The 57,422-nt window shown below is 59.4% G+C and carries 52 protein-coding genes, 1 other RNA gene and 2 pseudogenes (1 of these 55 running past the window's edge); 29 read left to right on the top strand and 26 right to left on the bottom strand.

The window, feature by feature from the left end; all coding sequences use genetic code 11:
- Positions 1 to 199: 199 nt before the first annotated feature.
- Positions 200 to 558, bottom strand: a transfer-messenger RNA (tmRNA) gene (gene ssrA, locus P8K07_11515).
- Between the two features lie 152 nt (positions 559 to 710).
- Between ssrA and P8K07_11520 the strand changes: the two genes are divergently transcribed.
- Positions 711 to 2,726: a sulfatase gene (locus tag P8K07_11520; protein MDG1959144.1), complete on the top strand. Its 2,016-nt coding sequence runs from the start codon at positions 711 to 713 to the stop codon at positions 2,724 to 2,726.
- 87 nt (positions 2,727 to 2,813) lie between these two features.
- Positions 2,814 to 3,983: a sulfotransferase gene (locus tag P8K07_11525; protein MDG1959145.1), complete on the top strand. Its 1,170-nt coding sequence runs from the start codon at positions 2,814 to 2,816 to the stop codon at positions 3,981 to 3,983.
- A 66-nt stretch (positions 3,984 to 4,049) separates the two neighbouring features.
- Here the strand turns inward: P8K07_11525 and P8K07_11530 are convergent, their stop codons facing one another.
- The 7 genes from P8K07_11530 to P8K07_11560 form a co-directional block, all read right to left on the bottom strand.
- On the bottom strand, positions 4,050 to 4,481 hold the full coding sequence (locus P8K07_11530) for a DUF1330 domain-containing protein (protein ID MDG1959146.1): 432 nt from the start codon (positions 4,479 to 4,481) through the stop codon (positions 4,050 to 4,052).
- Between the two features lie 47 nt (positions 4,482 to 4,528).
- On the bottom strand, positions 4,529 to 5,062 hold the full coding sequence (locus P8K07_11535) for a hypothetical protein (GenBank protein ID MDG1959147.1): 534 nt from the start codon (positions 5,060 to 5,062) through the stop codon (positions 4,529 to 4,531).
- 45 nt (positions 5,063 to 5,107) lie between these two features.
- Complete coding sequence (locus P8K07_11540) at positions 5,108 to 6,046, bottom strand: hypothetical protein (GenBank protein MDG1959148.1); 939 nt, start codon at positions 6,044 to 6,046, stop codon at positions 5,108 to 5,110.
- A 70-nt stretch (positions 6,047 to 6,116) separates the two neighbouring features.
- The gene (locus tag P8K07_11545) at positions 6,117 to 7,094 is read right to left on the bottom strand and encodes a nitronate monooxygenase family protein (GenBank protein MDG1959149.1); all 978 of its coding nucleotides are present in this window, start codon (positions 7,092 to 7,094) and stop codon (positions 6,117 to 6,119) included.
- Between the two features lie 52 nt (positions 7,095 to 7,146).
- Positions 7,147 to 7,812 carry an enoyl-CoA hydratase/isomerase family protein gene (locus P8K07_11550; protein MDG1959150.1) on the bottom strand — a complete coding sequence of 222 codons (666 nt, stop codon included), beginning with the start codon at positions 7,810 to 7,812 and terminating at the stop codon, positions 7,147 to 7,149.
- Between the two features lie 54 nt (positions 7,813 to 7,866).
- Complete coding sequence (locus P8K07_11555) at positions 7,867 to 9,033, bottom strand: acyl-CoA dehydrogenase family protein (protein ID MDG1959151.1); 1,167 nt, start codon at positions 9,031 to 9,033, stop codon at positions 7,867 to 7,869.
- A gap of 24 nt (positions 9,034 to 9,057) precedes the next feature.
- The gene (locus tag P8K07_11560; protein MDG1959152.1) at positions 9,058 to 10,197 is read right to left on the bottom strand and encodes an acyl-CoA/acyl-ACP dehydrogenase; all 1,140 of its coding nucleotides are present in this window, start codon (positions 10,195 to 10,197) and stop codon (positions 9,058 to 9,060) included.
- Positions 10,198 to 10,364: 167 nt separating this feature from the next.
- Here P8K07_11560 and P8K07_11565 point away from each other — a divergent pair, with 167 nt between their 5' ends.
- The 4 genes from P8K07_11565 (at position 10,365) to P8K07_11580 (ending at position 15,148) form a co-directional block, all read left to right on the top strand.
- Entirely contained in the window at positions 10,365 to 11,075 is a 711-nt protein-coding gene (locus P8K07_11565; protein ID MDG1959153.1) for a TetR/AcrR family transcriptional regulator, read from the top strand.
- An 88-nt stretch (positions 11,076 to 11,163) separates the two neighbouring features.
- Entirely contained in the window at positions 11,164 to 12,180 is a 1,017-nt protein-coding gene (locus tag P8K07_11570) for a haloalkane dehalogenase (GenBank protein ID MDG1959154.1), read from the top strand.
- Positions 12,177 to 14,222: a DUF3604 domain-containing protein gene (locus P8K07_11575; GenBank protein ID MDG1959155.1), complete on the top strand. Its 2,046-nt coding sequence runs from the start codon at positions 12,177 to 12,179 to the stop codon at positions 14,220 to 14,222. Before P8K07_11570 ends, P8K07_11575 begins: the two co-directional genes overlap by 4 nt.
- A gap of 110 nt (positions 14,223 to 14,332) precedes the next feature.
- The gene (locus P8K07_11580; GenBank protein ID MDG1959156.1) at positions 14,333 to 15,148 is read left to right on the top strand and encodes a phytanoyl-CoA dioxygenase family protein; all 816 of its coding nucleotides are present in this window, start codon (positions 14,333 to 14,335) and stop codon (positions 15,146 to 15,148) included.
- An 18-nt stretch (positions 15,149 to 15,166) separates the two neighbouring features.
- Here the strand turns inward: P8K07_11580 and P8K07_11585 are convergent, their stop codons facing one another.
- Entirely contained in the window at positions 15,167 to 16,150 is a 984-nt protein-coding gene (locus P8K07_11585; protein ID MDG1959157.1) for a TIGR03617 family F420-dependent LLM class oxidoreductase, read from the bottom strand.
- A gap of 58 nt (positions 16,151 to 16,208) precedes the next feature.
- Positions 16,209 to 16,679, bottom strand: a complete 471-nt coding sequence (smpB, locus tag P8K07_11590) for an SsrA-binding protein SmpB (GenBank protein ID MDG1959158.1) — start codon at positions 16,677 to 16,679, stop codon at positions 16,209 to 16,211.
- A gap of 91 nt (positions 16,680 to 16,770) precedes the next feature.
- On the opposite strand from smpB, the gene P8K07_11595 reads away from it, so the two are divergent.
- Positions 16,771 to 17,112: a hypothetical protein gene (locus P8K07_11595; GenBank protein MDG1959159.1), complete on the top strand. Its 342-nt coding sequence runs from the start codon at positions 16,771 to 16,773 to the stop codon at positions 17,110 to 17,112.
- 22 nt (positions 17,113 to 17,134) lie between these two features.
- On the opposite strand, the gene P8K07_11600 is transcribed toward P8K07_11595, so the two are convergent.
- The 3 genes and pseudogenes from P8K07_11600 to panB all read right to left on the bottom strand — a co-directional run bounded on the left by P8K07_11600 (position 17,135) and on the right by panB (position 19,329).
- Positions 17,135 to 17,494, bottom strand: a complete 360-nt coding sequence (locus P8K07_11600) for an aspartate 1-decarboxylase (protein ID MDG1959160.1) — start codon at positions 17,492 to 17,494, stop codon at positions 17,135 to 17,137.
- Between the two features lie 47 nt (positions 17,495 to 17,541).
- Complete coding sequence (gene panC / locus P8K07_11605) at positions 17,542 to 18,495, bottom strand: pantoate--beta-alanine ligase (protein ID MDG1959161.1); 954 nt, start codon at positions 18,493 to 18,495, stop codon at positions 17,542 to 17,544.
- A gap of 36 nt (positions 18,496 to 18,531) precedes the next feature.
- Positions 18,532 to 19,329, bottom strand: a pseudogene (gene panB, locus P8K07_11610) (3-methyl-2-oxobutanoate hydroxymethyltransferase).
- A gap of 789 nt (positions 19,330 to 20,118) precedes the next feature.
- On the opposite strand from panB, the gene P8K07_11615 reads away from it, so the two are divergent.
- Positions 20,119 to 20,550 carry a PKD domain-containing protein gene (locus P8K07_11615; protein MDG1959162.1) on the top strand — a complete coding sequence of 144 codons (432 nt, stop codon included), beginning with the start codon at positions 20,119 to 20,121 and terminating at the stop codon, positions 20,548 to 20,550.
- A 72-nt stretch (positions 20,551 to 20,622) separates the two neighbouring features.
- Here the strand turns inward: P8K07_11615 and P8K07_11620 are convergent, their stop codons facing one another.
- Positions 20,623 to 21,333 carry an N-formylglutamate amidohydrolase gene (locus tag P8K07_11620; GenBank protein ID MDG1959163.1) on the bottom strand — a complete coding sequence of 237 codons (711 nt, stop codon included), beginning with the start codon at positions 21,331 to 21,333 and terminating at the stop codon, positions 20,623 to 20,625.
- A gap of 147 nt (positions 21,334 to 21,480) precedes the next feature.
- Here P8K07_11620 and P8K07_11625 point away from each other — a divergent pair, with 147 nt between their 5' ends.
- The 4 genes from P8K07_11625 (at position 21,481) to P8K07_11640 (ending at position 24,950) form a co-directional block, all read left to right on the top strand.
- Complete coding sequence (locus P8K07_11625) at positions 21,481 to 22,260, top strand: IclR family transcriptional regulator (protein MDG1959164.1); 780 nt, start codon at positions 21,481 to 21,483, stop codon at positions 22,258 to 22,260.
- A gap of 164 nt (positions 22,261 to 22,424) precedes the next feature.
- Positions 22,425 to 23,180, top strand: a complete 756-nt coding sequence (locus P8K07_11630) for an electron transfer flavoprotein subunit beta/FixA family protein (GenBank protein ID MDG1959165.1) — start codon at positions 22,425 to 22,427, stop codon at positions 23,178 to 23,180.
- A gap of 11 nt (positions 23,181 to 23,191) precedes the next feature.
- Positions 23,192 to 24,151: an electron transfer flavoprotein subunit alpha/FixB family protein gene (locus P8K07_11635; protein MDG1959166.1), complete on the top strand. Its 960-nt coding sequence runs from the start codon at positions 23,192 to 23,194 to the stop codon at positions 24,149 to 24,151.
- Positions 24,152 to 24,170: 19 nt separating this feature from the next.
- A complete protein-coding gene (locus P8K07_11640) occupies positions 24,171 to 24,950 on the top strand; it encodes a crotonase/enoyl-CoA hydratase family protein (GenBank protein ID MDG1959167.1) in 780 nt (259 codons plus the stop codon).
- 46 nt (positions 24,951 to 24,996) lie between these two features.
- On the opposite strand, the gene P8K07_11645 is transcribed toward P8K07_11640, so the two are convergent.
- Positions 24,997 to 25,446, bottom strand: coding sequence for a nuclear transport factor 2 family protein (locus tag P8K07_11645; GenBank protein MDG1959168.1), 450 nt, complete (start codon positions 25,444 to 25,446; stop codon positions 24,997 to 24,999).
- Positions 25,447 to 25,584: 138 nt separating this feature from the next.
- On the opposite strand from P8K07_11645, the gene P8K07_11650 reads away from it, so the two are divergent.
- Positions 25,585 to 25,809 carry a hypothetical protein gene (locus tag P8K07_11650; protein ID MDG1959169.1) on the top strand — a complete coding sequence of 75 codons (225 nt, stop codon included), beginning with the start codon at positions 25,585 to 25,587 and terminating at the stop codon, positions 25,807 to 25,809.
- 50 nt (positions 25,810 to 25,859) lie between these two features.
- Here the strand turns inward: P8K07_11650 and P8K07_11655 are convergent, their stop codons facing one another.
- Positions 25,860 to 28,115, bottom strand: a complete 2,256-nt coding sequence (locus tag P8K07_11655) for a DUF3604 domain-containing protein (GenBank protein ID MDG1959170.1) — start codon at positions 28,113 to 28,115, stop codon at positions 25,860 to 25,862.
- Positions 28,116 to 28,278: 163 nt separating this feature from the next.
- Here P8K07_11655 and P8K07_11660 point away from each other — a divergent pair, with 163 nt between their 5' ends.
- The 6 genes from P8K07_11660 (at position 28,279) to P8K07_11685 (ending at position 35,085) form a co-directional block, all read left to right on the top strand.
- Positions 28,279 to 29,256, top strand: coding sequence for an SDR family NAD(P)-dependent oxidoreductase (locus P8K07_11660; protein ID MDG1959171.1), 978 nt, complete (start codon positions 28,279 to 28,281; stop codon positions 29,254 to 29,256).
- A gap of 94 nt (positions 29,257 to 29,350) precedes the next feature.
- Entirely contained in the window at positions 29,351 to 31,627 is a 2,277-nt protein-coding gene (locus P8K07_11665; GenBank protein ID MDG1959172.1) for a (Fe-S)-binding protein, read from the top strand.
- Positions 31,614 to 32,174: a DUF192 domain-containing protein gene (locus P8K07_11670; GenBank protein ID MDG1959173.1), complete on the top strand. Its 561-nt coding sequence runs from the start codon at positions 31,614 to 31,616 to the stop codon at positions 32,172 to 32,174. The genes P8K07_11665 and P8K07_11670 overlap by 14 nt, the downstream gene beginning before the upstream one ends.
- Before the next feature lie 109 nt (positions 32,175 to 32,283).
- A complete protein-coding gene (locus P8K07_11675) occupies positions 32,284 to 33,402 on the top strand; it encodes a 3-deoxy-7-phosphoheptulonate synthase (protein MDG1959174.1) in 1,119 nt (372 codons plus the stop codon).
- 7 nt (positions 33,403 to 33,409) lie between these two features.
- Positions 33,410 to 33,793, top strand: coding sequence for a Co2+/Mg2+ efflux protein ApaG (apaG, locus tag P8K07_11680; protein ID MDG1959175.1), 384 nt, complete (start codon positions 33,410 to 33,412; stop codon positions 33,791 to 33,793).
- 80 nt (positions 33,794 to 33,873) lie between these two features.
- A complete protein-coding gene (locus P8K07_11685; GenBank protein MDG1959176.1) occupies positions 33,874 to 35,085 on the top strand; it encodes an iron-containing alcohol dehydrogenase in 1,212 nt (403 codons plus the stop codon).
- A gap of 42 nt (positions 35,086 to 35,127) precedes the next feature.
- On the opposite strand, the gene P8K07_11690 is transcribed toward P8K07_11685, so the two are convergent.
- The gene (locus P8K07_11690; protein ID MDG1959177.1) at positions 35,128 to 36,174 is read right to left on the bottom strand and encodes a phosphotransferase family protein; all 1,047 of its coding nucleotides are present in this window, start codon (positions 36,172 to 36,174) and stop codon (positions 35,128 to 35,130) included.
- 133 nt (positions 36,175 to 36,307) lie between these two features.
- Here P8K07_11690 and P8K07_11695 point away from each other — a divergent pair, with 133 nt between their 5' ends.
- The 8 genes and pseudogenes from P8K07_11695 (at position 36,308) to ahcY (ending at position 45,913) form a co-directional block, all read left to right on the top strand.
- On the top strand, positions 36,308 to 38,140 hold the full coding sequence (locus P8K07_11695) for an extracellular solute-binding protein (GenBank protein MDG1959178.1): 1,833 nt from the start codon (positions 36,308 to 36,310) through the stop codon (positions 38,138 to 38,140).
- Positions 38,141 to 38,152: 12 nt separating this feature from the next.
- The gene (locus tag P8K07_11700) at positions 38,153 to 39,259 is read left to right on the top strand and encodes a microcin C ABC transporter permease YejB (GenBank protein MDG1959179.1); all 1,107 of its coding nucleotides are present in this window, start codon (positions 38,153 to 38,155) and stop codon (positions 39,257 to 39,259) included.
- Positions 39,256 to 40,248: pseudogene (locus P8K07_11705) on the top strand (ABC transporter permease). The gene P8K07_11700 and the pseudogene P8K07_11705 overlap by 4 nt, the downstream one beginning before the upstream one ends.
- A 48-nt stretch (positions 40,249 to 40,296) precedes the next feature.
- Positions 40,297 to 41,919: an ABC transporter ATP-binding protein gene (locus P8K07_11710; protein MDG1959180.1), complete on the top strand. Its 1,623-nt coding sequence runs from the start codon at positions 40,297 to 40,299 to the stop codon at positions 41,917 to 41,919.
- A 66-nt stretch (positions 41,920 to 41,985) separates the two neighbouring features.
- Complete coding sequence (locus P8K07_11715; GenBank protein MDG1959181.1) at positions 41,986 to 42,690, top strand: NUDIX hydrolase; 705 nt, start codon at positions 41,986 to 41,988, stop codon at positions 42,688 to 42,690.
- A gap of 2 nt (positions 42,691 to 42,692) precedes the next feature.
- Positions 42,693 to 43,322: an HAD family phosphatase gene (locus tag P8K07_11720; protein MDG1959182.1), complete on the top strand. Its 630-nt coding sequence runs from the start codon at positions 42,693 to 42,695 to the stop codon at positions 43,320 to 43,322.
- Between the two features lie 128 nt (positions 43,323 to 43,450).
- Entirely contained in the window at positions 43,451 to 44,413 is a 963-nt protein-coding gene (locus P8K07_11725) for a metalloregulator ArsR/SmtB family transcription factor (protein ID MDG1959183.1), read from the top strand.
- 30 nt (positions 44,414 to 44,443) lie between these two features.
- Positions 44,444 to 45,913 (top strand): adenosylhomocysteinase, encoded by a 1,470-nt coding sequence (ahcY, locus tag P8K07_11730; protein MDG1959184.1) that lies wholly within the window; start codon positions 44,444 to 44,446, stop codon positions 45,911 to 45,913.
- 79 nt (positions 45,914 to 45,992) lie between these two features.
- On the opposite strand, the gene P8K07_11735 is transcribed toward ahcY, so the two are convergent.
- Complete coding sequence (locus P8K07_11735) at positions 45,993 to 47,897, bottom strand: transketolase C-terminal domain-containing protein (GenBank protein ID MDG1959185.1); 1,905 nt, start codon at positions 47,895 to 47,897, stop codon at positions 45,993 to 45,995.
- Positions 47,898 to 48,123: 226 nt separating this feature from the next.
- Here P8K07_11735 and P8K07_11740 point away from each other — a divergent pair, with 226 nt between their 5' ends.
- Positions 48,124 to 48,678, top strand: coding sequence for a carboxypeptidase-like regulatory domain-containing protein (locus tag P8K07_11740; protein MDG1959186.1), 555 nt, complete (start codon positions 48,124 to 48,126; stop codon positions 48,676 to 48,678).
- Between the two features lie 71 nt (positions 48,679 to 48,749).
- Here the strand turns inward: P8K07_11740 and P8K07_11745 are convergent, their stop codons facing one another.
- From P8K07_11745 to P8K07_11760, 4 genes are all read right to left on the bottom strand, one after another.
- Positions 48,750 to 49,055, bottom strand: a complete 306-nt coding sequence (locus P8K07_11745; GenBank protein MDG1959187.1) for a hypothetical protein — start codon at positions 49,053 to 49,055, stop codon at positions 48,750 to 48,752.
- Between the two features lie 113 nt (positions 49,056 to 49,168).
- Positions 49,169 to 50,602 (bottom strand): cysteine--tRNA ligase, encoded by a 1,434-nt coding sequence (gene cysS, locus P8K07_11750; protein MDG1959188.1) that lies wholly within the window; start codon positions 50,600 to 50,602, stop codon positions 49,169 to 49,171.
- Positions 50,603 to 52,561, bottom strand: a complete 1,959-nt coding sequence (gene acs, locus P8K07_11755) for an acetate--CoA ligase (protein MDG1959189.1) — start codon at positions 52,559 to 52,561, stop codon at positions 50,603 to 50,605.
- Positions 52,554 to 53,717: an acyl-CoA/acyl-ACP dehydrogenase gene (locus P8K07_11760; protein MDG1959190.1), complete on the bottom strand. Its 1,164-nt coding sequence runs from the start codon at positions 53,715 to 53,717 to the stop codon at positions 52,554 to 52,556. Before P8K07_11760 ends, acs begins: the two co-directional genes overlap by 8 nt.
- Before the next feature lie 236 nt (positions 53,718 to 53,953).
- Between P8K07_11760 and P8K07_11765 the strand changes: the two genes are divergently transcribed.
- Complete coding sequence (locus tag P8K07_11765; protein MDG1959191.1) at positions 53,954 to 54,913, top strand: sigma 54-interacting transcriptional regulator; 960 nt, start codon at positions 53,954 to 53,956, stop codon at positions 54,911 to 54,913.
- A gap of 12 nt (positions 54,914 to 54,925) precedes the next feature.
- Here the strand turns inward: P8K07_11765 and P8K07_11770 are convergent, their stop codons facing one another.
- From P8K07_11770 to P8K07_11785, 4 genes are all read right to left on the bottom strand, one after another.
- The gene (locus P8K07_11770) at positions 54,926 to 55,207 is read right to left on the bottom strand and encodes a hypothetical protein (protein ID MDG1959192.1); all 282 of its coding nucleotides are present in this window, start codon (positions 55,205 to 55,207) and stop codon (positions 54,926 to 54,928) included.
- A 187-nt stretch (positions 55,208 to 55,394) separates the two neighbouring features.
- Positions 55,395 to 56,843 (bottom strand): FAD-dependent oxidoreductase, encoded by a 1,449-nt coding sequence (locus P8K07_11775; protein MDG1959193.1) that lies wholly within the window; start codon positions 56,841 to 56,843, stop codon positions 55,395 to 55,397.
- Positions 56,840 to 57,256, bottom strand: a complete 417-nt coding sequence (locus P8K07_11780; protein ID MDG1959194.1) for a hypothetical protein — start codon at positions 57,254 to 57,256, stop codon at positions 56,840 to 56,842. Before P8K07_11780 ends, P8K07_11775 begins: the two co-directional genes overlap by 4 nt.
- A gap of 55 nt (positions 57,257 to 57,311) precedes the next feature.
- On the bottom strand, positions 57,312 to 57,422 hold the 3' portion of the coding sequence (locus P8K07_11785; GenBank protein ID MDG1959195.1) for a sugar transferase. 1,347 nt of this gene lie beyond the right edge of the window; only the last 111 of its 1,458 coding nucleotides appear in the window; the start codon falls outside the window, past its right edge; its stop codon occupies positions 57,312 to 57,314.

Genomic DNA, 57,422 nt, shown 5'->3' on the forward strand with positions numbered 1-57,422 from the left:
CTCAACCAACTGATTGGCGCAGGACCGGGCTGAGGCACCCTGCACCTCATCTCCTGCTCAGCGGACCAAAAGCAAGAAGAAACGTGTGATCGACAACCGTCCCCGATCGGAATGTTTCACCCTGATTCGGCAGAATCACCCGACATCACGCTGGGTATTTCCCCCTGGCACCTGGTGGCAGGTGCCGAGGGGAAATAGGTAGTGGAGGCGGGGGGAATCGAACCCCCGTCCGAGAGCGGTCCACCAAAGGTCTCTACACGCTTAGCTCACGAATTAATCTCGTCCCGACGGCGCCCGTGAGCAGGCTCCTGCCAAGACCAGTCGGATTAAGTTAAGCGGCGAGTCTACCGACGGAAGACCCGTCGCCGATCCCGAAAATTTGCGCCCATCCGAATCCCTCGGGAAAGGACCCAGCGGACGTCTCACGAACTAAGCCGCGAGAGGTTGTGGAAAATTATCCGCAATTAAATGCGTGCCGGACTGATTAACGAGGCCAACCGACATCCTCGGCGTGCAACCAATAGTTTCTTCAACCCCCGTCGAATCCAGGTCGCCCCCATGACGACATTATTTCATTATACGGTCTGCAGCCTCGGAAAGGAAGACTTCTTCGCCCGAATCCATGGGCGTGGAAAGCCGGGCTGTGTGGGTGCGATTTGTTCGCGGTTGTCCCGTCCAGCAGCTTTTCCTATGCTCGCGATGTGCATTTCTTGTCCGCCGTATCCTTTTTTTTGATCGTTTTGATGCTGGTCGGTTGCCCTCAGGGTACAGCAACGGAGATCACGGAAACGCCGAAAAACCGGGCGCGAAACGTCTCCCTGCGTATCTGGGAGAAGCTCGACAAGGATATCAGTTGGACACCCCGCTGCGAGGTCGATGATGTGTTGCGCCCGGCTCTAGGCTGCAATCTCGGCAAGGAGATCTTCCGCGGGCGCCTGACAATCGATGATCAGCGAAAAGCCTACCTCGACATCGAGCGCCCCATCTGGCTGGAAGACCAGGCCGCCCTGATTAAATCGGTGCGAAACCCGCGAAACATCCTCGATGACGGCGGACTGGCCCCCCTGCTCCTGCCTGCCGGTCGCGGCCGCCTTCAGGGGGAGCTCGAAAACGCCGGGCAGCCCGACGAGGAAATCAGGATCAAGGTGATCGCTCTAGAGCTCGCCAGCATTCGGCGAAGCTGGCGCTCCCGGACGCAAGCCATCGCCAAAGAAAACGAACTTGTTGTCCATCTGGCGGTTGATCCGCGCGCCGTCGCCATCGGGGCCGGATCGACTCGATTCAAGATCACTATCGACATCGGTGGCGAAGAGCACCTTCTGCTCGAAGAGATTCTGCAACCAGAATCCAGAGGGTGGCAGGAGCGAACAATTTCGCTCAATCGTTTCGCCGGACAGCAGGGTGTCTTCCAGTTCGCCGCGGAACCCGCAGCAGGAGTTGGTGCCACCCTGATCGCGCCGCTCTTCGGCTCACCGGTGCTAACCGCTCCTGTGGCAGACAGGAAGCCTCCGAGCGTAATCCTGATTTCGATCGATACGCTGCGTGGAGATTTTGTCGGACAGATTCGCGATGGTCGCAGCCTGACGGAAAGCATCGACGAGTTCGGACGACAAGGCGTCGTCTTCTCGCAAGCGATGACCACCTACCCCTCGACCACGGCCTCTCATATGAGCATCCTGACCGGCCTCTATCCGTCGATTCACAACGTCATCATCCCCGGAACTCGAGTGTCTCGCAAAACCCCGATTGCCGCAGAAATCTTTTCTCAGGCCGGTTATTTCACGGGAGCGGTTACCGAAAATGCCATGATTGCCCGAAGCAGCGGATTCGCCCGAGGTTTTGATTTTTATCGAGAGGAACACGGCACCAGCCATCAACATCGCCTGGGCTTTATCGAGGACACTTTAGCTACCGCGACCGAGTGGATTCGGGCGCACCATGCGGACCCGTATTTCTTTTTCATTCATTCCTATCAGGTACATTCGCCTTATTTCCCTCCTCCCGAATACGATGTTTTCACGGGGGCACCCGATTGGCTGCCCGAGCCTCTGCCGGCACCGAAACTGCGGATGCTGAACGCCTATTCGGGCGAAGTTCTCTATACCGATGCCATGGTCGGGCGGTTCCTGGCCGAATTGGAGGAGATCGGGATCGGTGACGATACCGTCGTGATCATCACATCGGATCACGGCGAAGAATTTGGGGTCCATCGCACCGTAGGCCATTCGGGCCTCCTCCCAGAATCCGTCATGCATGTCCCATTGATCATCCGAGCGCCCAATCAAATCCCGCCGAACCGTCGCGTGGACTCGGTCGTTTCCCTTGTCGATATCTTGCCGACAATTCTGGAACTCACGGGGCAGCCGCCACTGGCGCAGAGTAGCGGAACCTCACTTATGGCCCGATTGAACGATCCTGCCCTCGCGAGCCCTCGCGCCGTCTACGGTGAGAATCGGCGGAAAACCGCCGACCATATCTCCGCTCGGACCGATACGCATCGCTTCATTCGCTATCGCCGTGGGTCACGCCCCACAGCCGTCTTCGCGACGAAAGAAGATCCGCTTGAAATGCAGGAGCTTGAAGACCCTGCTCTTCGGAGCGAAGGCGAAGCATGGATTGCGCTCTACGAATCGGGCGCCAAGCCCCCGCCCTCCGGCGATGCGAGCAAGACCTCCGTGCCCGCCGACACCGCGGCCAAACTCCGGGCTCTGGGCTACACCGACTGAACCAGCTCGCCAACCGCGCGAGATCGGCTGCTATTCACTCGAAGTGGCCGTTTGGGAACGGCCCGCGGCCGGTGATAGGGCAGGAGGATGTCGGACGATATCCTCTCCACCCAGGCCTTGCTTACCGAAGCCATGAGTCGCGCCGATGGTCTCTCCGATCTTGGCGAAGGCCCCTTTACCGAACCCCTGGAGAGATTCCTCGACTCTCTCCGCGAGGAAGCCGGACTCAATGACATCGGGCTTCTGATCGCACAGGAACGGATCCTCGGCCATACCGTCAACCGCTTGAACTACGTCGAAGACCGGAAACGATATCCCCAGATCGCCAATCAGAAGATCGTTCGACCGGTTTTCATCATCGGCATGCCCCGGACGGGCACCACGGTTCTGCATGATATTCTGGCGCAGGATACTTCCAATCGGGCGCCGATGACCTGGGAAGTCATGTTCCCCTCTCCTCCGCCCGAAACAGCCCTCTTCCACACCGACCCCCGCATCGAAGCGTGCGCCGCGACCTTCCCCGATATCGACGCCATGATTCCCGGATTCAAGGCGATGCATCCCATGGGGGCCTTGTTGACCCAGGAGTGCGTCACCTTGATGGGTGAGACGATGTGTACGCCCCTGTTCCATTGCCAGTTTCGCGTACCGACATATCAGGACTGGGTCGACAGGGAGGCTGATTGGAGCCACGTCTACCACTTTCACAAACAACAGCTCCAACATCTCCAATCACACCACGGTGCGGAGCGCTGGGTGTTGAAGACCGGCGCACACCTCTGGGGCCTTGAGCACCTTCTGCAAACCTATCCTGATGCACGGATCGTCTTCACACACCGCGACCCCGTCGACTCGATGACATCCTACGCCAGTCTGACCTCTCTGGTGCGCAGCATGGGCAGCGACAAGGTGGACCGGATGGAAGTGGCCGAAGATTGGACCCGCAGGTTATGCAGGGCCGTCGAACACGGACTGCAAGTGCGCGAGGCTGGCGAGCACCCCGACGCCCTCTTCTACGACGTGCAGTTCGGAGATTTCGTGAAAGATCAGTTTGCGGTCGTGGAAAAGATCTATGCCGCGTTCGATCTGCCACTGCCCGACGATGCCGCCACGCGCATGCGGAGCTTCATCGCTGATAACCCGAAGGGCAAACACGGCGAGCACCAATACCAGCCCGAAGACTTCGGCGTGAACCCCACGAGCGTCCGTGACGAATTCGGAGCCTATATCAAACGTTTCGGCCTGCGCCCCTCCTGAGATCGGCGATCACAACAGCCTGCCAAGGCAAGCGCTGTCTCGAAAGCACCCGGGGCAGCGACGGCGTCAGCTTAAACTCGCAGCAAAATCATCCGCGGACTTGGTTTCGATATTCAGCTGACCGGCCAATCCGGCGCTTCGGTGCTGCTCGCTCGCCTGATAATCAGGGTCCTGGATCATGCTGAGCATTGCCTTGCGGCTCGGATACATCGCGATCGCCACGGCGTCCCAGAGCTCATCCACTTCGCCGAGCATCAAGCGAGACACCTGACCACCAAAAATAGCTCGCCCGCCGACCTTCTCCAGGTGCCCCTGGACTTCTTCGGCGTAGATTGCGTATGCGGCCGGCCCGGTCAAATCCGTATCGCGGCCATCGGCATACTCTGCTTTCTCCCGGAACTTCAGGAGATTCACCATAAAGATCGGCGTATCGGTATCGCCTTCCAGAAATCCCTTGACCTGCTCTTCCGAAGGGGCCAGTCGATTCTCAACGTTCATTTTTGTTTCCTGTTGCTGATTCTATCCGAGGTTGGACAAGATGACGGTCATCGCTCGCCGCGAGCGCGCCAACGATGGTGACAACTCTTGCATTCAATCGTAGGTCCGACAAACACATTGATCGCGTATAGAACGGCAGCGGCACCGGCCAGACCGGGGATCCCGAAGCCCAGAACACGGATCAGCAGGACAATGCCGGCAACCGTCAGAGCGAAAGCCCACAGACTATCCGGCATCAGAAAGCGACGCAGCATCAGATCCTCACTGCCACAGAGTGGACAACGCTCATCAGGCCCCGGCGCCAGCGAAGACTCGGCAATGTCCTGCAGATCGGAGCCGTGATCGGCGGCCAGAGATCGCCAACTTCGCTCGAGATCACCTTGGGCCACAAGCACACGCACCTGAGGCCGCCCGCTGGACAAGACCGGCAACACGGAAAAAGAGCGATCATCGACAACGGCCTCGATGCCATCGGCCTGCAAACGCCCTTGCGCCAGGAGTCCGTCGTCGAGGGTGGAGAACCGAGCCAACTCGACCATCGGCCCCTCCCCTTGGGGGGTTTCTGTTTCGCTATCCGACATCACCATCACGATCCCGCTCCAGCCTTCGTTCGATCCACAAAAGCGTCACCGGGAGTATTGATAAATGGGCTGATCAAGGCCCTCGCTCAGCGTGAGGTAGCTTGTACCGTCGGGCGAGAATCCAATCGCTTCGCCCTGCGGTTCCTCCGGCACGCCCACGACCGGGACCTCACACGGTTCTCCCGCCAGCGCCTCGGCAACGGATTGTCGTCGCGTGCGCCGCCAGAGACGTGCCCCGACATAGCCCCGCACGAGGATTTCTCGACCGTCGGGGGAAATATCCCCTCCGGTGGTAAAGTCGCCTCCTTCGAGATTTGCCTCGCCGACCAACTCCAGCACGGTATCGCCACGCGCCTGGGCTTCCGCGGAGAGGCGATAGACCAAAGATGGACCGGGCGCATAGAGAGTCTTGATCACAATCAGCAGATCCCCGGTTTCCGGGTCGACCAGGAGAGTTTCGGCATCGTGAGCTCCATCGGGATAGGTAAGATCCATCGTGACGATCTCGCTTGCCGCAATCTGATGATTCGCGCCATCCACCACAGGTTCTGCAAAACGGTGGATCTGGATGGAATCCCTCTGGCTGAAATTGTCGCCGATGTCCGCGAGGTAAAGATACTGCTGGCCTCGCCTCGGCCCCGGCCCGATCGCCATATCCTCCCAATCACGAGCCGTCGCTTCGAGCAAAAACGTACCCCGCAGAGATCCGTCCGTGTGGATCGCAAACAAACGGGGAAGATCTCCCGAATCATTATGCACCCACAGAACGTCGGGCTGTGCGCGACTTGCCACCAATCCCGAAACCTCGCGAATTTCCGGCGACACAACGCGCCCGACAACCTCCACTCGGTCGATGACCGGGCATGGAGGTGGCCCCGGGTCGGGTCTCGTGGAAGCGCCACATCCCGCGACCAGAACGACCCCAAAGCCGGCGAGAAGAATCGACCGATATATCCGAAACGACCCGTGCATGCATGACTTCATGACGCGATGCTACCCTCCCTTGCCGAAGATGACGAACCCCCCGGCAAGAGGACTTCAGAGGCCATCCGACTCAAGCGCTCTGCAGGCCCACCAGACGCTGGCGAATGAGGTCATCCGCCTCGCTCATGATGCGATCGACCAGCTCAGCCACTGTCGGTACGTCATGGATCAGCCCGGCCACCATTCCGCAGGACCAGGCGCCCGAATCGACATCGCCCTCCTGCATCACCTTGGGGTAAATGCCCGCAACCTCGGGAAGAATATCTTCAAATTTCAGATCGGCGCCGAGTTCCTTTTCCTTGGCGATCAATCTCTCGACACCGGCGTTGGTAAGCACACGTTCGGTGTTGCGCAGGCCCCGCATAATCAGTCGCGTATCCAGCTCACTGGCCTCCACCAGCGCCTGCTTGACGTTGGGATGCACGGGCGCCTCTTTTGTCGCGATGAACCGAGTCCCCATATTCATGCCGTCGGCACCCATCGCCAGAGAAGCGACGAGACTCCGCGCGTCGGCCATTCCACCGGAAGCGACAAACGGGATTTCCAATTCTTCTGCCGCACGCGGCAGAAGGATGAAATTCGGAACATCATCCTCTCCCGGATGACCACCGCACTCGAAACCATCGACCGACACCGCATCACAACCGATTTTCTCGGCTTTCAAGGCATGCCTGACCGAGGTGCATTTATGGATGACCTTGATATCGGCCTCCTTGAGCATTGGCAGCCATTGGGCCGGATTGTTCCCGGCCGTCTCGACAACCTTGATGCCGCTTTCGATGATCACCTCGAAGAGCCCCGGATAGTCGGGCGGCTGCAAGGCGGGCAAAAAAGTCATGTTCACGCCAAAGGGCTTGTCGGTCATCTCCCGACAACGGCTGATCTCGGCGGCCAGTTTCTCGGGAGTGCCTTGCGTCAAGCCCGTCAGGATCCCCAGGCCACCCGCGTTGGAAACGGCAGCAGCCATCTCGGCCAGACCCACAAAGTGCATGCCGCCCTGGATAATGGGATGTTCGATGCCAAAAAGTTCCGTGATGCGTGTCTTCATGATGGGTCAGGCCTCTCTTGAGTTTTTCGGGACTTCCGCAAAGCGACAGAAGTCAGGCTTCGACTGTGAAGCCTTTGATCAAATCTGCATTCAGTTGACGTTTGATCGTGGAGAAAATGCCACGCTCCTTGCTCGCCATACTGGCCGCCAGGGCCGTCGCCTCGGCCAGCAAGGCCTCTTCGGTCGAGATCCTGTCGACCATCCCGGCATCGAGAGCTTCCTCGGCCGTATAACGCTTGCCGGTCAAGGCAGCGTTTCGTGCGATTTGCGGAGTCAGCTTGGCCTTGAGCAAACGCATCATGGGGTCTCCGATCGCAACGCCCACATCCACTTCCGAAATACAGACCCATCCCTTGTCAGCCCGCATGACCCGATAGTCACAACCGAGCGTCACAAAAGCCCCGCCGGCAAAAGCGTGTCCATTGATTGCCGCGACTGTCGGCACGGGCAAGGAGACCAACCGGCGCATGAAGCCCAACATGCCCGAGCTGAATCGAGGGATCTCCTCTTCGGTCAAGGCCATCAGCTTCTCGACATTCAGCCCACTGCAGAAGAACTTCCCGGTCCCGGTCAGCACCAGGCCCGCCTCCCCCTCGCAATCGGCCTCCACCGTATCGAGAACCGCGTGCATGCGATCGAGCCAATCGAGGTCGATCATATTGGGACCATTGTTCAGCGTGATCCGGTGAATGGCGCCTTCTCGGCTAAGTTCAATCACTTCGATTTCTCCTGGTTGGCGTGATTCCTGGGGGAGCCCCGCCGTCGGCCCCCCCTACTCCGGAATCTGCAGGACGCGCTTGGCAATGACGTTGAGCTGCACCTCGTTGGTACCGCCCCAAATCGAATCCGAACGCGTGGTCAGCAGCGCGCGGGTGCGCTCCAGCTGGGTGTCCTCGAAACCAGGACCCGACCATCCCAACCCTTGAGTTCCCATGGCCTGAACCACCAGATCCTGCTCGTTCTTGACCATATTTGCCCAACGGTATTTGCCCAGAGAACTGATATCTCGACCCGTCTGCTTGGCCCGGGCCTCGGCCATTGCCCGCTTCATGGTGAGCGAGAGCGCCTTGGCTTCCATCTCCTGGCTTGCCATCTTCTGTCGCATGGAGGGATCGGCCAACTTGCTGTCTTCCAAGCCGACTTCCCGCTTTACGATGTCCACAAACGTCTCTTTCATCGCGCCCAGAATGCCGCCTTCGCTGCCGCCATCCGAAGAGCGCTCATGCTGCAAAAGCCGCTTGGCGACCGTCCAACCCTTGTTGACTTCGCCGACAACATGCTTGGCCTGCGCCCGAGCGCCCTCGAAGAACACCTGCGAGAAATCCGCGCTGCCGTCGATCAGAGTCAGGCGAGAAACCTCGACGCCTTCCTGCTTCATCGGGAAGAGGATGAAGGTAATGCCTTCATGCTTGGGCGCGTCCGGATCCGTGCGGACCAGACAGAAAATCCAATCGGCGGCATGCGCGTACGACGTCCAGATCTTCTGGCCTGTCACGACGTACTCATCCCCATCGCGAACCGCGCGGGTTTGCAGGCTGGCGAGATCCGAACCCGCGCCCGGCTCGCTGTAGCCCTGACACCAATTCATCTCATTGCGGGCGATTTTCGGCAGGAATTCAAGCTTCTGTTCTTCGGTCCCGAATTCGAGAAGAGTCGGGCCGATCATCTGCGTTCCGAAGCCCTTGACCATAGGTGCGCGGCGCGATGCCAGCTCCGCCTTGACCACCGCAGCCTGTTTGCGATCCAGACCCGCACCGCCGTATTCGACTGGCCATTCCGGACAGACCCAACCTCGATCCGTGAGCTTTTTGATCCACTCCCGGGTAACCGGGAGGCCCATCATCGATTGGCGATTGCCGACACGGATTTCTTGCGGGAGATTTTCTTCAACCCAATTTACGACTTCCTGGCGAAATTCTTCGATGGATTCAGATGACATGCGTTATCTCCTTGTGTTCTCGGATCAGTAGCCGCGCAGACCGGCAAAGCGGTCGCGGTGGTAAATGCTGTCGCCCAGGGTCAGTTCCAAAGCCTTGAGCCGTTTGAAGAAAAGGCCGATTTCCTCGTCGTCCGTCATGCCGATCCCGCCGTACATCTGGATCGCTTCGCCGCCGATCAACTTGGCAACATCCGAGCAACGAGACTTTGCTGCGCTGGCGCATTCGGCGATGTCGTCGCGGTTATCATCAATCGCACTCTGCGCATCCCGGACCACCGACCTTGCAAATTCGAGTTCGCCGAACATATGGGCAGCGCGGTGTCGCAGTGCCTGAAAGCTGCCGATCTTCACCCCGAACTGTTCTCGAATTTTCAGGTACTCCAGGGTCCGCTCGAAAGCTTCCTCGAAGCAGCCCACCATTTCCGCGCACAACCCGATCGTGGCGCGGTCCAAAACCGCATCGAGGATTTCAGCACCACGATCGACCTCTCCGAGAAGCCGATCCGCATCGACCGAAACATTCGAGAAGGTGATTGTCGTCGCAGAGCGGCCGTCGACCAACTGACTGCGCTCGACAACGACGCCTTCTGCGCCGGCATCGACGACCAACAGGGCCAATCCGTCACGGTCGCCGCGCGAACCCGAGGTGCGGGCCACAAGGATGATTTGTTCGGCGGCATGGCCGTCGAGAACAAATTGCTTGGTGCCGTTCACGACAAACCGATCCCCTTCGGCCTTGGCGCTCGTTTCGACAGCGTACGGAGAAAATCGACCCTGTTCCTGCAGCGCCAGACAAAGAATCCTCTGTCCCTGACAAACACCCGGCAGAAGCTGCTTCTGCAGAGCTTCCTGACCACCCAGAGCGACCGCGTTGCCGCCGAGGAGAACTGTCGAAACAAAGGGCTCCGGCGCCAGGACGCGGCCGGCTTCGGCGAGCACGGCGCCGAGTTCCCCGTAACCCATACCCGAGCCCCCGACTTCCTCGGGAAAAGGAATCCCGATCCAGCCGAGCTCGCCCATTTCGCGCCAAAGGTCCTGGCCAAAACCAGTTGCATCTTCCGTGTCGCGGAGCGCACGCATGCGACTGACCGGAGACTTCTCGTCGAAGAAGTTCCGCGCCATATCGCGCAACATGAGTTGATTCTCGGTGAGTATAAGTCCCATGAAATCTAGCCCTTTCGTGCCGCTTGTCGTTTGGAGACCCCCGTTAGGGTTGACAGCCTAATCTTAGGCTCGATACCCTAAAACTGCAAGTTGGGCCGCGGAGCAGAAACTCTCGGGGATTTCTCTCGCGAGAGCCACGGGCCGCCTCGAACTGGTCGATCGCCGCCATGAGCACCACCAAAAACACACGCCAACGGATTCTCGACGAGAGCCTGCAGCGCTTCAATCGCAATGGGTACAGCACGACCACGCTGGCCGAGATCGCCGACGCGGTCGGGATCGCCGAGGGCAATCTCTGGTACCATTTTCGCACCAAAATCGACCTGGTCAAAGTTCTGGTGCAGCAATGTCGCGATGATATGAAAGCCAATCGATCGCGATCGGCTACCAGTTCCACAGCGGACGATTATGTCGTCGGGATCCTCTCCGCCGTGCGGATTCAGCTACGGTACCGCTTTCTCTTGAGGGATTATCTGCAATTCTCCGACTCGATCCAAGCCATAGCCGTGGACCCCGATGCGATCGCGGTCCGGAAGATGCTGCGCAAGCTCCTCGGGCGCCTCGAGCGTGAAGGTATGTTCCGCCGCGATATTCCGATCGATCTCGAAATTCTCGCACGATCCTTGTGGATCATCAGCCGGTATTGGCCCGACTATCTCCGCGAGCAGGACGGGTGCACCGATGTGACGTGGGCGGATCAACACCGCGGTTTCCAGCACCATTTCGCCGTCCTGCTCCCCTACCTGACAGCATCGGCCCGCCAGCGCCTGACCGAAGCCTTGGAGCGAGCAACGGATAGTCCGTCAGAAGATACCCCGGTGCCAACCGATAGAACCGATACACCGCAACCATCCGGCCAGCGAAGCACCTCAGCCTGAGGACCCCGCTCCCTCGGGCTGCGGCCGGCAAGACAGCCAGCATCAGGGATTCACGAGAACAACTACCCGAGACGAAGGAAAAAGAATCATGAAAATTTTGCGCACACCGGACGAACGTTTCGAGGGCCTTCCGGGCTATCCATTCGAAGCGCACTACGTGCAAATCCCCGCAGGCGATGGCGACGAGCTGCGCATGCATTATCTGGATGAAGGACCTCGAGACGGCGAGGTAATCCTCTGCCTGCACGGACAACCCGTCTGGTCGTATCTCTATCGGAAGATGATTCCGGTGCTGGTCAAAGGTGGCTACCGGGTCATCGCTCCCGACCTGATCGGCTTTGGCAAATCCGACAAGCCGGCCCAACGCAGCGACTATACCTACGCCAACCACGTGGCCTGGCTGACCAGCCTTCTTTCGAGCCTCGAGCTCACCGACCTCACGATGGTCTGTCAGGATTGGGGCGGTTTGCTGGGATTGCGCGCACTGACCGAGCACCCGGATTGGTTTGCCCGCGCCGTGGTGGCCAATACCGGATTGCCCGACGCCAAGGGCATTCCCGACGAGATGGCCGGCCCGATGCGCACGATGCTGGAGAACACCCCGGCACTCCCGATTCCCGAGATGTTTGCCAAACTCAGCGCGAACGAAAACGGTGTCGGCTTCATGTACTGGGTCAAATATTGCGCCGAATTTCCGGATCTCGATATCGGAGCCGTGGTGAACCTTTCTTCGGGCGACAAAATGAATGCCGATGAAATCCGCGCCTACGAGGCGCCCTTCCCGGATGAGACCTACAAACAGGGCGCCCGTCAGTTCCCGTCGCTCGTCCCGATCATTCCCGACGACCCGGCGATTCCGGCCAATCGGGAAGGCTGGAAAGTTCTGGAGGCGTTCGAGAAACCCCTGATCACGATCTTTGGCGAGAGCGATCCGGTCAGCCAGGGCGGGGAAAAACGGTTCCGGAAATCGGTTCCCGGGGCGCAGGGGCAAAAGCATCAGATCCTGAAAGGCGTCGGACACTTTCTTCAGGAAGAAGTCGGTGAGGAATTCGCCGCCTTGATCCTCGATTTCTGTAAAGCCAACCCTATCCGGTCGGGCAGATGAGCATATTGAAGAAAATCTTTGGGGTCCTGTCCTGCCTTTTGGTGCTCGGAATTATTCTTGCCTGGTTCAATGGAGGCTCTGGTCTCTACCGGATGTATCAAGCGACATCGCCGACCACCGCGCCCGCAGACTATACGCTTCAAGACGACACTCTGGTGGACATCCCTCCGTTCGAGCCAAAGAAATCGACCTCTTACAACCCCGAGAAGAATTTATATTGGGGCGATCTGCATGTGCACACGGAAGCGAGCTTTGATGCCAAGCTCTTCGGCACGAACCTGACGATCGAAGACGCCTATCGCTTTGCCCGCGGGGAGTCGCTGCGCAGTCCCGGCGGGGAAAGCATGCAATTATCGCGACCTCTCGACTTTGTGGCCATCACCGACCATGCCGAGGGTTTCGGGATGCGCACCCGTTGCGGCGACGAGGGCCTCACGGTTGTCGAGAAAGTGAATTGCTGGTTTCTCGAAAAGCCCAACGTGATCACCTTCCAACTCCTCCGCGGGATTGCGGTGCAACCTGGGGATTCCTCGAACACCGAACCTGACGGAAGTCCCAGCCCCGCTGGCATCTACCAGCCCGAAGCTCGTCGACCTTCCGACATCTCCCTCCTGCCGCTCTGTAAGTTCGGTGAAGGTGGTGTGGAACGCTGCTTCCGCGACAGCAACGCCGACTGGGCGGAATATATCGAATTGGCCGATCTCTATTACGACCCCGGTACGCTGACCACATTTGCCGCCTATGAATTCTCACCCAGCCTGCCCGACTCCGGCAAGCACCATCGCAATGTCATCTTCAACGACACTCGTCAGTTACCCGAACACGCGATCTCGTCGCTCGACGTCAATAATGCTCTCGAGCTCTGGCGTGGGCTGGAGGAAACCTGCACCGAGCCCTGCGACTTCCTGACGATTCCGCATAATATGAACAAGGGATGGGGGTTGTTCTACAGCCGCTATACCTGGGATGGAAAGCCCTACGACATCGAAGACTGGCGGCTGCGCAAACGACGCGAGCCTCTGGCCGAAATGTATCAGGTGAAGGGCGCCTCGGAATGTGCGCTGGGCGTGGGAGCCACCGACGAAGAATGTGCCTTCAGTCAAATTCTGGCCCCATGCGAGCCCGGACAAAAAACCGGATGCGCGTTTCAGACAGGCTTCGCCCGCCAAGGACTGAAGGTCGGTATGGAACTCGATCAGGAACTCGGATTCAACCCGCTGGCGTTCGGGATGATCGCCGCCACCGACACTCATAATGCCTCCCCGGGAGACGTCGAAGAATGGGATTTCGTGGGCAAGACGGGTGCGATCAGCTCCCCGGCGATTCGCCGCTTCCGGCAACTCAGCGACGACACTCCGCCTTATAATGGCATCCTGCAATTCTACACCTCGGGCGGCATTGCCGGGGTCTGGGCCGAGGAAAATACTCGCGAAGCTATTTTCGCCGCGATGCAACGACGCGAAGCCTATGCGACATCCGGCCCACGTATGATGCTGCGATTTTTTGCCGGTTGGGGCTTTGCGCCTTCGATCATCAACGACGCTGCCCCCATCTCGACCGCTTCCTCCGGCGGCGTCCCGATGGGTGGCGTGCTCCAACCCGAAGCGGACCAGATCGAGAGCCCGACCTTTTTTGTATGGGCAGCTGCCGACACGCAGAGTGCACTCTTGCAGCGGGTCCAGATGGTCAAGGGCTGGATTGACGCGAACGGTAAAACACACGAAAAGGTCTGGGACGTGGCCTGTGCCGACGGGAAGAAGGTCGACCCGGCAACGCAGCGATGCCCGGACTATGAGGCTTCCGTCAACCTGCAGGATTGCAGTCTCGAGGGCGACGGGGGTGCCACCGAGTTGATGGCGGCTTTTCGCGACCCCGACTTTGAGACCGACCAGGCCGCCTTCTACTACGTGCGTGCCCTGCAGAACCCGACCTGTCGATGGTCGACCTATGATGCCATCCGGCTGGGCAACGATCCCGACCCGCGCGTGCCTGCCACCATCCGCGAACGGGTCTGGTCCTCGCCGATCTGGATTGACCCATGACCTATGCCCCCTGAACCTTACCCCTGAACCCATGGCACCCTGCCCCGACCACGATGCGAAACCGGCCCCGCAGGAGCGGGCAACCCATTTGGCGCAACAGGAGAGAGACGATGGCAAGCAACATCATCCCGGAGTGTTCGGCGAATACGAGTCCCGATTCGATGTACAAGATGCTGGCCGAGTCAGGCTGCCTGGTGATTCATGATATCGCCACGCCCGATGCGATCGCGAAAGTCCGGGACGAGCTTGCAGAAACAATGGCTTCGGCACCCGTGGAAGAGAACGATCCGGCATCTTTCTACGCGGGCAAAACGCGCCGGGCGGTGGCCCTGATCCACCGCAGCCCGACAGCACTTGAGCTGATGATGGACGCACGGATCGAGAAACTCTGCGACCAGCACCTGCTGGAGAACTGCGATCGATACCACCTGAATGTGACCGCGGCCGTCGAAGTCGGGCCTGGCGCGCGAGATCAGATTCTTCACCGGGAGGAGGATCTCTTTCCTTACTTTACCTTACCGCGCCCCAACCTGATTCTCGCAACCATGTGGGCCCTCTCGGACTTCACCGTCGAAAATGGCGGAACCCAGCTGGTCCCGGGAAGTCATCGCTGGGAGGAAGGTCGAGTCGCGGAGCCCTCTGAGGTTGCGCGCGCGGCCATGCCGGCCGGATCCGTTCTGGTCTGGCTGGGCGGCACCCTTCATGGCGCCGGTGCCAACATCACAATCGACAACTGGCGCTATGGGATGATCCTGACATATGCGCTCAGCTGGCTGAGGCAGGAAGAAAACCAGAACCTCTCGATGACACTCGAAGAGGCCTTCTCGCTGCCCGAAGCCGTCCAGAGCCGGATGGGCTTCTCGATGGACTATGAAGGCGGTCTGGGATTCTACGATCCGTCCGTCATCCTGAAGGCCGGGAAATGAGCCGGGTTCCCGCAGAAGTCATTCGCGAAAGCTGGCCACCAATGACTTCCAGCGATCGGTGTCGCGCCCCGGGTTGAACGGCACGTAGAAACCGATCCGGTCCAGCACGCCCTCATAGCGCGCCTTCATCTTGCCGGCGATATCCGACCATGTGCCGGTCACCGTGAACACGTCCAGCATTTCATCGGTAATCAAATCCGCCATGCCCGCCCAATCACCGGCCCGACTCTTGGTGGTCAGGTGCGGCGCGACATCTTCCCAGCCGTGGGCTGCCAGAACAGGCTTGTAGGCTGGAGTGGATGCGTAAAAGGAAATCTGACTGCGCACCATCTGGCGCATCGCTTCCCTTTCCTTGTCGCTGTCACCGACAATCGTGAAGCAAGTGGACGCGAGCTGAATGCTGGACGGGTCTCGGCCCGCTTTCGCCGCCCCTTCCGCGATCCATGGCCGGACATAGTTCTCGACATACTCCACCGAATGCAACGGGTGAACGTGAAATCCATCGCACATTTCGCCGGCCAGGCGGCAGATATAGGGATTCACGCCGGCGATATAGATGGGAATTTGCGGATAATCGATCGGCCCCGGATTAAAGAAAGGGCTCATCAGGGTGAATTCGTAATACTCGCCCTTGAACGCAGGGGTGGTCCCGTTCTGAAAACAATCCCAGGCGGCGCGAATCATCTGGATCATCTCCCGCAACTGCGGACCGGGCTTTTGCCAATTAACGCCGAAGCGACGCTTGTTATGGCCACGCACCTGCGTGCCCAGGCCGAGAATGAATCGTCCTCCCGATTGCTGCGCGAGATCCCACGCCGTCATCGCATGCACCATCGGACTGCGCGGGAAGGCAACCGCGATCGAGGTGCCCAAATCGATGCGCGAGGTATGCTCGGCGGCCAGTGCGACCGGGAGATAAGGGTCGTGGGACGTCTCGGCGGTCCACAACCCGCTGAACCCCAGCTCCTCCACCTCCCGCGCGGCGGCGGGAACGTCGGCCAATCTCGCTACAGCAAGCCCCGTATCCAATTGCACCATCAGCGACCTCCGATTTTCTCGATCAACGATTCCGAACTTTCAGGGCCCGTTGGATCTCGCGCTTGGCTTCGCTCTCCTTCAGGTCCTGGCGTTTGTCCTGTCTCTCCTTGCCGCGGGCGAGAGCGATTTCGACCTTCGCCTTTCCATCCTTGAAATACACCCGGGTGGGGACCAAGGTAAAACCCCGTTCTCGGGTTTTACCACCGATTCGATCAATCTCTTGTCGGTGCAAGAGTAATCGACGGACCCGCTCCGGGTCAGGAGCGTCCTGATTCGCATGGGTCCAGGGCGAAATATGAACACCAACCAATTCGATCTGGCCTTGCCGCGTGACCCGCGCATAGCCGTCCTTCAGATTGATCCGCCCCTCACGAAGGGACTTCACCTCGGGCCCCAGCAACACGATTCCCGCCTCGAACTTTTCGTCGAGGGAGTAGTCGTGGCGCGCCTTGCGGTTGTCCGCCACCTGCTTCACTCCGGACTCACGAGCCATGGTCGGAAGATAGCAGGCCGGAAGCGGTGCGCGAAGCATGCCACTTTCCACACTTGCAAAATCGTCTCAACAAGCGTTTCACAGAGAAAGAATGACTTTCCCAAATTGGATTCTCATCGGATTGACCCTCGCGGGTGCGATTATCGCCACTTTCGGAGTTGCCCTGATGTCACGACGTGAACCGGAGATTGTGAGACCCGAGGATGGGCTCGCCACCACACCGATCGGCCGGCTCAAAGCAGTGATTCAATCGGGCGACTGGAACAAGGCCCTGCCACCCGTTCTGGTGATGAGCGGGCTGATCGTTCTGATGGTCTTCGGCTCCCTTTGCCTCGTGATCATCCGAGGGCAGCTCTACGGGGGTGGAATCATGTTGGTTGTCGCCGTGGCGGCGATCGTGAAACTTGTGCGGGATTGGCAACGCGGGGCTTGATCAGCCCCTTGGCGAAGCGATCTCAGGCCGCTGCCAGATTCTTGATGCGGTTCTGGCCGTCCACCATAACCACTTTGGGCTTGTAGGCCCGGGCAGCCTCTTCTTGCATCCAGGTGAAAGCGCCGATGATTACGAGGTCCCCGACAGCTACCTTGCGCGCGGCGGCACCATTGACGCAGATGACACCGGAGTCGGCCTCGCCTTCCAGAACGTAGGTCTCAAAACGTTCGCCGTTATCGACGTCCCAGATCTGGACTGCCTCGAACTCGACCAGGTCCATTCCTGCCATCAGCGTGCGATCAATCGTAACGGAGCCCTCATAATGCAGATCAGCCTGCGTCACGGTCGCTCGGTGAATCTTTCCACGGAGCATCTTTCGCATGCCCTGCCCCGGTTGCTCTCGACTCGTGTCCATCATTTTCTCCACTCTCATCGCCGCCCGCGCTCGGCCAACCAGGGCGCAGCGCCATCCCCGGGATAACTCGTTCCCGGCGCGGGGGTAGGCTTTGCTACCGCCAACAACTCCGGAGAGGTTTCCCGTGGATCCATGCGCACATTATCGATCAACCTGACGCCATCAAGCCACACGGCCACCGCCAACTGCACCGGGCCTGTAATGGTCTGAACTGGTTCGAGGGAGTCCGGGCAGACCACTTCGCCGTATTCCAGACGCGCATCCCCCGCTTGCGCCAATCCGGTCTGCAGAAGCTGGCGTACACGAGCGGAGTCTCGCAATCCGTCCGCGACGGCCAACCGCGCGACATCGAGAGCGCGGGGCACGCAGACGGCCGCCGCGCGACCGGCCGGAGAAAGCCGCGAATTCCGGCTCGACATCGCCAGACCGTCCGCTTCGCGGGCAACCGCGCCGCCGATGATCTCGACACCGAAGTCCAGATCGCGCGCCATCCGGCGCACCACAGCCAACTGCTGATAATCCTTCTCGCCAAAAACAGCGAAATGTGGCTGCACGGCGTGAAACAACTTGGTCACCACCGTCGCAACACCACGAAAGTGGCCCGGCCGCTTTGAGCCGCAAAGCCCCTCGGTCAACTTCTCGACATCCACCAGACTGGAAAAATCGTCGGCGTACATCGACTGGGCCGCAGGCGAAAAGACGATATCGACGCCCTCGCGAGCCAATAATGCGCAATCTCGCTCCATCTCTCGAGGATAGGAGGTGAGATCTTCCTCACGATCGAATTGAATTGGATTGACAAAGATCGAGACGACAACCCGATCCCCTCGCCGTTTGGCTTCTCGCACCAGGGAAAGATGGCCTTCGTGCAAAAAGCCCATCGTCGGCACCAGCGCGATCCGCAACCCGGCAGCTCGGGTGCGCTCGGCCCAGACCCGCATATCGGCGACTGCATCAATCTGTCGCAGGCCATAGCCGACGCGTTCGGTATTACCCGAGGCGTGATAGGACTCCGCGTCGCTCGGAAATGTTCCCGCGGCGACTTCCGATCGGTAGGCCCGAACCGCATCGGTGACCTGATCTCCCAAATTAGCAAATTTGCGAACGAAACGCGGCCGTTTTTCACCCGAATCCAGTCCCAGCAAATCATGCATCACGAGAACCTGACCGTCGCAATATGGGCCGGCACCGATACCGATGGTCGGGATTTTCAGCGTTTCGGTGATCTCACGCGCCAGATCCAGAGGGACGCCCTCGAGCACAATGGCAAAAGCGCCCGCTTCCTCGACGGCACGCGCATCCTTGAGCACCTGTGCCCGGCCGGCAGCATCGCGCCCCTGAACTTTATGACCACCCATTCGATTTACGGCCTGGGGCGTCAGCCCAACGTGACCCACAACCGGAATCTCGGCACGGACCAGAGCGGCGATCGTGCGCGCCACTTTTTCTCCGCCCTCCAACTTCACCGCCTCGGCACCCGCTTGAATCAGACGACCCGCGTTACGCACAGCCTCCTTTTTCGAGACGTGGTATGACAGGTACGGCATATCGCCGAGGACCAGCGCGCGTGGCTTGGCGCGAGCGACCATCTTCGTGTGGTAGGCCATCTCGTCCATCGTGACCGCGACTGTCGAATCAGCCCCCTGCACAACCATGCCGAGGCTGTCCCCGACAAGAAGAATGTCGACACCCGATCGGTCAATCAGCCGAGCGAACGTGCAATCATAAGCGGTCACCATGGTCAGGTGAGCGGAGAGGCCCTTGGAGCCCTGAATTCCCGGAACGGTAATTTTCTCATTCATCGAATCTGATCTCCCGGCCGGTCGGAAAGATCGGATATCGACAAATATGTCGGGCCCCGTCCCGAAACAAAGACGGCAAAAAATCCGCTTTGTTTCTTTTCCGTCCCGGTCCAGCTTGGCCGCGGTCTGAAAACCGTCAGCTGCTATCTGGATCCCAGCGGTATATTTTCCTGCCCTCCAACTCATGAGTTCCGGGAAGGGTTCGGAGCGGTTGCATCGAGTTGATGTCCGCCCGGAATTGGCAATCCCGGTGGTGCCCTCACGAGAAGGCTTGCAGACCTTCACGATTTGAAATTTATACGTTCTGCTCTTCGCGACGCGTCCTCGGGTACTCCGGCCCCTGGAGGGCTCCCAGTCCCGACTTCACGCTTGAAGTTTCTTTCTTTTGCTCCTCGTAACGAGCCCTGCGGACGACAACAAGACCCCGGCAAAATGGTTTATTTACTGATGAATCGTCAGTTTCAGGCCTGCGGCGGATCGCTGATCTCCGCCCGGATCGCTCCCCGAAAAGATACTCACGATCGTGTATTTGTGAGCATCAGCCTACTCGATATTGCGTTTCCGGAGAAGCCGTAAATAGGGATGGCTGGCCGGCCGCAATCCAGAAGCCCCGAAAGAAGAAGCCAGAGGCCGCTTCCGACCGAAGGCGGCCCCGAAAACCGCAGGAACTTTGGCTTTTTTCGCAACTGCGTCGTGCGATTCGAGCACTTTTCAAAGCTATGCCCGAAGTGATAGAGAAAGTCAGGCCCGCGAATTGCGGAATTTTCCAAAATAGAGGATCGATCCGAAATGCTGAACAATATGAATTTCAAGGGGATGGCGACATGCCTGGCTGCTATCGTCCTCCTTCTCGGCGGATGCACACAGAATGAGGCGCCCAAAACCGCGGCGCCGGCAGACCAGAACTCGGCAGGACTCCCACCGGCGCAACCCGCGAAACCAGCAGTTGTCTACTACGACGAACTTTACGTCGATGCCGAGGCGGAACCCGATGAGGGCGAACCGCCTCTCGAAGTGCAATTTACATCCATTGTCGAAGACAACACTGGCGCCGTCGAATGCGAGTGGGATTTCGGCGACGGCTCTCCCAAGGTGAAGGCGTTGAACCCGAAGCATACCTACACCATCGAAGATGACTTCATTGTCGTCATCGAGTGCACCGACGCCAAAGGGGTAAGCGGAGAAACCGAGATCGACGTCAGCGCATACACCTACGATTGATCGTCAGGCGCGCGGAAGCGCCGGCAGATGCAGAAAGGCCCGTCACGCCATCCGTGTCGGGCCTTTTATGCTTCAGATCTCGAGCAACGCCTTGCGAAGCAACGCGGCGATACGACGCACACCCCGATCCTCGCGAATCAACGCGTTGTTGATTTCCAACTCGACATAGGGAACCTGATGCGCTTCCCCGTGTCGCTTGGCCGCGTAAATCAAACCGTCATAGCCCGAGTACGGTTCGTTATACCGCACCCGCAGACCAAGCCGCTTCAAGGCCCGACCGAAGGCCCTTGCGAGCGGCACGTGAGCGTCGAATAGAACACCGATATCAAAGTTGCGCGCATGACCATCCATTACCGGGGTAAAACTGTGGATCGAAAGCAACCGAACGCCACCCGGAAATTTTCGACACGCTTGCCCCAACGAGGCATCGATACGCGCATGATAGGGAGCGTGCCAACGTGACAATCGCAATCGTCTCTCCACAGGAGTCAATCGTTGATTTCCTGGAATCAGAACCTGATCACTCTCGGCCGGGATCAGGGATGACTCACCCGGATGCCGATTGGGGTCGACTAGAAGCCTTGAAACAGATGAATAAATCGCTGATGCGGGCAAATCCCGAGCGAGAACTTTCTGGACTTCCCGCGCACCGATATCCCAGCCGATATGATCCGCGATTTGCTCACGAGCCAGCCCCAGGGAGCGATAGCCCCGCGGAATTCGCTTCGACGCGTGCTCGCATGTGAGCACCCAATGCCGGATTTTTGTTGTATCCTGCTTCATAAATCGCCTCCCAGAGGTACAGTTTTAAAACAGCTTCGGAAAGCGATCCACAAATGAAGTTGACGGCAAGACCGAATCTACCTAGGATAAAACAGTATTTGGGTATGCTGCCCGCTCTCAATCGCCAGGAAGGTCAATAGCGGCTCCATGGTCCGACGCGAAAAAACAAACTACGTCATTCAATCCGTTTCGCACGCCTTCGATGTGCTCGAGCAGTTTAGCGATGAGACCGACGAACTCGGGGTCACCGAACTTTCCAAGCGCCTGAAGCTGCACAAGAACAACGTCTTCCGACTGCTCGCCACCCTCGAGTCACGCGGCTATATCGAGCAGAACAAGGCGACCGAGAACTACCGTCTCGGCCTGGGATGTCTGAAACTGGGACAGACTTTTGTCTCGCAGATGGGCCTGTTGCGGCAAGCTCTTCCGATCATGCAGGAAGTCGTCGAAAAAACCGGCGAAACCACCTATGTCGGCCTGCTTCGCCGAGGGGAAGTCGTCCCCCTGCAATCGATCGACTCCGATCAGGCCGTGCGCGCGATTTCGCTGATCGGTCGCGCCCTGCCCCTGCATTGCACGGCTGCAGGCAAGGTCCATCTGGCTTTCGAGTCGCAGGAGGGCCTCCGCAATGGACTGCCGGAATCCCTCACTCGGCACACCGAAAATACCCTCACGAAAAGATCCGACCTGATTGCCGATCTCAAGGCCGCCGCCGATTGCGGTTATACCTGCGAATCGGGCGAATACCTGCCCGACCTCGCGGCCATTGCCGTTCCTATCCGAGATTATACGCGAGCGGTGGTTGGTAGTCTGGCCATTTCGGCGCCCGAATATCGACTGACCCGGGAGCGTATCGAATCTGAAATTGCTCCCGAAGCTCTTCGCGCTGGCCGCGACCTCTCGGCGCGGCTCGGGTTCAACGGTTAATCCCGGCAAAACTTCCCGCTCCGTCTTGAAATGGCTTCAAGGCTCTTTTGGGGAGAGGCATATTGCGCCCCCGCTCAGACTTGTTAGCTAATAACTAGACCCGCGGCAGTTCAGAAGAACTGATACGCAACCCCAAAAACCCATAGGTAGGAGGATACACCGGCGTGAAGATTCTGGTGCCCATCAAACGTGTCCCCGATCCCCAGACCAACATCGTGGTAAAACCCGATGGGTCCGGAATCGCGGAAGATAACGTCAAATTCGTCATCAACCCCTTTTGTGAGATCGCAATCGAGGAAGCTCTCCGAATCAAGGAAAACCAAGGCGAAGCCGAAGTTATCTTGATTTCGATCGGTGATGCAGTCTGCCAGGAGCAGCTGCGAACCGGTCTCGCCATGGGAGCCGATCGAGCCATTCTTGTGGTGGCCGACAAGCCACTCGACCCGGCGACAACCACGGAAGTTCTGGCCAAGATCGTGGCCGACGAGCAGCCTGAGCTGGTCATGCTCGGCAAGCAGTCGATCGATGATGACGCTAACCAAACAGGACAATTACTCGCATCGACTCTGGACTGGCCGCAGGCCACGTTCGCGTCGAAAGTCGAATTTAGCGACGACAAAGCCGATGTCACGGTGACCCGAGAAGTGGACGGCGGGCTGGAAGCAATTGCCTTCTCGCTCCCCGGAATCATCACCACCGACCTTCGGTTGAACGAACCGCGATATGCTTCCCTGCCCGGCATCATGAAGGCAAGGAAAAAAGAGCTGAAGGAAATCCCTCTCGCCGAAGCAGGCGCCTCGGATTCTCTTCAGGTCGAAACGCTGACTCTGGTTCCGCCATCCGTCCGTGAAGCAGGCAAGACCGTGGAAACGGTCGATGAATTGGTCGAGCTGTTGCACAGCGAAGCCAAGCTGATCTGAGGAGCATCATCATGAGCAAAGTTCTGGTTTATATCGAGCATGCCCACGGCAAGGTCCCCAAAGCATCCGCGGTTGCGGTCGCTGCTGCCGCAAAGATGGGTGGCGATGTTGTCGCCCTCGTCCTCGGCAAGGGGATCGATGAAGTTGCCGCGCAGGCGGGCGCCCTTTCCGGCGTAAGCAAGGTGGTTGCGATCGACGACGACCGCCTCGAGCACTACCTCGCGGACATCTACGCCGCAGCGACCACTCAGGTGGCCGATGCTGAAGGAGCCGATGCGGTGGTCGCCGCCGCGACAGCCATCGGTAAGGATTTCGCACCCCGGGTGGCGCAGAAACGCGCCTCCGGGATGGCTTCCGAAATTACGGCCGTGAATGACGATGGGACATTTGTTCGCCCCATCTATGCGGGTAACGTGCTCGCGACCACCAAAATCAACACCGAGAAAAAGGTCGTGACTGTCCGCGGAACCGCCTTCGAACCAGCGGCTGCCGATGGCAGTGCCAGCGTCGAAAAAGTCGAATTGGCAGCAGATGCCGCTTCGAAGACGCGTTTTGTTTCCTTCGAGGAGACAAAAAGCGATCGACCGCAGTTGGCAGACGCCGATATCGTGGTGTCGGGAGGCCGTGGCCTGAAGTCTGGCGAGAACTTCGTTGAAGTCCTCGAACCCTTGGTCGACGCCATGGGCGCGGCGATGGGCGCTTCCCGGGCAGCCGTGGACGCCGGGTTTGTGCCCAACGACCTCCAGGTGGGTCAGACCGGCAAAGTCGTGGCGCCGCAGCTCTACGTCGCTGTCGGCATCTCGGGCGCGATCCAGCATCTGGCCGGCATGAAGGACTCCAAAGTAATCGTGGCGATCAACAAGGATCCGGATGCCCCGATCTTCAGCGTCTCGGACTACGGTCTGGTCGCGGATCTTTTCACGGCTGTTCCCGAAATGGTCACAGCTGTCGACAAGGTGAAATCGGCCTGATCCGTCAGAAAATACAAGCGTGTCCAGAGAGGGGGATGTCCGGTTCGGGCATCCCCCTCTTTGCGTTTCGCGTATGGCGATCTATGATCCCGCCATGTCCGAGAATACCTTGATCCAATACGAACTTCGCGATGGCGTTGCCATCATTTCGCTCGACGATGGCAAGGCGAATGTTTTTTCGCCCGCCATGAGCGCCGCCATCGACGGCGCTTTGGACCGCGCGGAGCAGGAAGCCAAGGCCGTTGTCTTCGCCGGGCGTCCGGGGCGCTTCTCCGGCGGCTTTGATTTGGGAATCATGAAAGAAGGGGGACCGGCAGCCGCCGAGGCGATGGTCAAGGCAGGCGCCGAGCTTGTTTTGCGCATCTACGGCTTCCCTCGTCCGACGCTGGTCGCTGTCACGGGCCATGCTCTGGCCATGGGGGCCATGTTCATCCTCGGCTGTGATCGAAGGGTCGGAGCGGCAGGAAACTTCAAAATCGGCCTGAACGAATCCAAAATCGGAATGTCCCTGCCGGTATTCGCCACGGAGCTCTGTCGCGAGCGGCTCGACCCGCGCCATCTGACCGATGCCGCCATCCTCGCGGAGATTTACGACCCCGAAAAGGCCTGCGCCGTCGGCTACCTCGATCGCACGGTTCCCGCAGAAGAAGTCGTTGATGCGACGATTGCCGAGGCCGCGAGGCTGGCCGCAGAGATCACACTGCGGGGCATGAACGGGACCAAGCAGCGCATTCGCGCCGCCGCCATGGCCCGCATTCGTGAAACCCTCGATCAGGACGTCAAAAACCTGATGTCCTGATCGACGGCAGCCAGCAAAGGCTGGCCCCCGAGCCGTCGCACCCGGCTTAGATATTCATGAAGTCGGGGGTATTATGCACCCAACTCTTCTCTTCCTCGCGTCGGGAGATCCGCCAACCCGCCGAGGTTCGGCGATACTCGTCGATATACCAGAGGCCACAAAAGAAGACTCTGGTGTCTTCCTTGATGAGCATTTCCTGTGGGTTGAGACACATAATCCTTCCGGTCGCCTGATCGCCCGCGATCCGAAGCTGCATATTCGCAACAAGGTGTTGGGTATTCGGAAACATCGACGGCGTCATCACCTTGTTCAGAAACGCCAGGGTGCTTTCGAGGTCGCCCTTGCTGCCGCCCAGAGCGCTGTAATCGATAAAGGCATCTTCGGTGAAGACATCTTCTCGCAGAGTGTCGATCTTCTTGCCGTCGATCAACTCGGAGTAACGATAGAGAAGGTCCTGAATTTCCAAACGGTCGGAGATTTCCTGATGGCTAAGCATCGCTGTTCATACGACTTCATTTCCCTCAAGAGCAAACCCTCGCAGATGGCGGCACACCGAGACCCTGCATTGAAGAAATTGTTCTGCGTGCAATGACAGCGCTTGGCGATTCGACAAAAGTGACACCTGGCAGACCCGATGCGGCGCACTCTTCATATCTCGCTCCCCCAGACTCTCAAGAATTGGCTGGATCTGGAGGTGCAGCGAAGAGGGTATGCCTCCCCGAACGCCTTTCTTCGGCATCTGATTATGCGGGAGCAGGAGCGCGTCCTGCAGCGCCGCCAGAACGGCGATCCCCCGGATCAGGATGACCTGCTTCTTCCCCCGCGCGGCCTCCATCCAAGTCGTCGGCCGGCACCTTGAGTTCTGTAGCGGTCCTGTCGCGGTCCTGCCGCGGGCTTACCTGAGACGTTTCACAGTCCTGCCTCCTGCGCTCCATCCGAACCAGCGAGAGCGACCGGCGCCCCTGCTGCGTAGTCGACAAAGATCGGCGACGACCAGGCGCGCTCGGCGGCTTCCGCCATGCAATCATCGCCCGGAGCAGAGACCGCACCGACCCCGCAGGGCTGTACCGCAACGGGTTTTCCCGCGGCATCAAATTGAGTGCGGAGGTTATCGGCATTGATCGCTTCCGTCGGTTCCTGAAGCACCCGCACATAGTAGACGGCATCTCGCTTCCCCTTCGTGAAATCCTCATCCGTAAACTCCACCACACAGGTATCGCCAGCCTCCGGACAAGGGATCGTCTGCCATGGATCCTCGATCAACCCGCCAATATCCTCCCCGGGAGAGGTCTGCGGGCGAACACGAACCACCTCAACTCCCGTTATCGAATGCCTCTCGTCGGTGGGGTAGTAACACTCGCCCATACAGAGTTTGGCGATTCGTTCGGGTGCGAGCGCCGTGATCGTCTCCTCCGGACAACCTGGCGCCTGACGCGGCGCCCCCATCGCACGAACCCGGAACCGTGGCGCGACATTCGTTTTCACAATCGAACCCATGGGCAACTCGGGACCGTTGGCCATGAGTAAATCAAACCACAGGAGGATCCTCGGGCCGCTGGTCGCATAGGTTTCGCGGCGCTCGAGGGCGTCCCATATGCCCTGACGGGAGTGCTCATTTGCGTGAACCGCAACAACACCCCCGGGATAGAGAAAGCTCCCGGTTCGCTCGACTGCCAGGGCACCGGCGAACCCCGAGGTTGACTCCACGGGCATCCGCGGATCTTCCATCTCGCTCCGAGGGCGGAGCAAGGCCGCGTAAAAATCATTGCGCGGACCGACCATATCGGTGCGCCCCCGTTTTGGACCATCCTGCTTGAAGCCCGTGCTGGCGCGACCACTATGACTGTCGCTGGAGCCAATAAAACCCCAGCGAAAACGATCCCTGCGATCGGTCCCACCTGGCGAAAGAGCTAGACCGTATTGCGCTGTCCCGAGGGGCCGGAGACTATAATCCGGCTTGAAACCCGAACGCGCCTGGCCACAATCGAGCCATTCCTCGGCTCCGGTATCCGGGAAGATCCCGTCAAAGGCAATCCCCGCAGCCAGAGCATATTCGACTGCCAGATCGACTCGACGCTCGCATTCGGCCGCGGGCAGATCGCCACAGCGGCTTCGCATGATCTGGCCGGCACGACGGCAGCACGGCAAATAAGCGTCTGTTTCTTCCGGACAGATCCGCTCTCCGTCCTCGCCCAGCGTGAATTCTCGCCAGTCCTTGTATTGCTCGGAATTGCCGTGGCCGGAATAGATTTCGATCAATTTCTGCCGGTCGGGATCATGCATGCCGCCGCTCAATTGCTTGGCAAGATTCGTCCCCGGGGGGCTATAGCTCCCCCAGGCAGTTCCGTGCGGGATGACCATGGCATCATAGTCCCACTCATCGAGCTTCTCGAAGAGGATATCCGGCGTTGGCGCATGCTCCCGGCAATCCAGCGGTAGTTCGCGGCTGGGCTTTCCCGAATCACAATCCGGGACTTGCTGCAGCTGATCGAACATCCACTTGAACTGGCTATAGGTCTCCCGATTCAGGGGATCGATCAGGCCTGCGCCCGACATGACGGGCGCGATCGTCAGCCATGGATTGACCACCTCGGGGCCGCCGAGCGCCGTAATGGGCCGAGGCGTCACCTCGTCCTCACCGAGACCGCGAAAAATGACATTCTTGTGACCATAATGCTGATCCGGGGTCCGACCGATCTGCGTCCATTCAAACCCGTGAAAGACGACGAGATCCTGTCCACCATCCGCGGTCTGGCCCACCGCATTGCATTGCCGATTGGCCTCCTTCTCGAGGGCCCAATGCTCGGGAGTCAATTCCTGTGCATGATCCGTGATCGCGTAGAAATCCAAGGCCGCGCAATGTCGGGCGTAATCGCAGGCATCCGCCGGGGGATGCGCTCCTTCGCCGCTCAGCAGGGGCATCGAAGTGAAAAATGCGTCCAGCGAATAGGTCGTGTGCACGTGCAGGTCGCCAAACAGAATCTGCTTGCTGTCCGAAACCGCGTTCGCATCCCCGCGCGCTGTCGTTCGCGGCTGCAGAGAGATCGAGCCCACAGGCTGGTCTTCTCCCGGCGGAAGCAAGATGAAGGCAGCAGCTCCGACCAACAACAAAAGTACTCCCCCAACGACACGGAGAATACGACCAGCAATCGAAGATCTACTCATGGTTCGTTTTTCTTAACACCTTGGTCGATGGCTCCAAACATCGCGGATCGCTGTCATAAAGGATAAGACTCGAGAGTCGGCAGCCGTCAGGTTCGACCGGCAATTCGTTGAAAATCGGCCGGCCCGATCACTCGGTTTCGTCTGCCCCAAAAAGGAGTCTTCGATGAAAAATTTCCAGAACAAAATTGCGGTGATTACAGGTGCCGGAACCGGAATGGGCCGAGAACTCGCGGTGCAGCTGGCGGCCGAGGGTTGCCACCTCGCGCTCTGCGATATCCATCCGGAGAATATCGAAGAAACCGCTGAACTCTGCCGCGGCGGTGGCGCGGACGGCCTTCGGGTCACCACACACCGGGCGGATGTATCCAGCGAGGACGATCTGGTTGCCTTTCGCAACGCTGCGCTGGCCGAGCATCAGACAGATCACGTCAATCTCGTCTTCAATAATGCCGGGATCGGAGGCGTCGCCAGTCTGGTCGACGGCGATCGCGACGAATGGGAACGCGTCTTCAACGTCAATTGGTTGGGGGTATATTACGGCACCCGCACTTTCCTCCCGGCCTTGGTCGCGAGCGAGGACGGCTACCTGGTCAACACCAGCAGCATTAACGGTTTCTGGGCGGCTCTCGGCCCCAACGTCCCCCACTCAGCCTACGCGACCGCCAAATTTGCAGTGAAAGGCTTCACCGAGGCTCTGGTCACCGATCTCCGCATGAATGCACCACACGTCAAATGTGCCGTGGTCATGCCGGGCCATATCGGAACCGCCATCATGATGAACTCACGGCGAATTCTCGGCCACGGGACGCCTGAGCAAATGACGGCCGACGAACTCACCGACATGCGCGCGATGATTCATCAGCGGGGTATTGATGCCTCGGCCATCTCGGATTCGGACCTCAAGGCATTTGTCCATCAACGGATGCTCGATTTCCAGGAAAAGGCGCCCACCACCGCGGCCAGCGCGGCGAATATCATCCTCGACGGGATTCGGGCCGAAAAATGGCGCATTCTGGTCGGCAAGGACGCCGAGGTTCTCGATGGTCTGGTTCGAGCCACACCCGAGGAGGCCTACGAATCGGATTTTCTGGAGAAACTTCTGGCCGAAGGCCACCTCAACGACCTCGTACCCCAAGAATAAGCTCGATTCCGTCCACTGGCGTGCGCTCACGGCAGGAACACGGTAGACTTATGCCAAATTCGGACGACAGCCGAACACGGGGGATATTGACAGCATGAATGATGAATTGAGTCTGACCGGGACGCGCCAGATCGGCGAAGGTGCACCGCAAGCTTTCACCGACCACTTCATCCATATCCTTGGATTCCTGAACCTTGGATTGCCTTTTCTCCTGTTCCTCCTCTGGGGGATCACCATCATCTATCCTCTGGTGCGCTGGGGCTACATTGTGTCCCGCGGACAACCGGAGAATCGCCTGGACCGGATTCCGGAGCGAATTCAGAGAGCTCTATTTGAGGGTATCGGGCAGGGACGCGTGGTGCGCGAACCCCTCGGCATCAACCACCAAGTCCTTTTTGTCTCCTTCGTGATTCTTTTCCTCGGAACATCGCTCGTCACCGTTCAGTTCGACACGCCTCTGGATTTCTATAACGGCGCCTTTTACGGCGTATACAAGCTGATGATGGACACCGCCGGCGTTGGACTCTGTGTCAGTTCGGGCATCTTCATGTACCGCCGCTACGTGGCACCGCCGCGAGCCCTCGAACAGCCCGAAAAAATGGTCGGAACCTTCGAGAACGAAGGAGGCTACGGCTTCCCGCTGATCATGCTTTTCCTGATCGGCTTTACGGGCTTCATGCTCGAAGGCGCCCGCATGGTCGCCCAGCCCGAGAGCTCTGCCGGGCTGGCCTATGTCGGCATCATGTTCTCGAAGGGCTTTCGTGCCATGGGAACGGGAACAGCGTTCCACTACTCGATCTGGTGGATCCATCTCGCGATTGTTTTCGCCTTCCTCTATTCGATGGTGTCGACCAAGTTGCGCCATATGTTCCTTGGGCCGATCAACCTCTTTTTCAAGAAACTCGATCCCGGCCTGCGTCTGACCCCGGTTGATGACTTCGAAACCGCCGAAAGCTTTGGCGCGGAAAAACCGGAAGACTACAGCTGGAAACAGATCCTGGACATGGCGGCCTGCCTCGAATGCGGTCGCTGCACCCTCAACTGCCCGACGGTGAACACTCAAAAATCGCTCAATCCCAAGCATCTGGTGATCGAGCAGCGTGAGCAGGTCACCGCACGACACGGCCTCTCCTTCCTGCAATCCCAATTCTCGCGCTGGGCCCAGAAAGATACCTCCGGAGATGCCGATGCCAATACAGGTGGCGAAGGTGGCGATATTGCACTGAACGAACTCGGCGAGCGCTCCACCCCCCTGATGGACGGCGAGCACGACGCCGCGTGGCTCCAGAACGCCGACATGATCAACGATGTCGCTACTCAGGAAGTCGTCTGGGGATGCACGACCTGCGGCTGGTGCGAAGAAGGCTGCCCCGTGGGCATCGAACATATCCAGCGTATCGTCGATATGCGACGCAACGGCGTGCTGATGCGGGCGGAATTCCCCGGAGACCTCCAGTCGTCCTTCCAGGGAACGGAGCGACAAGCCAACCCTTGGGGGATCGCCGCTGATCAACGCGCGAAATGGGCTGACGACCTCGGTGTCCAGCAAATGGCCGAAATCGGCGAGGACGAAGAAGTCGAGATTCTCTACTGGGTTGGTTGTGCCGGCTCCTTCGATGATCGCAACCAGAAAACTTCGACCTCGCTGGTCAAAATCATGCAGGAAGCCGATGTGAAATTCGGCATTCTGGGCATGGAAGAGCAGTGCACAGGCGAACCTGCTCGCCGTCTCGGCAACGAATATCTCTACTTCTCGTTGGCGTCCATGAACGTCGAGACGCTGAACCGTTACAAATTCAAACGGATCGTCACGCAATGCCCTCATTGCTTCAACACGATCAAGAACGAGTATCCGGATTTGGGCGGCCACTTCGAGGTGGTCCATACGACCCAATATATTGACGAGTTGCTCGAAGCCGGCCGTATCCACCTCGACAAGGACTTCCTTGGCAAGAAACTGACGATGCACGACCCGTGCTACCTGGCGCGTCACAATGACGTCCATCAGGCTCCGCGAAAAATTCTCGACAAGATCCCGGGCATGAAGCGCGAAGATGTCGAACAGTCCGAGCGCAAAACCTTTTGCTGCGGAGCCGGCGGTGGTCAGTTCTGGAAAGAGGAAGAACACGACACGGCTCGCATCAATGTGACCCGTCTTGATCAATTGATGGAAACCGAGCCCGATACCATCGCCGTCGGTTGTCCCTTCTGCACGACCATGATGAGCGATGCCACCAAGACCAAGGGGATTGAGGAACAGGTTCAGGTCAAGGACGTCGTAGAACTGGTCGCTGACTCCCTCAAGCGCTCGGAGCCTCGAGAAGAAGGTGCCGCTCCGGAAGCCAGTGAGACGACGATTGAGGAGAGCTGAGGCGCGCCCGGCGGGACTCGATCGTGGGACGAATACGCGATCGGGCTTGCCGGCATGCCTCATTGCGAGCGTCGCGTTTATCCTGCTCCTGCTGGCGGGATGCGGTGAAGGCAATGCGCAAACCGACCCCGTAGCTGAACCGAGCCCGCGGCCCGACTATCCGACCGTCCAACTGGAACCTCTCGGGGGAGCCCCCGTAGAGGTTCGGGTCGAGATCGTGGCAACCCCGGAAAGCCGTGCGCGCGGTTTGATGTTCCGGGAGTCTCTGACACCGGGCACCGGAATGTTGTTTATCTTTCCCGAAACCAGACCCTTGTCGTTCTGGATGCGCAACACTCCGATTTCGCTTGATATCCTCTATCTCGACCCCTCCGGGACGATCATCAATATTCATCGGAACACGACCCCCTACTCCGAGAAATCGCTGCCCAGTGAACGCCCGGCGCGATTCGTACTCGAAGTCCCTGGCGGTTATTGCGCCCAAGTCGGCGTGCGGGCCGGCGACCGTGTCGAGTTAGGCGCGCTCGCCAGGACGCCGGCCACCTGAAAAGACGGCCGGGCCGCTCGATAGCCGACATGGACCCTCGAACCGCCGAGGCAACCGGTGACTCGGTCTCCCGTGGCAGTGACGGGCTTGCCTTGCTACTTTTTTGCTCGTGATTATCATCCTCAAGCCAGAAACCCCGCCGGACTCCCCCGACGTTCAGAAAGTCCTTGATGTAGCCGCGGAATTCGAGGGAGTTCAGGCACGCAAGCACGTCGTCGAAGGTGCCAGCCGATCCTTGATCGAAGTCTACCTGATCGGAGCGACAGGTCCGGTGCCCACCGAGGCGTTCGAGAAACTCGATTGTGTCGAAAGCGTCGTTCGTGTCTCGGAAAAATATCGGATCCTGGGCCGCCATAAGGGACAGGTGGAAGCTGTCGGGTTTACCTATCAGGGTCTGACCTTCGATCAGGACTCACTGCATGTGCTGCCCGGGCTCTGCGCGGTCGACTCTCGCCAGAGCGTCGAGGAAATGTTTGCCGCGCTCAAGGACGCCGGCATCCAGACTTCTCGTATGGGTGCCTACAAGCCCCGCACCAGCCCCTACGACTTCCAGGGACTAGGCAAGGACTGCCTGCCCTATGTCTTCGAGTTGGCCGGGAAATACGACGTCAAAGTCATCGCCATGGAGATTGTCCACGAATCCCAGATCGACGAGATCAACGAAGCACTCGATGCCGCCGGCTCACCCACCGGTGTCCTGCTGCAGGTCGGCACACGCAACGCGCAGAACTTCGAGATGCTGAAGGTGATCGGCCAGCAGCAACGCTTCCCCGTTCTTTTCAAACGAGGCATGGGGATCACACTCGAAGAATCTCTGAATGCCTGCGAATATGTGGCGAGCGAGGGCAACCGCAACATCATTCTCTGCCTGCGCGGCATGAAGACAAATCTCGGAGATCCGCATCGCAACTTCGTCGATTTCGGTCACGTTCCCGTTGTCAAAAGGCTGACGAGGATGCCGGTTTGTGTTGACCCCTCGCACTCGGTCGGCCGCAAGGAACCGGCCCCCGACGGCATCACCGACATCCAGCATTGCACAGCACAGGGAGTCATCGCGGGCGCCAATATGGTACTGGTCGACTTCCATCCGGATCCATCGAAGGCTCTCTGCGATGCCCCGCAGGCTCTCACTATTCCCGAACTCGCACCTTATCTGGAAGACATCCAGATTGTCCGGGAGGCCTATGAGAAGCGTCGTGCGCTGGCCGCGCGCGCCGCAACCGCCTGAACCAGTCATGGCGACCGCAACAACAGAGAACATTCGGGTGAGTGTCCGAGCACTGTATCTCGAAGATCGCTCGGATCCAGCCGAAGAGCGGTTCGCCTTCGCCTACCAGATCCAGATTGCGAACGAAGGCACCGAAACCGTGCAGTTGCGCCGTCGCCATTGGATCATCACCGACGGAAACGGGGACGTCGAAGAAGTCGAAGGCGAAGGTGTTGTCGGCGAACAACCCGTTCTGCAACCCGGTGCGGTCCACGAGTATACCAGTGGTGCGATTATCGAGACGCCTTTTGGAACGATGGAAGGCACCTACGAAATGCACGCGGGCGAGGGGCATGTCTTCCGAGCCGAAATCCCCAGATTTTCCCTCGAAAGGCCCGGCACGCTTCAGTAATCACGGGGCACCCGCAAGCCCTTCACCGAGGTCTCCCCACCCCGCTTGGACCTGACGCGGCCAGAAGCTAGACAGACTGCATGCAGGCTATTCAACGCGCGATTCATCATGTGGCGATTGCTCTCTTTCGAATCTTCTCCCAGTTGTTGCCGATTTCGATCCCGGTCACGTTCGCCGGAGAAGACGCCACTCAGGAACTGAGTCGCGCGATCGGCCGACTGGGTATCCAGAAGGTCCTGATCGTGACCGACAAGATCCTGGTCGAACTGGGGATTGTCGGACAGGTCGCAGCGAAACTGGAAGCCGCGGGCGTCGCCAGCGTGGTTTACGATGGCGTCGAACCCAACCCGACTTTCGACCAGATCGATGCCGGACGTGCACTCCTGCGGTCCGACACTTGCGGCGCAGTAGTCGCGATCGGCGGAGGCTCCCCGATGGATGCCGCCAAGGTCATTGCGGCCTGCGGCACCAATTCGAAAGATCCACGCAAGCTTGCCGGGATGATGAAGATTCGAAAGCGCCCGCTTCCCATATTCGCCCTCCCCACCACGGCCGGCACTGGCTCCGAAGTCACGATCGTGGCCGTTGTCTCGGACACCGAAACGCATGAAAAAAAGCAGTTCATCGACCCCAAACTGGTACCTCTGATGACCGCTCTGGATCCTGCCTTGATGGCGGGCATGCCACCTCATGTCACCGCGGCCACGGGCGTCGATGCTCTGACCCATGCCGTCGAATCCTTCCTGTCGAAAACCTCGAATGACCAAACGGAAACCTATATCCGAATGGCGATTCCGCTCATTTTCGAGAACCTGCCGCGAGCATTCTCCAACGGAGATGATCTTGAAGCGAGAGGTGCTATGGCGATGGCCTCGTATTATGCAGGCATCGCCTTCACGCGCACCAGTGTAGGCTATGTGCATGCGATCGCCCACACTTTCGGGGCCCGCTACAATACGCCGCACGGCCTCGCGAATGCCATCACGCTGCCCCACATCCTGAAGTTCTCGGCACCCGCCGCCAACGAGCGTCTCGCAGCGCTGGCCGCCATGATCGGCATCGAGCAGGGAAGCGCCGAGCAAAGAGCCGATGCTTTTCGCGCTGCGGTCGATGAACTGCTTCGCCAGCTGCAGATCCCGACACACCTCGAAGACCTGCAATTGAAGGACATTCCCTCGATCGCCCAACAAGCCCTTGCGGAGGGCTGGGCCAATTACCCCGTACCTCGCTACATGGAGCAGGCCGAATGCGAGGATATTCTGCGGGCCATCGCACCCGCGTCGGTTCGCTAACCAACTCTGGCAGAACTCTCGAGCCTCACCTCGACAAGGCGGTCAAACGCAGCCTCGAACAGCTCCCGCCGCCAACTGCGGAACGATCGAACCCAGCCCTTCGAAACGCGCATCCTTGGTTTGGCCGCGCACCCAGCGAACATAAATCTGCTCGAGCACCACGGCGGTCTTGAAGAGGGCAAAGGTTTCGTAGAAGCCGATCTCGCTCAGATCGAGCCCGGTTCTGGCCGCGTAGCGCTCGGCGAGCTCGTCGCGTTTGAGAAATCCGTCGAGTGTCGAGACGCCACCAACGGTCCCGCGGCCCATATCGTCCGTCGCCTCGGACCAGTAGCCGAGCAGCGTACCGAGATCGACCAGAGGGTCTCCCAGGGAAGCCATATCCCAATCGAAGATTGCGACCAGACGCCCGGGATCGTCGGCGCCATACATGCAGTTATCCAGCTTGTAGTCATTATGCAGCACGCTCACCGACTGGGGGACCGGAATATGCTCCAGACACCAGGCCGCGGCTCGATCCATATCGGGAATCTCGCGGGTCTTGGCGGCTTCCCAACGCCCCAACCAGCCCCGCACCTGTCGCTCCACAAAGCCGTCGGGGCGCCCGAGCGTCGAGAGTTCCGGGGTCGAGGTATCGACCAGATGCAGGTCGGCGAGAGCATCGACGAGATCCTCGGAGATACGCCGGCGCAACGCCGGATCCTCGGGCAGGAAAGCGGGCCATTCCGAACGGATCACGTACCCTTGTCGCCGTTCCATCACGAGAAAAGGCGCCCCGAGCACACTCTCGTCCTCACAAAAGCCCAGCGGGCGTGGCGAATGAGGGAATTGCGGGGCCAGACCTGCGAGCGCTCGAAATTCGCGCCCCATATCATGCGATTTGGGGGCCACCGGACCGAGCGGCGGACGTCGCACAACCAATTCCTGATCTCCGAAGGAAACCATATAGGTCAGATTCGCATGTCCCCCGTGGAACTGGGTGACGGACATCGGGCCGGTGAGCCCGGGGACCGTCGCCTGCAACCACGCAGCCAAAGCTGCTTCATCCAATTGTTCGTCTGCGCGAACCTCGCCGGGATTATCCATCTTCATCGAAACGCTCCTTGTCCTGCCAAAGACAATGGCGAATTCGCCCCCCCGATGTCCAGTACCAGAAGAAACTATCCTTTGGATCCGTGGCCTTTCGCTTGCTGCATCGATCCGGGACCGTCACTATTTGCGAAGCATGCGAACCCTTTCTAAATTCCTCCAAGCAACCCTCGCCGGCCTCGTCCTATGCGCGGGCGTCTCGCTATCCCACGCCAGCCCACAGCATGGCCTGGCAATGCATGGCGACCTGAAATACCCGCCGGCCTTCACCCATTTCGGGTACGCCAACCCGGACGCGCCCAAAGGGGGACGTTTCCGAACCTCGACGCTGGGCACGTTTGACAGCTTCAATCCATTTCTGGTGCGCGGGAACCCCGCCGCCGGACTCGGCAACATCTGGGATACCCTGATGACGCCGTCGGCCGACGAACCATTCAGTCAATATGGCCTGCTGGCGGAATCGGTCGAGGTCGCGCCCGACCAGTCCGAAGCCACCTTTACCTTGCGGGAGAACGCACGATGGCACGACGGCAAGCCGGTCACGCCCGAGGACGTGATCTGGTCTTTCGAGACCCTGCGCGACAAGGGCCAACCCTTCTACCGGGCCTACTATGCTGGCGTTACCGCCGTCGAGAAAACCGGCCCGCGACAGGTCCGCTTTCAATTCGCCCACGGCGGCAATCCGGAATTACCCCTGATCATCGGCCAGCTTGTCGTGCTGCCCCGGCATTGGTGGAGCGAGCGCGACTTCAGCAAAACCACTCTCGAGCCACCACTCGGCAGCGGCCCCTATCGCATAGCGTCGTTCGAGCCCGGCCGGAGCATCACCTACGAGCGAGCAGACAACTACTGGGGGGCCGACCTTCCGGTCAATCGCGGTCGGCATAATGCCGACACTCTGAAGATCGACTATTACCGCGACGGGACCGTCGCGCTGGAAGCTTTCAAGGCTGGCGAATACGACTTTCGCCCCGAAAATATGTCGAAGGCATGGGCGACAAGCTACGATATCCCGGCTGTCGACGAAGGGCGTCTGATCCGACGAGAAGTCCCCAACGGTCGACCCAGCGGCATGCAGGCCTTTGTGATGAATACCCGCCGTCCGATCTTCAAGGATGCGCGTGTCCGCCAGGCACTCGGGGAAGTCTTTGACTTCCCGTGGTCCAATCAGGCCCTGTTCTACGGCCAATACACCCGCACCCGCAGTTTCTTCGACAACTCGGATCTGGCCGCAACCGGCCTCCCCGAGGGAGCAGAACTCCGCGCGCTCGACGCCGTGCGGGACCAGATCCCGCCCGAGGTTTTCACCGACGTCTATGATCCGCCGACCACGGACGGCTCGGGGAATATTCGCGCCAATCTCAAAACGGCGCATACGCTTCTCGGCGAGGCCGGTTGGAAGATCAACTCCGACACACGCCGTCTCACCAATACCGCGAGCGGCGAAACCCTGGACTTTGAAATCCTTCTCGTGGCACCGGAATTTGAACGCGTGGTGCTCCCCTTCAAGAAAAATCTCGAGCGCCTCGGAATCAACGTCACCGTCCGCACGGTGGATGCAGCGCAGTACCGCCGGCGCATGGACTCATTTGACTTCGACGTGATCGTCGGAACGTTTGGTCAGTCCCTGTCGCCCGGAAATGAGCAGCGGGACTATTGGGGGTCTGCCTACGCGCAACAAAATGGCAGTCGAAATCTGATCGGCATCGAAGACCCGGCCGTCGACACCTTGATCGAAGGAATCGTCCGAGCACCAACCCGCGCAGATCTCGTCGCACAAGTCCGCGCTCTGGACCGGGTCCTCCAATGGAATCATTGGGTCATTCCCCAATGGCATATCGCAAATGATCGCATCGCTTACTGGAATAAATTCGGCATGCCGCAAACAGTGCCTCTGATGGGTGTGCAGACCGACACCTGGTGGATTGATCCGCAACGGGAAAAGGCACTCGGCACCTCGAAGGAATAGCCGGCCGGCTCGATGGTTGCATATATCTTCAGACGTCTGATTTTGGTCCTGCCCACGTTGGCAGGCATCATGGCGCTCAACTTTTTCGTGATTTCACTCGCACCCGGCGGGCCGGTCGAGCAGGTGCTGGCCCGCGTACAGGGCACCGACGTCAGCGCCACCGAAAGATTCTCGGGCGGCGAAGGTCGCGAGGTCGCAAACAACCAGAAACCCATGCCGGGGGCAGGCACTACCGGTAAATACCATGGTGCGCGTGGCATCGACCCGGAATTCATTCGCGAACTCGAAGTCCGTTTCGGTTTCGACAAACCGGCTCACGAACGCTTCTTCCACATGATCGGGAATTTCCTGCGTTTCGATTTCGGAGAGAGCTTCTTCCGCGACGTTTCGGTCGTCTCTCTGGTGGTCGAGAAGATGCCGGTGTCGATCTCGCTCGGCGTCTGGACAACCTTGCTGGTCTATCTGGTCTCGATCCCGCTGGGCGTGGCCAAAGCCGTGCGCAACGGCAGCCGCTTCGATCTCTGGTCGTCGACAGCAGTCATCATCGGCAATGCCGTGCCGGGATTCCTCTTTGCGATTCTCTTGATCGTCGTCTTTGCCGGAGGTCGCTACCTGGACTGGTTCCCGCTGCGCGGACTTGTATCCGACGACTTCGATCAGCTCTCCTGGCCCGGGAAAATTCTCGACTACCTCTGGCATATCACCCTGCCGGTGCTTTCCATGGTGATCGGCGGCTTTGCCAGCCTCACCATGCTGACCAAGAATTCCTTTCTCGATCAGATCCACCAACAATACGTCACCACCGCCCGCGCCAAGGGGCTCGCCGAACGACAGGTTCTCTATGGCCATGTCTTTCGCAACGCGATGCTGATTGTCATTGCCGGATTCCCCGGAGCTTTCGTCGGCATGCTTTTCACCGGCGCCTTGCTGACCGAGGTGATCTTTTCGCTCGACGGTGTCGGCTTGCTTGGTTTTGAAGCCGCCATCAACCGCGACTATCCCGTGATGTTCGGCACCCTCTACTTTTTCACACTACTCGGCTTGGTCATGAAGCTTGTAGAAGATCTGACCTACGTCTTTGTCGATCCCCGGATTGATTTTGAAAGCCGGGATTCATGAAACCGATCACCCGGCGGAAAATCGCAGCCTTTCGGGCAAACAGACGAGGCTGGGTATCTCTCTGGCTGACGGTGGCTCTCCTCGGTATGAGTCTTTTTGCCGAAGTGATTGCCAATGACCGTCCCCTGCTCGTTTCCTATCAGGACGAGTTGTACGTACCGCTGATCGAAACCTATCCGGAAACTACTTTTGGCGGTTTCCTCGAAACTGCGACCGACTATCGGGACCCGTTCATTCGCGAGACCATCGAAGCCTCCGGATGGATCCTGTGGCCGCCGATTCCCTATAGCTACGACACCGTTATTCATGACCTGCCCGTACCGGCCCCGTCCCCGCCGAGTTGGCAAAATTGGCTGGGCACCGATGACCAGGCCCGGGATGTAGCGGCAAGACTGCTCTACGGACTCCGCATCTCGCTGCTCTTCGGCCTGACTCTCACATTGCTGAGTTCGATCATCGGCATTCTCGCGGGCGCGGTGCAGGGGTATTTCGGGGGTTGGGTCGATCTTGTCTTTCAGCGCCTCATCGAGATCTGGGCCGGCATGCCCACGCTTTATCTATTGATCATCCTCGCCAGTGTGGTCACGCCCACATTCAGCTGGCTGCTGGGCCTGATGTTGCTTTTTTCCTGGATGACGCTGGTCGGCGTGGTGCGTGCCGAGGTGCTGCGCACGCGCCAATTCGACTACGTCCGGGCCGCACGCTCCCTCGGCATGGGACATGCGCGGATCCTCCAACGCCATGTCCTGCCCAACGCCATGGTGGCCACTCTGGCCTTTCTGCCCTTCGTCACCAGTGGCGCGGTCGTGACCCTGACCGCCCTGGACTTCCTCGGCTTCGGACTTCCACCGGGTTCGGCATCGCTCGGCGAACTCCTGCGGCAGGGAAAGGACAACCTGCAGGCGCCGTGGCTCGGGTTCGCCGGATTCTTCTCGATCGCGACCATCCTCACCCTTTTGGTCTTTGTCGGCGAAGCCGTGCGGGATGCTTTCGATCCGCGCAACGGCATCAATGGGGCAAACGACGAAGTACCGGCCATGGGTGACGCGCAAAGCGTACCCGCCACCGCACCCGATGCGCTTGTCTCGATCCAGAATCTGGAGATCGGATTCCCCACACCCACCGGATTTACCGAGGCCGTCCGCCGCATCTCTGTCGATGTAGGGCCAGGCGAAGTCGTTGCCCTGGTCGGAGAAAGCGGCTCGGGGAAATCCGTGACCGCGCTCTCGATTCTGGGTCTTCTGCCACCCGCAGCCAGAGTCGGGGGAGGACGCATCGAGTTTCGCGGGCGAAACCTTCTGGAGGAAAGGCCGGACGCGCTGCGCTGCGTCCGAGGCAACGAGATCGGCATGATCTTTCAGGAGCCGATGACCTCCCTGAACCCCCTGCATACGATTGAAAAGCAGGTGGCCGAGGCCATCGGCATCCACAACCCCGGCACAGCCGACTCCATTCGCCGGCAGGCACGCGAGCTTCTCGAGGCTGTCGGTCTGGAATCGGTATTGGAGCGTGGATCCCCCTACCCGCATGAGCTCTCCGGTGGGCAGCGACAACGTGTGATGATCGCCATGGCGTTGGCGAACAAGCCGGACCTGCTGATCGCCGATGAACCCACGACCGCTGTCGACGTCACCATCCAGGCACAACTGCTCGAACTGCTGGCCTCCCTGCGCGCGCGCTACGGCATGGCGATGCTCTTCATCACCCATGACTTGTCTGTGGTGCGCAAGATCGCTGATCGCGTCTGCGTCATGAATGCGGGGCGGATTGTCGAAACAGGCCCCACGAGCGAGGTTCTGCACACCCCGGAGCACCCCTACACGCGTCACCTGCTGGCCGCAGAGCCCTCAGGCGAACCCGATCCAACTCAGATCCGATCGCCGGAGGTACTCGGCGTGCGTAATCTGAAAGTCTGGTACCCCATTCGGACGGGCCTGCTCCGGCGCACCACCGATCATGTAAAGGCCGTAGACGGCGTGACGCTGGATGTGCGCGAAGGAGAAACGCTCGGCGTGGTCGGTGAAAGTGGGTCCGGCAAGAGCACGCTGGGGCTTGCGATTCTGGGCCTCGTCGCCAGCCAGGGAGAGCGAAGATTTCTCGATCACGATCTCGCCTCGAGCACTGCCGAGGAAACCCGCACCTTTCGGCGGCAAGCACAGATTGTCTTTCAGGATCCATATGGCTCACTCAGCCCGCGGCTCTCCGTGGGCGAGATCGTCGGTGAGGGCTTGCTGGTTCATCCCGCGGGCATCGATGAGACCGGCCGGCGCGCTCGGATTGCAGCAGCCCTGCAGGAGGTCGATCTGCCCGCAGATGCGGCCGATCGCTACCCCCACGAGTTCTCGGGTGGACAGCGCCAGAGAATCGCCATCGCCCGCGCCATGATCCTGCGCCCCCGATTGATCATTCTCGACGAGCCAACCAGTGCGCTCGATGTCTCCGTGCAGGCACAGATCACCGAACTCCTGAAAAACCTGCAAAGACAGCATGGAACCAGTTATGTTTTCATCAGTCACGATCTGCGCGTCGTGCGCTCGCTGGCACATCGTGTTGCGGTCATGAAGGCCGGACACGTGGTCGAGCAGGCGCCCACGGGCGATCTATTTGCCTCCCCGCAGCAGGCCTATACGCAGGAACTGATCCGGGCTTCCCTCCTCTGAGTTTCGATAAATCGCCCGAAATTAGCGGCAGGATTCATCGGCTCGTCTTTGCTAGAAAAATGGTCCGTGTTCACTGAGCCAAGAGATACACTCGCTCCCGACGAGCCCGCCGCCACCGTCATCCTCTTGCGTGATGCCGCCGATGGTCTGGAAATTCTGATGCTCCGGCGCAATTCCAAGCTGAATTTCGCCGGGGGGCTCTGGGTCTTCCCGGGCGGCCGCATCGATGAGGCTGACTGGACAGGTCTGGCTTCGGACGATGACTGTGGCGCTGCCAAAGTCTGCGCCGCGCGCGAGGCAGCCGAGGAATCCGGTCTCGAAATCGAGCCCGCGGACCTGGTTCCCTTTTCTCATTGGACACCGCCGGACAACTCACCGCGGCGGTTCCTGACCTGGTTTTTTGTCAGCCAGGCACCGGTGGGCGATGTCGCGATTGATCGCGGCGAGATCCACGACCATCGCTGGGTGACGGCGGCCGAAGGAATGCGCAAAGTGCAATCCGATGAAATCCAGGTTCTGCCGCCCACCTTCGTCACCCTCGCCATGCTGGCAGACTTCCCCACAGTGAAAGCGGCCCTTTCTGCGATCGAAGCGGCCCCGGTGGACTTCTACCGCACTCGCATCGGACTCTCCGACGCCGGTGCCACCGCGCTCTGGGAAGGTGATGCCGGATACGCCGCCTCGGACCCCGAACAAGCGGGCCCTCGCCACCGACTTCTGATGGCGTCGGGCGGCTGGGAGTATTTTCGCGAGCGAACCGAGGAGATCTGACGATGGCCGCAAAAGCATTCCTGTTTGATTATGGTGGCGTTTTTACCGCCTCCCCGTTCCGCGCGATTGACGAGCTCGGCGTCAAGATCGGCGCCGCACCCGGCCAGGCCGTGGAAATCATTTTCGGCCCCTATGCGAGCGATACCGACCACCCTTGGCATCGCCTCGAACGCGGCGAGATCTCGCTGCAGGAGGCTCGGGAGGCGATTCTGGCTCTGGGTCAGAAGGTCGATCTCGAGACCGATGTTTTTCAATTTTTCTCGGCAATGAGCACCGGGGCCGGGGTCCGCGAGGAATTCGTGGATCTGGTGCGAGAAATCCGGGCCGCCGGTCATAAAACCGGCATGATCACGAACAACGTCCTCGAATTCCGGGAGCATTGGGAAAAGACCCTCCCGCTCGGCGAGCTTTTCGATGTCGTGATCGACTCCAGCGCTGTGGGTGTGCGCAAACCCGATCCCGCCATCTTCACGCTGACGATGGAACACCTCGGAGTTCAAGCAGAACATTCTGTTTTTATTGATGATTTTGAGGGAAACATCGACGCGGCCCAGCGCCTGGGGCTGCAGGGGGTTCTGGTCGAAGAAGATTTCGCTCCCTCGATCGCCGAAACTCGACGCCTTCTGGGCTGATTCGATCCGGGCTCGGTTGCGCCGCTTCTCCCTCTGAAAAAACGCTGGAAAAACCTGGCTTCCAGCTTTTCGGCCTTGCTTGAAGCCCACTCCACCCATATACTCCATCCGTAATCCCGGATGAAGCGATGAATGAGACCCCCGCACTGCTTGGCTGGATGAGCGCCCTGTCGGACGCCACCCGGGCCCGCACCTTGAGGCTTGTCGAGAGACACGAGCTGACCGTTGCGGATCTCTGCGCCGTTTTGCAGGCTCCTCAATCCACCGTGAGCCGCCATCTGAAAGTGCTCGCCGACGAAGGCTGGGTCGAGGCGCGTCCCGAAGGGACCAGCCGGCTCTACAGGATGCCGAAGGAAGACCTGGCCGGGCCCGCAAAGCGCCTATGGGCACTCGTCCGCGAGGAGACGGCGGCCCTGACATCGACCGCTCAGGATGACCAGCGGCTGGAAAGCGTGCTGGCCCAGCGTCGACGTCCGTCCGAGGAATTTTTCCGCTCTGCTGCGGGAGAATGGGATCGGATGCGCGACGAGATGTTCGGTCATCGTTTTGATTTGCAGGCGCTGGCCGCCCTTCTGGACCCCGATTGGACGGTTGCCGACCTCGGTTGTGGCACCGGAGAACTCGCGGCCAGCCTCGCCCCCTTCGTCTCGCGCGTCGTCGGGGTCGACAGCTCCAACGAAATGTTGCGCAGCGCACGTACGAGGCTCCAGCAGCTCAAGAATATCGAGCTTCGCTCGGGCCAACTCGAAGCACTCCCCATCGACGATCAAAGCGTCGATGCGGCCACCGCGTTTCTCGTCCTGCATCATTTGCCGGACCCCCTCGCGGTCCTCCGGGAAACCACCCGGATCCTGAAGCCAGGCGGGCGCCTTTTGCTTGTCGACATGCAGGAACACGATCGGAACGAATACCGCAGCCAGATGGGTCACGTCTGGCTCGGCTTCCCACCCGATCAACTTGCCAGCTGGTTCGAGGAAGCCGGCCTGGAAAATCTCCGAATCCATTCGATTCCCCCCGACCCGAAGGCCAAAGGGCCTTCGCTATTTGCCGCAGTAGGACAGCGGAGTCGCGGGACCGTTACTCTTCATTGAACCACGACCAAGGAAAGGAAATTTCGAGACATGAGCACCGCTGAAAAATTGGACACCCTGAATCGACCCGCCTACAAGGTAGCCGATCTGGGACTAGCCGAATTGGGCCGCAAAGAACTGCGCCTCGCCGAACAGGAAATGCCCGGATTGATGGCCCTGAGGGAAAAATACGGCAGCGAGAAACCGCTGTCGGGCTCCCAGATCATGGGCTCCCTTCATATGACCGTCCAAACCGCGGTTCTGATCGAAACTCTTGTCGACCTCGGGGCTGATGTCCGCTGGGTGTCCTGCAATATCTTTTCGACGCAGGACTCCGCCGCCGCAGCCGTCGTTGTCGGACGAGATGGAAGCGTCGACAACCCCACAGGCACCCCCGTATTTGCCTGGAAAGGCGAGACTCTCGAAGAATATTGGTGGTGCACCAACGAAGCTCTCGTATGGCCGGATGGCACTGGTCCCGATCTGATCGTGGACGATGGCGGCGACGCCACCCTGCTTTGCCACAAAGGTCTCGAGTTCGAAAAATCCGGCGTCATCCCGGAGTTCGATCCCGAAAACGACGCCGAGGAATACGGTGTCATTCTGGACCTGATCCGGAAGGTAGCCAAGGATGCCCCGGGACAGTGGGCGCGAGTCAATGAAAAGCTCCGCGGCGTTTCCGAAGAGACCACCACCGGTGTCGATCGTCTCTACCAGATGGCTCGCGACGGAGAACTCCTCTTCCCTGCGATCAACGTGAATGACTCGGTGACCAAATCGAAATTCGATAACGTCTATGGCTGCCGCCATTCATTGATCGACGGCCTGAACCGCGCCACTGACGTGATGCTCGGGGGCAAGATTGCCGTGGTCTGCGGCTTTGGTCAGGTTGGCAAAGGCTGCGCCGAGTCGCTTCGCGGTCAGGGCTGTCGAGTCATCGTGACGGAAATCGATCCCATTTGTGCGCTGCAAGCAGCCATGCAGGGATTCGAAGTCGCCACGATCGAGGACTTTATCGATCGAGCGGATCTCTTCATCACGACCACCGGCAACTTCAACATCATCACTGCCGAGCATATGTCCAAAATGAAAGACAAGGCGATCGTCGGAAACATCGGCCACTTCGATAACGAAATCGATATGGCAGGCGTGCAGAAGATCGCGGGAATCGAGAAGATCAACATCAAGCCCCAATACGACGAGTGGGTCTTCCCGGACGGACATTCCGTGCTGGTTCTGGCCGAAGGTCGTTTGCTCAATCTCGGTTGCGCCACAGGCCACCCGTCGTTTGTTATGAGTGCCTCGTTCACCAACCAGGTTCTGGCCCAATTGGAGCTCTGGCAGAATCCCGACAAATACGAGACGGCGGTCTATATGCTGCCGAAACATCTGGACGAAGAAGTCGCTCGTCTGCACCTCGGCAAGCTCGGCGTCAAGCTTACAACCCTGAGCGAGAAGCAGGCCGACTATCTCGGCGTGCCCGTCGAAGGCCCCTTCAAGCCGGATTACTACCGCTACTAGAAAGACGCCTGACACTAAAAAAGGGGGGTCGGACGATGCTGTCCGGCCCCCCTTTTCTTTGCCTGCTGTTGTTCAAAATCTAAGCGGATGTTGCCAGCTTCTCGACCGCTGCCAGGATTCCTTCGGGGTCGAGACCCTGATGTTCCATCTGCTGCCACAAGCCGCCGCATCCATCGAGGTGGGTCCCGATATGAGCATATTTGGGCGTGAGCCCACGCGCCAATAGCCAGGATCCGAAATGAACCCCCAGCCCGTTCGTCTGGCTGAGTCCTTCAGCAACCAGAACAAAGGGCGATGATCCGACTTTACGCATCAGATCCTCGTCCACCACGTTGAGTGTGGATTTATTGATCAAGCCCACGTCCATACCCTTGGCTCTGAGCTGCTCCACAGCGTCCAACGCTCGATAAAGCGTTTCGCCGAAGCTGACCACCCAGCCCGCAGTGCCCTCACGAACGATCTCGTCACGCCCCGGCTCGAAGGTGTAATTCTCGCCATGGAGCAAATCACCATTGGCATCGAGCAGATCCGGCAAAGCCGATCGGTTCGAGAACACGAAACGCATGCCGGGATCATGGAAGACTCGCTCGAGCACCGCGCGCATCTGATGCTGGTCTCCGGGGAAGTATAAACGGGTCGTATCGTCCTCACTCGCCAGACCGTTTGCGGCGAACATATTATTGATTCCGAAATGGCATGTATTATCGGCCATATCGTCGACCCCTGCATGGGAGAAATGTGCAAGAACGTTGGCCCCGTTCAGGCGGGCCATGGTGATTTCCGAAAGGCACATCTCGAGGAAAGCCGAGAAGGTTCCGAAAACACCCTGACGGCCTTTCTCCATGCCGAATCCGGCCGCGGCGGAAAAATTTCCTCGTTCCATAATGCCGCTGCGCACGAAGACGTCAGGCACTCGCTTGTGGATATGGTGCAAACCGCAGGACCCTTCCAGATCACTATCGATGACCATAACCTGGCGCTGCCGCTCGGCCGGGTCCATCTTCTCGAGCATATCCGCAAGAACAATCCCGAAAACTTCGCGATTCTTCCCCATCGTGTCCGAGCTCCCGCGGTGGCCTGAGGGTGCTTTTTCCTTGGTGACCCCCGCCAGATATTCGAGAGCCGCGGTATGCCCTCTCGCCTCGAGGTAGGGCTCGGCGAGGCCGACCGAAATGACATCGTGCCCCTTCGGCAGACCTTCGAGTCCCTCGATCCCGATCGCCATCTTCCGACGATTGATCAGAGCGTGAGGGCCTTTTTTCGTTACGGCGGCACACATCCGCCGATACAGTGCCGGGAGGTCCTCGCCATCACCGTCACAGATATCCATCCCGTGACCCTGAAGGGTCTTGCCGACATCGAAGCCCGGCAAATAATCACTCGGATGCCCGGCAATCGTGACGTCATTATCGTCAATCACGAGCTTGATATTCAGTTGATGCCCCACGGCAATCCGAGCGGCTTCGGCATCGTCACCTTCCTGCTGCGAGCCGTCGGAACCGAAGACGATGACCGACTTCTCGGGGTTCGCAAAGGCGATGCCGTTGGCGAAGGGCCATAAATGGCCGAGGCGCCCCGACGAGAAATGGACCCCGGGGGTGTGCCCGAATTCCGGATGGCCCGGCAGTTGACCGAAAGCCTCCCGGTAATGAAGCAATCGTTCCTCGGGCATTTCACCGTTCAAAACCGCCATCAAGTACTGAATGGCGACGCGATGACCCGCCTCGTCGAGATACAGTGGCACCACCGGCTGGTCGCTGCGGACAAAACCATCCATGATCAGCACTTCAGGAACAATATCGTAGGCGCCGCCGGTATGACCCCCGAGGCCCTTCGCCGCAGCACATGCGGTGAAGAAAACGATAACATCCCGACATAACTGAATATTATCAGCTAACTGACGCTCCTGATCAGGAGAGAGTTCGGGGTTTTTCGGGTCCAGCGGTACCGGCCGAAAGGCGGCAAGATCAATCGGGAAACTCATCCATTGCTCCTCAATGCGGGATGTCGGCCCGGTTTTCGGGCCAGATTTGTCTTCAGACACTTGTTTACAGAAAGTTTCTAGCTGGCAGCGGTAGAACACGCATCTGCCGTGGCCTGTATTTCATTCGCCATAGCTCCTAGCAAGCATTGCGATTCGACCGTTGGTCAAGACGTGGAACTCGCGTACAAGGGATGTGATGTTTCAACGCACCACAAAGGAGAAATTGATGTTCCCAGCCCTCGCCCGCCAATGCCGGCCCGGCCTTGTCGCCCTGCTTTTGACCCTGATCCTCGCACCCGGATGCGCCGCCATCGGGACCTGGACGACCTACTGGATCAAAGGCGACGGTCCTACCGGAGCAGACCTCGAACTTCTGCGGGAGCAATCAGCCCCCTACCGTCAGCGCGGAGCTGGTATTATCGTCGGTCGTGCCTTCCTGCAATTCCCGGAGAACAAGGAGGTTCGATCCTTCCGAGGACGCATCCGTATGGTTCCGGCGACCCTGTTCGCAGAGCATCGGCTGGAAAAATACGTCATGAAGAAAAACGAGTTCCCGCCCGAAATCGAGTCTCAGGTAAAATGGGTGACTCGTTCGGATACCGAAGGTCGGTTCGTCTTTCGGGAGCTCCCACCGGGGAAATACATCATTGCCTCGGAGATCGCGTATGTGAGCAATTCCGACAAGGCCCAAATGGCGATCGCCTGGTCCGAGGTCGAATTGGGCGAAGGTGAAACCAAGCAGACCTTTGTATCGCGGGAGATCAAACCCGGGATCCTCTAGGCGAATGCCGCTGCATAAAAAAAGGCGAAGCCCTGATCAGGGCTTCGCCTTTTTTTTGAATCCGGAAGACCTCAGTCAGCAGACTTCTTGTAAGCTTCCTTGGTCGAATCCCAGCCGTCCTTGGTGCCCGTGCCGACGGCTTTTGCGGCATCCTTGGTCGAATCCCAGCCCTTCTTGGCGGCATCGCCGGTGGCATCAGCCGCGTTCCCGACGGCCTTCTTGCTGGCATCCCATCCTTCTTTGAAACCGTCTCCGGTTTCATCGGCGGCGGCGGCAAAGGAATCCTTCGCCTCCTTGGCGCTATCGGAAGCCAACGCCAGAGGGCCCGTGCCCATGATCAAAATCGCGGCAAATACTGCGGTAAACAATGATTTCATCTCTACTCTCCCTTGAACTACTGCAAATGAACGCCTCGAACGGCGCCCGATTAACCTTTTCACAAGCTGTCGAAAGCAGAAAGCGAAAGTCGACAGACAACCAAACCTGATATTTAACGACGGGCCGTCCAGGTGGTCGGCCCGTCCGGTGCATCCTTCAAATCGATTCCGGCCGCGGCCAGTTCATCTCGAATCTCGTCAGCCCGACCAAAATCTCTCGCCTCACGTGCCTCGGCCCGCTCCACGATCAGTGCCTCAATTCGCGGGGCATCCATTCCCGAGGCTTCCGCCCGTCCCTGGCGCATTTCCTCAAGCGTTGCTGCCGGATCGCCCTGCAAGACACCCAGAACGGATCCTGCGGAAACGATGGCGCGACCGACCGAGGCCGCCTGAGCGCAGTAGCCGACGTCGATCATGCGATTCACCGCACGCACGCCGTCGTGCAAGGCAGCCAGCGCCCTCGACGTATTCAGGTCATCATGCAAGGCGCTTCGGAATTCCGCGAGAAGCTCCTCAGCCTCTGGTACCGGGGCCTCCGGAGGCTCCGACTCAAAGGCCCGCGCCAGGGTCTCGTACATCCGGAGCAAGACTTTCTCGGCGTCGGCAACCGCATCCATGGTGAACTCGAGAGGCGAACGATAGTGGGTCTGCAGAAGCATCAGGCGCAACGCCTCGCGCGGGAAACGTTCCAGAGCATCTCGAATATTGACGATATTCCCGAGCGATTTGGACATCTTCTCGTCGCCCAGACGCAGAAAGGATACGTGCGCCCAGTGGTTCGCGAAGGGCTTCCCGGAACTGCCCTCGGATTGAGCAATCTCGTTCTCATGATGCGGGAAAACCAGATCCTCCCCACCGCCATGCAAATCAAAGGTCTCCCCCAGATAACGGCTGCTCATCGCCGAGCATTCGATATGCCAACCCGGTCGTCCCGCGCCAAAAGGACTCTCCCAGAAAGGCTCTCCGGGCTTCGCAGCTTTCCATAAGGCGAAATCAGCAGGATGACGTTTATGGGCATCCACCTCTACCCGCGCCCCGGCCTTCAGGTCGTCCAGATTTCGGCGCGAGAGTCGACCGTAGGCGGGGAAATCACCCACCGAAAAATACATGCCGTCGGGCGTCCTGTAAGCCAGACCACGCTCTTCCAGTTCGGTGATCATCGCTACCATTTCGGGAATATGGTCGGTAGCCAGTGGTTCGACATCGGGGGCACGATTGCCCAGAGCGGCCGAATCTTCCTGCAGGGCATTAGCAAAACGACGCGATAATTCCTCCGAGGTCTCGCCATTCTCGCGAGCCCGGTTGATGATCTTGTCCTCGATATCCGTAATGTTGCGGATGTAAGTTACCCGCTGCCCCGTCCATTCCAGAAACCGTACGAGGGTGTCGAAAACCAGCATGACGCGCGCGTGCCCGACATGCGCGTAGTCGTAAACCGTCACGCCGCAGACATAGAGGCGCACATGACCGGCCTCGCGGCAGACGAGCGGCTCGACCCGGCGAGTCAGCGTATTATAGAGTGCGATCGATGCATCCTGGTCGGACATCTACTCCTCGGATTCTCGAAGTTTCGCAAGGACCGACATATCCTCCAAGGTCGTGGTATCGCCGATGGTATCCTTGCCGGCAGCGATATCCCGCAAGAGGCGCCGCATGATTTTTCCGCTGCGGGTCTTGGGAAGCGAGTCGGTAAAACGCAGGTCGGCCGGCTTCGCGAAGGCCCCGATCTCGGAGCCGACATGTGCGCGCAACTCCTGGCGCAACTCGTCACTGCCTTCGCGAGAACCCTCCAGCGTCACGAACGCGGCCAGAGCCTGCCCCGTTACTGCGTCGGGTCGATCGACAACCGCGGCTTCCGCGACAAGCGGATGCGAAACAAGCGCACTTTCCACTTCCATGGTGCCGAGACGGTGTCCGGAAACGTTCACGACATCGTCGATCCGACCCATCACCCAATAATAGCCATCATCATCGCGTCGGGCGCCATCGCCCGTGAAATAATTCCCGGGGATATCGCTCCAATATTGTTGCACATAGCGATCCGGGTCGCCGTAGACCGTTCGCAGCATTCCCGGCCAAGGCTTCCGGATGACCAGCAATCCACCCTGATTGAGGCCCACACTCTTGCCCTCGCGGTCCACAACGTCCGGGAAGATACCCGGCAAGGGCAATGTGCCTGAACCGGGCTTTGTCGGCGTGGCACCCGGAAGGGGTGAAATCATGATGCCGCCGGTTTCGGTCTGCCACCAGGTGTCCACGATCGGGCATCGATTCCCACCGATTTTCTCCCGGTACCACATCCATGCTTCCGGATTGATCGGCTCGCCGACCGTTCCGAGGAGTCGGAGGCTCGACAAATCATGGCGCGCTGGCCACTCCTCACCCCATTTGACCACCGAGCGAATCAGCGTGGGCGCGGTATAGAGGATGGTTACCCCGTATTTCTCCACGATATCCCAGATTCGATCCGGCTCGGGATGGTTGGGGACCCCCTCATACATCACGCTCGTCGCTCCATTCGCGAGCGGGCCGTACACCAGATAGCTATGGCCGGTTACCCAACCGATATCCGCGGTACACCAATAGGTATCCGTATCCTTCAGATCGAAGACCATTTTGGAGCTGTAGGTGGCATGGGTGAGATAGCCACCGGTGGAGTGGACCACCCCTTTCGGTTTTCCCGTCGTACCACTCGTGTAGAGAATGAAGAGAGGATGCTCGGAGTCGAGCGACTCGGCGGGGCAATCGACGGAGGCCTCCGCGACCAGGTCATGCCACCAATGGTCGCGGCCCTCGGTCCAGGCAACTTCCTGCCCCGTCCGCCGGACCACAAGTACATTTTCGACCGTCGGACATTCGACAACTGCCTTGTCCACGGCTTCTTTCAGCGCGAGTTCCCCACCCCTGCGAAAACCGCCATCAGCCGTCACGATCAGTTTGGCTTCCGCGTCGTTCATGCGATCACGAACCGCGTCTGCGGAGAAGCCTCCAAAGATAATGGAATGAGTGGCACCGATCCGGGCACAGGCCAGCATCGCTATGGCCAACTCGGGGATCATCGGCATATAGAGCCCCACGCGATCGCCCTTGGTCACGCCTAGTTGCTTGAGAACATTGGCCGCCCGACACACCTCCCGGTGCAATTCGAAATAAGTGATTGTGCGCGTATCACCCGGTTCGCCCTCCCAGATCAGCGCGGCCTTGTTCTTGCGCGATGTTTCCAGATGGCGGTCGAGACAATTATAGGCAACGTTGGTTTCTCCACCGACAAACCACTTCGCAAACGGGACCTCCCACTCAAGGGTCTTGTCCCATGGCTTGAACCAGTGAAGACTTTCCGAGGCGATCTTGGCCCAGAACCCCTCGGGATCCTTTTCCGAGGCAGCATAAATTTCCTGGTACTCCGCGAAGGAGCCGATATGCGCCTCTTTGGCAAAGGCTTCCGGAGGATCAAACTTCCGATTTTCCTTCAAGACCGACTCGATTACACCTTCGGAATCACTCATCAAAAATCTCCGCTTCCCCGTCGGGAAGAATTTCCTGCGCTATCGTTTCCCTGTTCCAAACGCTGTCACCAAAGGCGACTTCAGAACTTTTGGCGCGCTTAAAATATATGTGCATGTCATGCTCCCAGGTGAACCCGATCCCGCCATGGATCTGAATGCCTTCACCGGCGACCTCCCGGAATGCATCGGAGCAATAGGCTTTTGCCATGGCAGACGCCAGATGCGCTTCCGGAGACCCGCTTGCGATCGCCCATGCAGCGTACCACGCCGCCGAACGACCGCTCTCCACTTTCACCATCATATCGGCACATTTGTGCTGGATCGCCTGAAAAGATCCGATCGGCTTTCCAAATTGCTCCCGCACCTTGGCGTAATCGACCGACATTTCGAGGATCCGGGCGGCACCGCCGCAAGATTCCGCCGCCAAACCCGCTCTTGCCGCGTCGGCGAGTCGCTCCAGTTGCCGCCACCCGGAGCCCTTGGCGCCCACCCGATCGGCCAGGGGCACCCGCACCGCGTCGAGGCGTACCTCGGCTTGTTTGCGTGTCTGGTCGAGAGTCTTCAAACCGGTCATCGTGACGCCGTCCGCCTTGCCGGGGACGAGAAAGAGATCGATACCGCTTGGCCCCTCGCTCCCGGCCTCCCGCGCGGCCACGATGAGCCAGTCCGCACCGATGGCATCCGGGACGAAAACTTTTGTTCCCCGCAATTCGACGCCACCGGAGACCGGGCTCCATTCGGCCTCGATGGCCTCCGGGGCAAGTTGTCCCGAGCTTTCCAACCAGGCAATGGTCGCGCGGATCTCCCCCGCGGCAATTCCTGGCAACAGGGCTCGGGCGGCGGGACCTGTCGCCTGCGCAGATAACAGGCTCGCCGAGCAAACCGCTGTAGAGAAAAAAGGCCCCGGCAAGACAACACGGCCCATTTCCTCGAGCAGCAGCGCCATCTCGACAAAGCTCAATCCAATCCCCCCATCCTCCTCAGGAATCATCATGCCGAGCCACCCAAGCGCTGCCATTTGGCGCCAGAGGGCGGGGTCGTGTCCCTCCTCCTCGGCCATCAAACGGCGGACCAGAGTCATCGGGCATTCCTTTTCGAGAAATGCTCGTGCCGAATCGCGTAATAGCTCCTGATCTTCGTTGAATCCGAAATCCATTATGATCGCCTACAAGCTTTCCCGCGCTCGAGGAGAAAGCTGACGCCCAGCGCCAATTTTTTGACGTTTCGCGAGTTTTCGTCAAGCCCTCGACGGCATTCCGCGCCGCCCGCTCGAGCCGACGCGGGCAACCCGATCCGCGAACCCCTGCGGAATGTAGGCCGATTTGTGTCCCATAACAATCTCGGGGGGGCAATTGGCCTTTGGCATTGCCATTGCATCCGTAGTTTCAAACCATGAACGGAATCACACCTCGAATCAGTCTGATCGACGTGCGGGCACTTCGCCCCGCAAGCTTTGGTGCCAAAACGGAGAACGGAACCACCGGAGGGAGACTTTCGCCACTTGAAGCGCTCCTGAGGCCGCGAAGCGCTGCTGTGGAACGCGAACTGCCCGAGGAAATTCCATCTGGCAGCTTCTACGGCATGGTCGGCCGAAGCCCGGCCATGCTCTCGGTTTTCGCCACGCTGGCGAGAATGGCGGCCTACCCCGTCACACCGCTCCTCCTCGGAGAACCCGGCTGCGGTAAAAGTTGTGCGGCGAAGGCCCTTCACCGAGCCTCGGATCGCGCCGCAGAACGGATGATTTCCTTTGATTGCCGACAGGCTCAGGACCTGCCGATCGAGAGTATTCTCTTCGGCCAGGTCGGCGGAATTGCTCCCGCGCAGAATTCGGCCGATCGGCCCGGATTGCTCGAGATGGCGCATGAGGGGACGCTTTATCTGCAAGAAATCAGCGAACTTCCGATAGACGTGCAGGTGAAACTCCTGCGCTTTCTGGAGTCTCGCGAAATCCGGCGTGTCGGCTCTGCGCAACTCAGGCGGTTGGATGTGCGAATCATCACCTCGAGCGAGAGAGATCTCAGCCTTCTTTGCACTCAGGGGAAATTCCGAGGAGACCTGCTCTACCGCCTGAATGTCGGATCGATCGTCTTGCCCCCATTGCGCGAGATCCCCGAGGACATCCCCATGCTGGTCAGTCATCTTCTGGAGCGGGTCGCGATGGTCAACGGCCTGCCACCGCAGGCGCTCAGCGCTCAGGCACACCGGGAGTTGGCCGCATATGGCTGGCCGGAAAACGTACGCCAATTATTTGCAGTCTTGCTGGCGGGGAGTCGGCGGGCCTGTGGACGTGAAATTCAGAACACGGATCTGGGCCTGCCCGCGATGGACCATCCCTCCATGCCGGGCGTTTGAGCGACGGGGCGCTCAGGCGTCAGCGGTGCCTTCCCGCGAGCGAAAGAGGCGGTCGATGCTCTCCTCCTCACGGTTGGCTTCGAGCAAGGCTCGCAAAGTCTGTTCCAGCGCGGTCAGCTCGGTATTCACGGTCACCAAAGACTCCACCAGGCCAATCCAGGACTCCTGTTCGGGAAGCGGTGCGTCGCCTTCCTCGCAAATCGTTACGCATTTCTGCGTCACTTCCAGAACGCCTTCCGAGGCGCCCTCCAGATGTGTGGCCAAATCAATAAACGTATGACGATCGATAATCATGGGGATTTTCCTCCAAGCCCGGAAATCAACTGTGTCGGACCTGCTTCCCCTTAAAGGCAAGTGGAGTGCCAGCTTGGACCACGCAAAATAAGGCTTTTTTCGGAACCCCAACCTTGCATCCGCACAACATTGGGGCAGTTCTTGCGGCAGCGCTCGATTTCGGGAAATGCGCCGCTACCCGAACGCCTTATTCGGCCAGAATCCGCTCCGCGGCCAAACGTCCCGCTCGGGCAGCCGCACCCGACCCCGTCGAGGGCATCCCGGGCAAGCGAACTTCGGCATTCGCCAGCCGGACACCTCCAATACCGGGAACGGTTTCGGGCAAGGTGCCCGCAAGAAGAGGGTCCGCTCCATCCTCGTCTGCGAGCCAATGATGCTCCCATTCGATCGAGGCGCTGGCACCCGGCAGCATCAGTTCCAAAGCGGCGCGCAAGCGTTCGCCGGTACCTTCGATAGCGGCCGCATCACGGATTCCGGCGGCTGGCAGCGCGGCCCGACCCAGCACGAGAGCTCGGCCGGGAGGCGCAACCCGCGGGGCAAGGGCACTGGCCCGGAACAAGGAAAGGCGCTCGCCTGCGGAGAGCGACAGGTCTCCCGACCCGGGAACCGCGTCGAGAACCACGGGCGCGTCAGCAAGCGCCTCGACGTCGGATGCCTTGATGCCCCAGGCCACCCCGAGCGAATGACCAAGATTACCGGCGACCGTCCCCTGAAGGAAATCCTGCGCCTCTCCGGGAATCAGGTCGAGACAATCGTGTCGGGGCATCGCCAAAACCACGGCCTTGGACTCGATGGCCTCGAGGAAGGGCTGTTCTTCGCGGCAGACAGCCAACCCCACGCACCGCCCCTCTTCCAGAGCCAGTCCCACCGCCTGGGTTCCGAGGCGCAACTCTCCACCAGCCTCCAGCAAACTGTCCACCAGTGCTCCGATGACGCCTTGGGCTCCCGCAATAGGTGCGTCACCGAAACTCACCAACCGATGCACGGGGTCCGCGCCGAGTACCCGAACGCGTCGCTCCAGTGCCGCGATACTGGCAGCTTCCGGGTTTTGCGAACCGAGAAGCATCGCGCTGCGAAGCAAGGCGTTCGCAACCGGCTTTTCAATCTCCTCCCGAAGGATCCATTCGCTCAGAGTCGTATCGCGTTCGGCGGCAATCTCCTCATCACCCAGAGCAGAGAGCGTTGCGTATTGATCTCCCATCCCTGCAAAGACCCGGGGGGGGATCCCGTAGAGCGATCGCACCGCGTCGAGAGTGGCGGGCGAAGGTACCGCTCCGGGAACCGGCAGCGGAACGACTTTCCCCAGATGCCCCTCCTCATCCGTGGCCGCGACACGCAATTGGGTGCGAACATCAATATCCGCCAGAGCCGTATCCGCGACGCCCGCAAGCTTGAGCGATTCGGGCAGGTCGGGCGCCTCCCAGACCACCGGACCGAGGTCTACGGCATAGCCCTGAAACTGGGCCGTCTTGAGTCGCCCACCCGGGCGCCTCGCACGGTCCACGACAACCACCCGTTTCCCTGCTCGCGCCAGAACGGCAGCGCATACCAACCCTGAAAGACCCGCACCCACCACAATAACGTCGGTATCGCGAGAGGCCCCGCGGCGCTTCAACAACCAGGTGGGGAGGCTCATCGCTTCTCCCCCTCGCGATCCGCTGCAAGCTGAAGTCTCTGCGGGTCGCCGGTAAGGACCTGCAACGGACCTCCGAGATCCGTCACGCGCCCGATCACCCAGACGTCCTGATCACTGAACTTCTGCAAAAACTTCTCGGCATCCACGAGGAGCAGTGGCGGAACGACGACGATCTCCACCGCGGGCTTCACGTCCCCCGCAACCGGAAAAATCAGTTTCCCACGCTCGGATCGACCAGGCCCGGTGCGCGCCATGAGAGTCACCAGGTCCCCCAGGTAGGCGCCCAGATCGGGAGCCTCGACCGTCGGCGGTGGCGCCACCAGCCCCAGAGGGCCGACTTCCGGATCTTGAGACACAACTGGGGCACAAGCGGCGACAACGGAAAACAGAATCAGAAAAATTCGCTCACGCATACCGTTCCCTTACCCTTCGAGCATGAATCCGTCGAAAGAAAATCGTCGCATTTTCTCATACCCCCCGACGGGTAATCAAGGTCCGCACAGTCTCGGCCATGATCCGCAGATCCAGCTGCAGCGAATAGTTATGAATATAGGCGAGGTCATACTTCAGCTTATAGGC

Source organism: Candidatus Binatia bacterium (assembly GCA_029248525.1).
Lineage (GTDB): Bacteria > Desulfobacterota > Binatia > UBA12015 > UBA12015 > UBA12015.

Excerpts from the sequence above, each read along its gene's own strand:
- P8K07_11525 (MDG1959145.1), top strand. The coding sequence starts at position 2,814 with ATGTCGGACGATATCCTCTCCACCCAGGCCTTGCTTACCGAAGCCATG.
- P8K07_11530 (MDG1959146.1), bottom strand. The coding sequence starts at position 4,481 with ATGAACGTTGAGAATCGACTGGCCCCTTCGGAAGAGCAGGTCAAGGGA.
- P8K07_11535 (MDG1959147.1), bottom strand. The coding sequence starts at position 5,062 with ATGTCGGATAGCGAAACAGAAACCCCCCAAGGGGAGGGGCCGATGGTC.
- P8K07_11540 (MDG1959148.1), bottom strand. The coding sequence starts at position 6,046 with ATGAAGTCATGCATGCACGGGTCGTTTCGGATATATCGGTCGATTCTT.
- P8K07_11545 (MDG1959149.1), bottom strand. The coding sequence starts at position 7,094 with ATGAAGACACGCATCACGGAACTTTTTGGCATCGAACATCCCATTATC.
- P8K07_11555 (MDG1959151.1), bottom strand. The coding sequence starts at position 9,033 with ATGTCATCTGAATCCATCGAAGAATTTCGCCAGGAAGTCGTAAATTGG.
- P8K07_11560 (MDG1959152.1), bottom strand. The coding sequence starts at position 10,197 with ATGGGACTTATACTCACCGAGAATCAACTCATGTTGCGCGATATGGCG.
- P8K07_11565 (MDG1959153.1), top strand. The coding sequence starts at position 10,365 with ATGAGCACCACCAAAAACACACGCCAACGGATTCTCGACGAGAGCCTG.
- P8K07_11570 (MDG1959154.1), top strand. The coding sequence starts at position 11,164 with ATGAAAATTTTGCGCACACCGGACGAACGTTTCGAGGGCCTTCCGGGC.
- P8K07_11575 (MDG1959155.1), top strand. The coding sequence starts at position 12,177 with ATGAGCATATTGAAGAAAATCTTTGGGGTCCTGTCCTGCCTTTTGGTG.
- P8K07_11580 (MDG1959156.1), top strand. The coding sequence starts at position 14,333 with ATGGCAAGCAACATCATCCCGGAGTGTTCGGCGAATACGAGTCCCGAT.
- smpB (MDG1959158.1), bottom strand. The coding sequence starts at position 16,679 with ATGGCTCGTGAGTCCGGAGTGAAGCAGGTGGCGGACAACCGCAAGGCG.
- P8K07_11595 (MDG1959159.1), top strand. The coding sequence starts at position 16,771 with ATGACTTTCCCAAATTGGATTCTCATCGGATTGACCCTCGCGGGTGCG.
- P8K07_11600 (MDG1959160.1), bottom strand. The coding sequence starts at position 17,494 with ATGCGAAAGATGCTCCGTGGAAAGATTCACCGAGCGACCGTGACGCAG.
- P8K07_11615 (MDG1959162.1), top strand. The coding sequence starts at position 20,119 with ATGCTGAACAATATGAATTTCAAGGGGATGGCGACATGCCTGGCTGCT.
- P8K07_11620 (MDG1959163.1), bottom strand. The coding sequence starts at position 21,333 with ATGAAGCAGGATACAACAAAAATCCGGCATTGGGTGCTCACATGCGAG.
- P8K07_11625 (MDG1959164.1), top strand. The coding sequence starts at position 21,481 with ATGGTCCGACGCGAAAAAACAAACTACGTCATTCAATCCGTTTCGCAC.
- P8K07_11635 (MDG1959166.1), top strand. The coding sequence starts at position 23,192 with ATGAGCAAAGTTCTGGTTTATATCGAGCATGCCCACGGCAAGGTCCCC.
- P8K07_11645 (MDG1959168.1), bottom strand. The coding sequence starts at position 25,446 with ATGCTTAGCCATCAGGAAATCTCCGACCGTTTGGAAATTCAGGACCTT.
- P8K07_11650 (MDG1959169.1), top strand. The coding sequence starts at position 25,585 with ATGCGGCGCACTCTTCATATCTCGCTCCCCCAGACTCTCAAGAATTGG.
- P8K07_11655 (MDG1959170.1), bottom strand. The coding sequence starts at position 28,115 with ATGAGTAGATCTTCGATTGCTGGTCGTATTCTCCGTGTCGTTGGGGGA.
- P8K07_11660 (MDG1959171.1), top strand. The coding sequence starts at position 28,279 with ATGAAAAATTTCCAGAACAAAATTGCGGTGATTACAGGTGCCGGAACC.
- P8K07_11665 (MDG1959172.1), top strand. The coding sequence starts at position 29,351 with ATGAATGATGAATTGAGTCTGACCGGGACGCGCCAGATCGGCGAAGGT.
- apaG (MDG1959175.1), top strand. The coding sequence starts at position 33,410 with ATGGCGACCGCAACAACAGAGAACATTCGGGTGAGTGTCCGAGCACTG.
- P8K07_11685 (MDG1959176.1), top strand. The coding sequence starts at position 33,874 with ATGCAGGCTATTCAACGCGCGATTCATCATGTGGCGATTGCTCTCTTT.
- P8K07_11690 (MDG1959177.1), bottom strand. The coding sequence starts at position 36,174 with ATGAAGATGGATAATCCCGGCGAGGTTCGCGCAGACGAACAATTGGAT.
- P8K07_11695 (MDG1959178.1), top strand. The coding sequence starts at position 36,308 with ATGCGAACCCTTTCTAAATTCCTCCAAGCAACCCTCGCCGGCCTCGTC.
- P8K07_11700 (MDG1959179.1), top strand. The coding sequence starts at position 38,153 with ATGGTTGCATATATCTTCAGACGTCTGATTTTGGTCCTGCCCACGTTG.
- P8K07_11710 (MDG1959180.1), top strand. The coding sequence starts at position 40,297 with ATGGGTGACGCGCAAAGCGTACCCGCCACCGCACCCGATGCGCTTGTC.
- P8K07_11720 (MDG1959182.1), top strand. The coding sequence starts at position 42,693 with ATGGCCGCAAAAGCATTCCTGTTTGATTATGGTGGCGTTTTTACCGCC.
- P8K07_11725 (MDG1959183.1), top strand. The coding sequence starts at position 43,451 with ATGAATGAGACCCCCGCACTGCTTGGCTGGATGAGCGCCCTGTCGGAC.
- ahcY (MDG1959184.1), top strand. The coding sequence starts at position 44,444 with ATGAGCACCGCTGAAAAATTGGACACCCTGAATCGACCCGCCTACAAG.
- P8K07_11735 (MDG1959185.1), bottom strand. The coding sequence starts at position 47,897 with ATGAGTTTCCCGATTGATCTTGCCGCCTTTCGGCCGGTACCGCTGGAC.
- P8K07_11740 (MDG1959186.1), top strand. The coding sequence starts at position 48,124 with ATGTTCCCAGCCCTCGCCCGCCAATGCCGGCCCGGCCTTGTCGCCCTG.
- P8K07_11745 (MDG1959187.1), bottom strand. The coding sequence starts at position 49,055 with ATGAAATCATTGTTTACCGCAGTATTTGCCGCGATTTTGATCATGGGC.
- cysS (MDG1959188.1), bottom strand. The coding sequence starts at position 50,602 with ATGTCCGACCAGGATGCATCGATCGCACTCTATAATACGCTGACTCGC.
- acs (MDG1959189.1), bottom strand. The coding sequence starts at position 52,561 with ATGAGTGATTCCGAAGGTGTAATCGAGTCGGTCTTGAAGGAAAATCGG.
- P8K07_11760 (MDG1959190.1), bottom strand. The coding sequence starts at position 53,717 with ATGGATTTCGGATTCAACGAAGATCAGGAGCTATTACGCGATTCGGCA.
- P8K07_11765 (MDG1959191.1), top strand. The coding sequence starts at position 53,954 with ATGAACGGAATCACACCTCGAATCAGTCTGATCGACGTGCGGGCACTT.
- P8K07_11770 (MDG1959192.1), bottom strand. The coding sequence starts at position 55,207 with ATGATTATCGATCGTCATACGTTTATTGATTTGGCCACACATCTGGAG.
- P8K07_11775 (MDG1959193.1), bottom strand. The coding sequence starts at position 56,843 with ATGAGCCTCCCCACCTGGTTGTTGAAGCGCCGCGGGGCCTCTCGCGAT.
- P8K07_11780 (MDG1959194.1), bottom strand. The coding sequence starts at position 57,256 with ATGCGTGAGCGAATTTTTCTGATTCTGTTTTCCGTTGTCGCCGCTTGT.